Consider the following 55,946-nt stretch of genomic DNA (forward strand, 5'->3'; position numbering starts at 1 on the left):
CGAAACCATGGCCCCCGTCGCCAGCCCCGCGCTGGCTGCCGGCCTGCCGGACGGTCCCCGCCTCTCCGCCGCCAACCTGCCCCACCTCACCCTGCTCTCCTATGAAGACGGCCGGGATTACCCCTGGCTACGCTGGGAAGGCTGGCAAGCCGAGCTGGGCGGCCCGCCCTCCGCCGCCCGCGCCCAGCTGCAGTTCAACCACTACGACCAATGCCTCTACGCCGCCCAGGCCGGGCAAGGCGTCGCCCTCGCCCGCCTGCCCCTGATCGCCGACGCCCTCGCCGACGGCCGCCTGCAAACCCTGCTCCCCCCTCGCCCCACCCCGGAAGGTCGCACCCTCTACCTGCTCCGCAGCCGCTACAGCCAGCGCCCGGAGGTGGAGGCGTTTGTACAATGGTTGCTGGCCCTCTCCGTTCAGACCCCCTAGCCCTGAGCCATTTCCGCCAGCCCCACCATCCTGCAACGCCCCACGCCATTTGGCCTGGCGCGGGAAGCCGTTAGAATAATGGCATCATGAAAATCAACACCTTCATTGCCCGGTGGCGGGCCACCGGCTTGCCCGCCTCTTTCCTGTGGGCCGGGGACCAGGCCAATGGTTTCACCGGCAAGAGCCCCTGGAAAAAATACCTGCCCCAACGGCTGAAAACTCTGCGCCCCTTTGGCCGTGCCCGAGTGGTCGGCGAGGGGCGTTATGGAGTGAGTAAATGAATTGGGGTCCCATTTTGAATTTCATCGGGGTTATACCGATGCTGGTCGTCGTTGGGATGGTGCTACTGAAGCAAAAGCAGCTTGCCCGCGACCTGCGGTGTGACCCACTCACCACCGACTTGCTGCGCCTACCTGGAGACAGTCTGCAAGAGCGTTCGGAGGCAATAATGGACAAGCATCTTGACCGGCTGATTCTGGTGGCCATTTCCGGGTTGATGCTGGCCCTGCTCATCGCCATTCGCCGCATCGGTGACAATCCAACTCCCTGGCAGTGGTTGGACACCGCACTGCTGTTACTGGGTCTTGTCGCAGGCCTGGTCATTGGCTGGAAAATCACCCAGGTCATGCCGGAACGCCGCCGCCTGCGCCAGGGGTTGCGGGCAGAGCAGGCCACGGCCCAGGAAATGGCCGCGGCTCTGGCGGGCGACAACCGGTTGATTCACGATGTTCAGGCAGGGGAGTTCAATATCGACCACGTGGTCATCACTCCCGGCGGGGTCTTCGCCGTGGAAACCAAATCCCGCCTCAAACCGCCCAGCGGCAACGACCGGGCCAAAGTGAAATACGACGGTAAAACTCTGGATTTCGGTACCTGGCGTGAAACCAAGCCCCTGGAACAAGCCGCCCGACAGGCGCAATGGCTCGCAAGCTATTTGAAAAAAGCAACCGGCCGCCCCTACGCCGTCACCCCCGTTTTGGCCCTTCCCGGCTGGTACGTTGAGAATGTTGCGTCAATCGGTGGTGACATGGTTCGTGTCATCAACCCGAAGAACACCCGCTATATCGTTTTGCCCCCCAATCCCAAAAACCCCCTCGACGCTGAAGCCATACAACAAGCGGATTACATGATTCAGCAACTGGCCAAGGCCAAGACCGATTAAGCAGCGACCCGAGACATCACCACCGCCATGCGCCCTTTTTCCATTCGAATTTTTGTTCCCTCCGGCAACCCGGAGGGGGTTCGCATCATTTCCCGGGATGACTGGACCGGCAAGGCCGTGCTCTTTCCCCGCGCCTTGCTGGGCGAGGTGAAAGGCCGGGTGGAGTACAAACAACCCGGAGTGTATCTGCTCTGCGGTGGAAAAAAGCTCTATATCGGCGAAGCCGACCCCATTGGCCTGCGTCTGGAAGATCACGCACGGAAGAAGAATTTCTGGACCAAGGCGGTATTTTTCACGGCGGAAGGTGGGCGCCTCAACAAGGCGCACATTCAGCATCTGGAATCCCGCCTGGTGAAGCTGGCCGAAGAAGCCGGCCTGGTGGAACTGGAAAACTCCAATCGCCCCCAGCCTCCTGCCCTGAGCGAGGAGGAACATGCGGCGGCTGAGAATTTCCTGCGAGAAATCCTGCTCATGCTGCCCCTGATCGGCTTCTGGCAGTTTGACGACGACCAGGAGGAAGAAGTCGATGCCGAAGTGGAGGAACAAGCCAAGCGGGAGGTGGATGCGCGCCGGATCGGCAAGCGGGCGGGGGATTATTCCACCTTGCCGCGGGGGCTGCGCTTCAGTTTTCGCAGCCCTTGCCAGATGACGGCCACCCTGGCCCTGGTGGAGGGCGGCGTGACGGTGCTGGCGGGCAGCGAGGCCGTGGCGGAGGCGAAATCCCATTTCGACATTCATGGGGGCAGCTATGCCGCCAAGCGCCGGGAGTTGATCGAATCCGGCGTGCTGGCGCCGCACCAGGGACGTTATGTGTTTACCGGGGACCAGTTCTTTGCGTCTGCCTCCGCCGCCGCGTCGGTGATTGCCGGGCAAAACCACAATGCCGACCACTGGCAGGCGGAAGACGGCACCAATCTGGGCGATCTGCTGCGGCAGGCCAGAAACCGGCGGATCTAGGGGGACCGCCGGTCCTGGGCCTGCCTACCTCGGCCCGGGCCTTATTTCAGCGGCAGATAGATATCCGTCAGCAGCTCGTTTTCCGGCGTATTCGGCATCAGGTTGAGGTAATGAAAGAAGAGCGGGAAGTCCCGCAATTCCTCGCCGCTGCCTGGCAGCCAGTCCCGGTAGAGGGGATAGATGCTTTCGCCGATGCGGGTGTGGGAGCCCAGGTGGCGCACCCGGGCACAGCGACCGCCAGGGATCACCTTGTTGACCACACCGTGGGGATTGGCCGGCACCTCGGCCCGCACTTCACCGGCGATGTCGAAGCGGAAGCGGGCCGGCTCGGTGGTATCCGGGTTGTCGTAGGCGATGCCGAAGCTGCGGCTGCTGTCCTTGGGCGAGAGGCCGGTGGATTTGCGCCAGTCAATGAAGCGGGCCACCGAATCGTTAACTTGCTCGACGGGGCCCAGGTGCTCCAGGGCGGCAACACGGGTGGTTTCAAACTCAACAATTTCAACCTGCACGGTCATATTCCTTTCGGGTAGCCGGAAACGATACCGCTCATGCCAGCCGGGCCAGTCCGGCCGCCGCCTGAACTGGCTGGGCGACTGGCCGAAGGTGTTGCGGAAGGCGCGGGAAAACGATTCCGGGTTTTCAAAGCCGGCTTCCAGGGCGATCTCGATGATCCGGGTCTGGCGGTTGAAAGCGAGCTGGAAGGAAGCCCGCCGCAACCGCAGCAGCAGGATGTACCGTGCCACGCTGGTGCCGAGGTAATCGGCAAATTGCCGATGGAAGTGGAAGCGGGAGAAATGGGCGACCTGGCTCAGACGCTCCACGGTGAGCGGCTCCTCCAGGTGGGCCTCGATGTAGGCCAGCACCCGCTCGAAGCGCGCCGCGTATTGCCTGGTTCTGTCGTCGTTCATCATTTCCTCCGGTTCGTGGCACGCACTATGGGCCACCGCCGGCTACAAATCCTGACCGTAATTGCTCAGTCGACAGAAGATGGGGCGGCAAGGTCGCCCGCATCGCTGCCGAAGGCAAGTCGCCACAACAGCAGGCCGGTGAGCGTGCCGGCAACGATGCACAGGGGCAGATAGACTCCGGAGAACAGCGAGGCCCAAGACACAGCCCTCCCCACCATCAGCCAGGGCAGCAGCAGAGCGATCCCCAGACCGGACAGCGCCCCCGCCGTGCCAAAGGCGCGCCGGGACAGCCAGCCGAGGGCCAGCAGGCCCCGCACCACGGGGTAACCCCAGAGCAACACCAATCCGTAGGCCAGGGGCACGTAGATCAGCAGGCCAAGAGGAATGGCCAGCCAGCCGGCCCCCATGGCGCCGTTGGCGACGGAGATCAGCACTGCCGGCAACAGGGGCGCCAGGGCGAAGGCTTTGAACAGGGAACGGGCCATGAAGATTTCCCAAACGGGGCCAAGCTGGCCCAAGGGTATGACGGGGCGCGGCGCCAGCGCGGCATCAACGCCATCCGGCATCGCAGCCGAATGCCTGCCATGATGACATGCAAGTGATAATGTAAGGCCTTCCGGCAGCGGCAGTGGCTACGGCCGGCGCCTTGCCAACCACCCGAGCTGCCGCTACGCCGCTTCATCTACCTTGATCCGCGGCTGAGCATCCATCGCCATCCATTGCCATCTTTCACCCTCCGGCCCGATCCTGCTCTCCCCAACCTTGCCCCAACCTTGCCGCCATGCACGACCTGCCGCCCCTCCACACCCTGCCCGCCTTCGAGGCTGCTGCCCGCCTGGGGAGCTTTCTCGCCGCCGCCGAGGCCCTACACCTGACGCCTTCGGCAGTGAGCCACCGCATCCGCCTGCTGGAGGCGCACCTGGGCCAGGCCCTGTTCGAGCGGCGCCACCGGGCCATCGCCCTCACCGCCGCAGGCCGCCGATATCTGGCCGTGGTACGGGATACCCTGCTGCGCCTGGACGAGGCCAGCGCCGAACTACGGGCACCGGAGAAAATCCGCCTGCGCATTTCTGCCGCCCCGGCCCTGGGCAGCAAGTGGCTGGTGAGCCGGGTGGCGGACTGGCAGCAGCAGCACCCGGAAACGGAATTCAGCCTGGGCACGGCCACCAGCCTGGCTCCCCTGCTGGCGGGTGAAGCCGACATCGGCCTGCGTTACGGGGAAGAAGAATGGCCCGGGCTGCTGGCCTGGAAGCTCTTTGAAGAACAGGTGTTCCCCGTCTGCAGCCCGGCCCTGGCGGCCCAGCTGCAGACCCCGGCGGACCTGGACAAGGTGCGCCTGCTGCGCCACCCCTTGCTCTCCTGGCAACGCTGGTTTGCCGCCGCCGGCATCAAGCACCCGGAACCCAAGGACGGCCCCCTCTATGAAGACGCCCTGCTGATGCTGGAAGCTGCAGTGGCAGGCCATGGCGTGGCACTCATGGCCGAATCCCTGGCGGCCCCCTACCTGGCCGAAGGGCGCCTGCACCGCCCCTTCGCTGCCGCCTGCCCGGACCGCAGCTTCTACGTGGTGGCCCCGCCGGCCGCCCAGGAAAAACGCGGCACCATGGATTTCATCCGCTGGCTGGTGCGCTCGGCAAAGGCCGGCGCCGAAGCCTGACACCGCGCCCTATTTGCGTTGTTTGCGCTCCAGCGCGGTCAATGTCTGCTGGATCCGCTTTGACAGCTGGGCAAACTCCCTGGCGAGGACCTCCGCCCGCTCGGGATCAATCGGTTCCGGCTTGTCGCTGCCTTCCCGCTCCACCGACTCCATGGCCAGCATCTCCAACATCAGCTCGACCATCCGCCGGGTATCCTGCAGCATGGGCGCCCGCGGGTCCGTCGGGGGCACATAGGCCTCCGCCAGCAAAGCCTGTACCTGGCGAAACACGGGGGCGTGCTCTGTCCGACTGCGCTCATCGGCTTCCCGGAGCGTCAGCACATATCCAAATACCAGAAGCGCATGGTAGCAAAACCTTAGCCATGCCATGGGAGAAACATGGCGCCCCGTAAGGCTCTCCGGCCATTTGTCGCGCCCGGGCGGCGCCCCTGGCGGCTTTGCGGCAGAGACTACGGTAGCATTGCTCCTTTACCCCTCATGGACCCTTGACCATGGCCCGCATCCAGATCGACCTGCCCGAGCAATTCCGCTTTTCCACCGAAATTCCCCTCTACATCGGCCACATCAACTATGGCGGCCACCTGGACAATGCCCTGCTGCTCTCCCTGGTCTCCGAAGCCCGGGTGCGTTTCTTCAAATCCCTGGGCTACAGCGAGCTGGATGTGGAAGGGGTCGGTATCGTGGTGGCCGATGCCGCCGTGCAATACAAGGCCGAGGCCTTCCACGGCGAAACCATGGTGATCGCCATGACCCCGGTGGATTTCAATAAATACGGCTGTGATCTGGTGTGGCGAATGACCGACCAGGCCTCGGGCCGGGAAGTCGCCCGGGGCAAGACCGGCATCCTCTTCTTCGACTACGGCCCCCGCAAGGTGGCGCCGGTGCCTGCCGTCTTTCTGGCGAAGGTACAGGGCTGATTCATGACAGGGCTGACTGTCCTTGCTGCTGGCGGTATCGCGATAGCCAGTCAAATCCGCAAAATGCTAAGCTCAATGTCATTAACAACAGACCGTATTTCCGCATGGACAAAAAGGCGCTTTCCGAGCGTGACATGTATACCAAGTTCATCACGCCAGCCTTCGAGGCATCGGACATGGATAAAACCACCCAGTTTCTCAAAGAAGGCATTAGCAATATCGAGCAGATGGAAATACTGCGACTAGCACCGCTGGACCAGTTCGGTTCACCGGTAGCAATGATTCAGGCATTTGGTGGAAGGCCTCAATACCAAGCAGCGCTCAAAGAGCTTGCACACCGGCTCTACCGATAAGATGGACAGAATCACCTGCATTGGCGCCGGTCAGCTTAGTACCAAAAAAGCCAACAACAGACTAAATCGACGCAATCAATACCTGAATTACGGATTGCTATCACTTGCATCGGTACTGAAGCGCAAAGGCCTGGCACCCGTCGTCATTCATGGCCACTTCTCAAGTCCATCTGAAACGCTGACCACAGCCATCGCCTATGGGCTTGCTGAGAGCAAGCTGCCCATTCTGCTCTCCCTTCCAAGCTTCTATGCCGTCGCCTGGGCCAAGGAATTCATTCTCCAAGTGAAGGCTCTGTTGCCATCGCATAAGATCATCGTTGGCGGGCGCTGGGTCGTTGGAAAATTCCCTGAGCGGCTTAAAGAACTCCTGCCTGAAGCGGACATCATCATTCCTGGCCTCGCAGAAGCACGCATTGTCGAACTGGTAACAGGGACACGGTCCCTTCCGCTCCAGCCATCTAGGGAAACATCGAACCAGACGTCATCACTTGATTACAGCCTGCTCCATCGCCGCGAATACTATCAACCCAGCATCGAAATAGCCCGGGGATGCGGCATGAAATGCAGTTTCTGCCTGGAAAGAGACGAGAAACTGCAACCACTGAAATCGCCGGACGCCTTGGCCGACGAGTTGCAATCCACATTACTGGATGATGGGCTGATCGAAATGACCCCCTATTTCGAAACCTCTATGTTCGTTCCCAACAAACACTGGAGCGAAGGCCTGGGTAGTGCCTTTGACGCGCGGGCGATAAAAGTAAGGTGGCGCACCGAAGCCCGCGTCGACACCCTGAAAGCCGAGCTGCTACCGTCCCTGGCTGCCAGTGGCCTATCGATCCTGGATCTTGGTCTGGAAAGCGCCTCACCCACGCAGTTACTGCGGATGCACAAGACGCAAAAGCCAGAAAAGTATCTTGAAAAAGCCTCCCGGTTGTTAGTTGCCTGTGCGGAGAACGGGGTCAAGGCAAAGGTCAACATCCTCCTCTATGCGGGGGAGAACGATGAAACCATTGCCCAAACTCTCGCCTGGCTAGATCAGCACCGAGAGGCAATCTATGGCGTCTCGGTTAGCCCGGTCATCGTTTTTGGTTGGCCCGAAGAAACAGAAAACTACCTCAATACTCTGGCACGGTACGGCGCAACAAGGGACCATTCGCCCTGCCCAGGCGTGACTCATATCAATCTCAGCGAACAAGTGAATTATGAGGACTCGCTGGAACTGGCCCGCATCATCAGCAAACGATTCATGCGGGCGGGGCGCTACTACAAGCTCAAATCGTTTTCCTATTTCCCCCGCGACTACTGCTTCGAGGATTTCCTCGCGGACATGGCCCAGGAAGCAGGATCACACAGTTTCAGCACCGCCTTTTTGGAAGAATGTATTGAGGAAGTCATGGGCCAGTCTGCCCACACAGCCTCTAGCGACTTAATGGATTGCCAAGCTTCATGAACGATCTCGAGCTAGCCAAGAGCATTTCGGATGAGGTTGGTGAGCAATACGCTCTGGCCAAAGAAGTCGCCAAGGAATATCCGGGCTACAGTCTCCTGACCCTTCGGGGCATGTGTGGGCTCATCTGCCAGCGCATCATAGAGGTACAAAAGCTCGCCATTCCAAAGCTGTCTGAGCTTGGCACCTTGATCAGGGAAATATGCGATCGGACCCATCCTGACGTCAGCAGCAAGGACGCTCTGCACAAACTACGGTTTCTCGGGAACAAAGGGGCACACCCCGAGGAAGGCAAGTTAGCGAATGAGCAGCTGAGTGAGTTTGCCGACTCGGCCCTGAAGCACGCCCTAACGGCCCTAAAATTTGCGTACAGAAAAATTCATCCGGCATTATCGCTAGCTGATTCCATCGCAGTCACCCCAGTAGGTTCTGGGATGAAAGAGCTTTGTTACCGTGCCATTTCCGAGGAGGAAGCTGAGGCCCAATACTGGATAGGCAAGCATTTCCTGAACAAAGCAACTGAGATGCAACAGCCGTCCATCAATGAGGGGAATGAGTCACCACTCGTCTATGCCATAGACATCAATGAAGCCAGGCGTAAAGCAGATTTCTGGTTCGAGCTGGCTGCGCATAAAGACCATCCTGCCGCATTGTTTGAGCATGGCTGCCTGTTGGTAGAAGGCGTCAAAGGAGCTGATTACGTGATGATGGGTGTTAACAAAATCTTCGGCTCCGCAAAAGCCGGCTATCCTGATGCCAATGCCTTTATCGGCCATGTCTTCTACCACGGTCTTTATGATCAACCGCAGGACTTTGTAGAAGCAAGAATCCATTTCGAACTTGCCGCCAAAGAAGATCATCCGTCCGCACTGACGATGCTTGGCGTCATGCACCTACATGGGGAAGGCGGACCGGAAAATCCACAGGCGGCATTTGACTACACCAAGAAATCCGCCGAAGCAGGATACCCGACGGGGCAACTGAACATGTTTGTCCATTACTGGAACGGCAATGTTGTTGAAAGAGACACCCTCACAGCGATTGATTGGCTGAACAAAGCTGTCGCTCAGAACCATCCCGAGGCCCTATTGGTGCTGGCAGGCCTAATCGAAGAAGAACACATCCCAGAGCACTCTCTGGAACAGGCAGAGGAACTGTATTCGCGCTGCATGAGCGCAGCAGGTGCAGACAAATCACTACGCACCAAGGCTGGATTTCACTATGCCCGGCTCTTGTCCCGCCATAGCGATCGACTCCAGTCTCTTACTAATGCCGCCTATGTGCTCCAGCAGTGCTATGAGGCCGAGGAATGCCGGGGAGAAATTGCTGATGCCTGCCTGGAGTGTTCCCCAAGAGTCATCAAACAGATCAAGAAATTGATTACCAGCCACCAAGGTAGCGCTGAAGAGATTTTTTCTGCCGAAGTGGTTACAAAGTACTTTTTTGATAACTCCGGCAAACCGATTCCCAAAAAAAGTATTGGGCTGGCTAAGCTTGGGCAAGCCATGCGCGACATGAGTCAGCTAAAGAACGACATTTCCCCAGAACTCTATGAACGTCGCCTGATGGAGAAATTTGCGTCGACCTTGCAAGCGCAATCGAAGGGGAACCACTCGCTCCAGTTGGTCTGCTCATCCAGAACCAAGATTGGGCGTAATGAGCCATGCATCTGCGGTTCGGGAAGAAAGTACAAGCATTGCTGTGCTAACAACTAAGCAACCCGAGCCATTTCATAACCTATTCGATCGCCCAGAAGCATTAAAATCTTCAAGGTGTTAATGCTTCACTCAAAGTGGTCATCACATGAATTTAGTTCATTCAATAGCACTTCAATTCGTTTGAATGAGGCCCTGTGGGGCCTCATTCTTCTCCTACCGCCTCCAGCGTCCTGCCACCACCGCCTCACCGGGCATCGGTTGGCCAGCGCCCCCGCCGTTCCACCCACGTTCGGATCGTCTGTCTGCCCCCACCCTTGGGGCAGACCCATTCCCTATTTGACTACGTAACGAACTGGAGGAACTTCCCATGTCCATGGAAAACCGTGACGGCTTCATCTGGCTGGATGGCCAATGGCTGCCCTGGCGCGATGCCAAGGTGCACGTGCTGACCCATACCCTGCATTACGGCTACGGCTGCTTCGAGGGCATCCGGGCCTATGCCACCCCGCAAGGGCCGGCCATCTTCAGGCTCGATGCCCACCTGGACCGGCTGCTGGATTCGGCCCACATCCTGGCCATTGACCTGCCTTGGGAGCGGCAGGCCCTGGCGGAAGTCTGCCGCGAGGCCGTGGGCCGCAACGGCCTGGAAAGCGCCTACATCCGCCCCCTGATTTTCCTCGGGCCGGAAAAAGTGGGGGTGGACCCGGCGGGCGCCGCCACTCACGTCATGGTGGCGGCCTGGCCCTGGGGCGCCTACCTGGGCGGCGACGCCCTGGAGAAGGGCATCCGGGTGCGGGTGTCTTCCTACGCCCGGCACCACCCCAATGTACAGATGTGCCGGGCCAAGGCCATTTCCACCTACAGCAACTCCATTCTCGCGGTGCGGGAAGCCCGCCGCGACGGCTACGATGAGGCCCTGCTGCTGGATACGGAAGGCTACGTGGCCGAAGGCTCGGGGGAGAACCTCTTTCTGGTGCGGGACGGCGAACTGCTGGAGCCGGAAACCACCTCGGCCCTGGACGGCATCACCCGCCGCACGGTGCACACCCTGGCCCGGGAGGCGGGCCTCACGGTGCGGGCCAAGCGCATCACCCGGGATGAGGTGTATTGCGCCGACGAAGTCTTCCTCACCGGCACCGCCGCCGAAATCACGCCGGTGGTGGAGGTGGATAGGCGCAGTATCGGCAGCGGCACGCCCGGCCCCATCACCCGCCTCATCCAGGCCCGCTATTTCGCCTGCGTCGGCGGTCTGGACGAGGCCCACCGGGACTGGCTCACCCCCGTCTAGGTTTGGCCGACGCACCGGCTTTGCTTGCCTGCCGTCGCCCGGCTTCGGAATGACGGGATAGGCATGACAGGCCGGAGCGGCACGAGGGACGCCATTCTTCGTAGTCCCCTGGCGGAGAGGCAATCAGGGCGGGCATTAGCGGGGAGGTGCGCGTCCCTCCTGCTTCTCCGGCCGGTTTTCGGATTTTCCATCCCGCATTCCCCATCGCCGCGAGCCCCCTGCCGTGGGTGAAGATTTCCGCGGCTGGCGCAGCCGGCCACCCCGCCGGGGAGGCCCGCCGCGCGGCCCGTAAGCTCTCGGCGCCCGCCCGCCATCCATGGCCCCTCCCCGGCCAACGACACCACCGCTCGGCAGGAGCGCAGCCTCCGGCTCAGGTATGCTCTCGCTCCTCCCCCTACTTCCCCATTCCGCCATGCCCCGTGTTGCCCTTGCCACCCACCCCGCCATCGAACTGGAATACCGCGTTGACGGCCCCGCAGACGGCCCCGCCGTGCTGCTCATCATGGGTCTGGGCGTGCCCTACACCCGCTGGCCTGAAGCGCTGGTAGCGGGCCTGGTGGCCCGGGGCTTTCGTGTCGTGCGCTTTGACAACCGGGACAGCGGCCGCTCCACCCACCTCAACGACGCCCCGGTGCCCAACCTGGCCGCCGCCCTGGCTGGCGGCCCCCTGGAGGCGCCCTACCGCCTCAATGACATGGCGGCGGACGGCATCGCCCTACTGGATCATCTGGGCATCAAGCGGGCCCACATCGTCGGCGCCTCCATGGGCGGCGCCATCGCCCAGATCACCGCCGCCAGATGGCCGGAACGGGTGCGCTCCCTGATCAGCATCATGTCCTCCAGCGGCAACCCGGCCCTGCCGCCGCCCATCCCGGCAGCCGCCGCAGCCCTCTTCGCCCCCCTGCCCCGGGAGCGGGACGAAGCCAGCATCGTCGCCGACGGCATCCGCCGCTACCGGGCGGTCGCCAGCCCGGCCTACCCGGTGGAAGAGGCCTGGCTGACGGCACTGCTACAGGCGGAATTCCGCCGCGCCTTCAACCCCCGGGGCGTGGCGCGGCAGATGGCCGCCATCTTTGCCGACGGCGACCGGCGCGCCCGTCTGGCTACCATCCAGGCCCCCACCCTGGTACTGCACGGGGCGGAGGACCCGCTGATCCTGCCGGCCTGCGGGGCCGATGTGGCAGCTCATGTGCCCGGCGCCGTCTTTGCCACCATTCCCGGCATGGGCCACGACTTTCCCCCGGCCCTGGCTCCCGCCCTGGCGACCCGCCTGGCCGACTTCATGACCGCCGCCGAAAGCGCCTGAGGCATGACGGAAGCAGCGCCCCGCTCGCCCTGGTTCGTCTATCTCCTCGAATGCACGGACGGCAGCATCTACACCGGCATCACCAACGACGTGCCGGCCCGCTACGCCGCCCATGTGGCGGGCAAGGGCGCCAAGTACACCCGGGCCCATCCGCCGGCCCGGCTGCTGGGCTGGGAAGCCCACCCGGACCGCGCGGCTGCTGCCCGGGCCGAGTACCGCATCAAGCAGCTGAAGGCGGAGGAAAAGCGCCGCTACGCCCAAACCCGTCTGCAAAAGACGGCCACGGGCGCCGTGTGAGCTTGCGCCGCGGCAGAAATCAGTCTGAAAGGGACCGGGAAAGAAGCCGCCCAATGGGACGTGCTAGGGGACGGGAAATGGGCCGAAATACCGGCGCCTAGGGTTCGCCCTGGGGCAGAACCGTGACTTTGTTGGGGGCCACGGGGGCGTTGGGCGATCCTGGCCGCGCAAAAACGCCAAAATCGCCGCCCAAGCGGGCTGGCAGCGCCCCCGGGCAGGGGACAATGCTTTATCCTTGCGCAGTTTTCCCGCCTTTCGAGAAGAAGAACCATGGCCGTCATCGCCGTCCAGCACCCCCTGGTGCAGCACAAGATCGGTCTCATGCGCGCAGCCGACATGAGCACCAAGAAATTCCGCGAACTCACCGCCGAACTGGCCCGCCTCCTGACCTACGAGGCTTGCCGGGATTTCGAGGTGGAAACCGTGACCATCGACGGCTGGGCCGGGCCGGTACAGGTGGAGCAACTGAAAGGTAAGAAGGTCACCGTGGTGCCGATCCTGCGGGCCGGCCTGGGCATGCTGGATGGGGTGCTGGATCTCATCCCCAGCGCCAAGGTGAGCGTGGTGGGCATCGCCCGCAATGAGGAAACCCTCATGCCGGAGCCTTATTTCGAGCGCTTCGTCGGCGCCCTGGAAGAGCGCATGGCCCTCATCATCGACCCCATGCTGGCCACCGGCGGCTCCCTCATCGCCACCATCGACATGCTGAAGCGCAAGGGCTGCGGCCAGGTGCGGGCCATCTGCCTGGTGGCGGCGCCGGAAGGTATCGCCAAGTTGCAGGCGGCCTACCCCGAGGTGGATGTGTATGTGGCCGCCATCGACAGCCACCTCAACGAGCAGGGCTACATCATTCCCGGCCTGGGCGATGCGGGCGACAAGATTTTCGGCACCAAGTAAGCCCCCGGAGACTGCCACGCCATGACCACTGCTCCCGCCCCTACCTGGCGCACTGCCCTCTCGGGCGCCCAGATTCTCTTCGTCGCCTTCGGCGCCACCGTGCTGGTGCCCCTGCTGACGGGTCTCAACCCCAGCCTGGCCCTGCTCGGTGCCGGCGTTGGCACCCTGATTTTCCAGGTGTGCACCAAGCGCCAGGTGCCCATTTACCTGGGCTCTTCCTTCGCCTTCATCGCCCCGGTGATCTACTCGGTGCAGACCTGGGGCATGAATGCCACCCTGGGGGCCCTGGCCTGTGCCTCCTTCTTTTATTACGTGGCCGCCGCCCTGGTGAAATGGCGCGGCGTCGGCCTCATCCACCGTCTGCTGCCGCCGGTGGTGATCGGCCCGGTGGTGATGGTGATCGGCCTGGGCCTGGCCCAGGTGGCGGTGGGCATGGCCACCGGCAAGGCCGGCGACCAGCAGGTGGTGCCCTACGGCACCGCCATCACCATCGCCGCCATCGCCCTGGCGGCCACCATGATCACGGCCATCCGGGCCCAGGGCCTGCTCAAGTTGGTGCCCATTCTGGTGGGGGTGGCGGTGGGTTACACGGCGGCCTTCGTCGCCGGCATCGTGGATTTTTCCAAGGTCAGCGAAGCGGCCTGGCTGGCCCTGCCCCAGTTCGGCAAGCCGGAATTCAATCTGGCCGCCATTCTCTTCATGATGCCGGTGGCCATTGCCCCCATCGTCGAACACGTGGGCGGCATCCTGGCCATCGGCTCGGTGGTGGGCAAGGACTACACCGAATCCCCCGGCCTGCACCGCACCCTGCTGGGGGACGGCCTGGCGGTGAATGTGGTGGGCCTTTTCGGCGGCCCGCCGGTGACCACCTACGGCGAGGTGACGGGGGCGGTCATGCTGACCCGCAACTACAACCCGGTGATCATGACCTGGGCCGCCGGCTTTGCCATCCTGATGGCCTTCGTCGGCAAGTTCGGCGCCCTGCTGCAGACCATCCCCCTACCGGTGATGGGCGGCATCATGGTGCTGCTCTTCGGCTCCATCGCCGGCATCGGCCTGAAGACCCTGATGGATGCCCGCACCGACCTGATGAATCCGCGCAACCTGTGCATCGTCTCCGTCACCCTGGTCACCGGGATCGGCGGCCTGGGCGTTTCCATCGGCGGTTTCAGCCTGCAGGGCATCAGCCTCTGCGGCGTGCTGGCGGTGCTGCTCAATCTGATCCTGCCCCAGGCGCCGGAAGGCAACGATCCGGCCATCTGACCCACCGCTCCCCCACTGACCCCAGTTGCCCCACTTGCCGCACGGAGTTCTGCCATGAAACTCAATATCCGCCGCCCCTTGCGTCAGGGCCTCACCACCCTGGCCCTGGGACTGGCCACCAGCTTCGGCCATGCCGCCGCACCGGCCCTGCCCGCAACCACTCTGCCCGCCACCTATATCGGCACCCTGCCCTGCGCTGACTGTGCCGGCATCGACTGGCAACTGGATCTGGCGGCAGACCGCAGTTTTGATCTGCGCCAGACCTACCAGGGCAAAGGGCCTGGGGCGGCCATCCGCCGCACCGGCCAGTGGCGTCTGGACGAGGCCGGCGGCAAGCTGAGCCTGGAATCCCCTGGCCAGCCCGCCATCCGCCTGGCCACCCCGGCGCCGGACCGCCTGCGCCTGCTCGATGGCCAGGGCCAGGCCATCGACTCACGCTTCAACCATGAGCTGAAGCGCCTACCCCAGGCCCTGCCGGCCCGGGCCTCCGGCACCCTCACCGGGCTTTACCGCCAGCAGGCCGGCAGTACGACCCTACGCCTCTGCGCCCCAGGCCAGCCGGAATTCCCGGTGGCCGGCGAAGGCGCCCACCGGGCCCTGGCGGCGGCCTATGGCAAACAGGGTCATGCCCCGGGAGAAGCCCTGCTGGTGCGTCTCGCCGGCCATCTGGCAGCACGCCCGGCAGGCCACAAGGCAGCAACGGCCGATGGGCCAGAACGCACCGTGGTGGTGGCAGACCGGTTTTACGGCATCTGGCCCCAGGCCGCCTGCAGCGAGGCAGCCACCGTGGCGGCCAACACTGCTGCCGCGGCAAGCGCTCCCCGCGGCATGGCGGCGGTGTCCACGACAAGCAACGCTCAGGGCTCGGTGACTGCCGCAGCAGACGGCGACCCGACGGCCCCCGCCCCCCTCACCGGCACCACCTGGCGCCTGGTGGACCTGGGAGGCCAGCCGGTAGCCCTGGAACGGGGCCCCAACACGCCCCACCTGATCTTCCAGGACAACGGCCGCCTGGCGGGTGCCGACGGCTGCAACCGGCTCATGGGCAACTACGATCGCCAGGGCGGCAAGCTGGCGATCGGCCAGTTGGCAGGCACCCTGATGGCCTGCCTGCGCCACAGCGAACAGGCCCAGAGTTTCGTGGATGGGCTGGGCTGGGTGCGCAGCTGGCAGATCAGCGGCCGCCACCTGGTGCTGCGGGATGCAGACGGCAAGGCTGTCGCCACCTTCCGCGCCGGCCCCCTGCAACGCTGAGGGGCTTGCCGGCCATATATGCAGGCCATGGCTGACCATGTGTGTTGGTCATGTGTGTCGGCCATTTGCCCCGGCAAAAACCGCAGGCGAAAAAAAAGCGGGCTAGGCTGCCCGCCGGGGTTCGTCCATGACCCCACCGGGGGGCATTTCTGACATGTCGGGCTGAGTGCCCGGCATCAGGCCGAACAGGGTCTTCAGCCGGATGCATTCCGGGTTGAGGCTGCCGTCTTCCATCAGGGCCGGAAATTCCCGGCAGACCGACGGGCGCCGCTCGTAGATGCCGCAGCGGCCATCCCCATCCAGGGCAACACAGGGGGCATTGCCCGCCTCCGTCCCCTGCATACAGGCGCGAAAGGGCGTCACCTGGGTGGTCAGCTCCGCCGGCACGCAACCCCCCGGCTGGGTATCCAACTCGCCATGGTAGAAGGACACCCGGAAAAACTTGCAGCAGGCGCCGCACCCCACGCAGGGATGGTCGTCACCGGACATGTCGTAGTGGATGCGGTCGTCCTCGGTGCGAATGCTGATCTGGGGCATGGCGATGGCAGATGATCAAAAGAAACGGGAATGAAAGTGGCACCCGACACAGGGCCAACGTGGCGCCGACGTGGGGAATCCCCCTTGGGGTGAAATACGGACATGCGACACCGGGAACGCAGTGTAAAAAAACTTGACCCGCTTGATAAGCCCCCTCGCCCGCCGCAGCGATGGCAGGCCTTTCGGGCCGTCCATCTTCGCAATCGCCACCCGGCCCGGGTATGATGGCCCACCATGGACAGACAAGCCGTTTTCAATACCCTCGCCGCGGACGTTGCCCGGGGCGAACTCGCCTTTCCCACCAGCGCCCGGGTGGCAATGAAGCTACGCCAAACCCTGGAAGACCCAGAATGCCACATCGAGGCAGCCACCCGGCTGATCCAGGCCGAACCCCTGCTGGCGGCCCGGGTGGTGGCCATGGCCAATTCCATCGCCTACAACCGCTCCGGCCGGGAAATCGCCGACGTGCGCACCGCCGTCGCCCGTCTCGGCTTTCGCACCGTGCGCACCCTGGCGGCGGCCCTGATTGCCCGCCAGCTGGCAGGTATCCCGACGGACCAGGCCCTGCGCCAATGGGCCAGCCAGCTCTGGGAACACACGGCCCATGTGGCTTCCCTGGCCCATGTACTGGCTCGCCGCATCACCCATGTGGATGTGGAAACGGCGCTCTTCGCCGGCATCGTCCACGAAGTAGCCGGTTTCTACCTGCTCTCCCGGGCCCAGGAATTCCCCGGCCTGCTGGAGGGGGACCGGGTGGAATGGAACGAAGGCGGCGCCGCCACCGTGGGTACTGCGATCCTCAAGTTGCTGGAAGTGCCGGCGGCCGTGCAGGAGGGTATCCAGGCCTACTGGGATGGCTATCTGGCCATTCCTCCCGAAAGCCTGGGAGATACCCTGCTGCTGGCCGAGCATCTCTCCCCCGTGCCCTCGCCCCTGCAAACCCCGCCCTCCCCTGACGCGCCTCCGGGCCTGCCGGCCAATCTGGACATGGCCATCGGCGAAGACACCCTGAGCAGCATTCTGGAGGAGTCGGCAGCCGAAGTGGCCTCCCTGACCGGCGCCCTGACTTTCTGACACTGGCCATGCGCCCCCTCATTCTCCTTTCCGTACTGGCTGTCGCCCTTTATTTCGGCTGGAAAAATGCGACACCTCCGGCCTCGTCCCTGACGGCCGCAGCCACCCCCACCCTGGAGGAGTTGCAGGCCGTCGCCGCCACGGTGCGGGCCGATGAGGTGGTGATGTATTCCACGACCGAATGCGTCTACTGCAACCAGGCCAAAGGCTGGCTGCGGCAGTATGGTTTTGCCTTCACCGAATGCAACATGAGCATCGAACCCCGTTGCGAAACGGAATTCCGGGCCTATGGCGCCACCGGCACCCCCTTCCTGATTGTCCGCGGTCATCAAATGAAGGAAGGTTTCGACTCCGAGGAATTCCTGACGGCCCTACGCTGACGGGAAACGCCGCGATGAAGGCCGGCCCGGCTACAATGGCGCCTGCCTTTCCCATACGTCATGTTCGCACTCCCGCTCCCGGGACTGCCCGGCCCGGAAGCCGCAGCCCCGGGTAATGGCACCGATGCGCAGCTTTCCGGCGACGGGAAGGGCAGCCCCCTTGTCCTGAACGTTGGAAATCATGCTGCTGGTCGAACTCCTCATTCTCTTCATGGTATGCGCCGTCGCCCTGGGCTGGCTGGCACGCCAGTTCAAGCTGCCCTACCCCATTGCCCTGGTGGTAGGCGGCGCCTTGCTGGGGACCCTGCCCCGGCTGCCCCAGATTCCCTTCGATCCCCAGCTGATCCTGGTCATCGTCCTGCCCCCCATCCTCTACCAGGCAGCCCTGCTGACCTCCTGGAGCGATTTCAAGGCCAACATCCGGCCCATCAGCCTGCTGGCCATCGGCCTGGTCATCGCCACCACCCTGGCGGTGGGCGGCGCCCTCAAGCTGATGGTGCCTTCCGTGCCCTGGGCGGCCGCCTTCGTCCTCGGCGCCATCATCTCCCCGCCGGACGCGGTGGCGGCCACGGCCATCCTTTCTCGACTCAACATCCCGCGGCACATCGTCACCATCCTGGAGGGGGAAAGCCTGGTGAACGACGCCTCGGGCCTGGTGATCTACAAGCTGGCCATCGCCGCCGTGCTGACTGGCGCCTTTTCCTTCGGCGAGGCCAGCGGCCAGTTTGCCCTGGTCTCGCTGGGGGGCATTGCCGTCGGCATGGCCCTGGCTTTTCTCTTCATCGCCATCCACCGGCGCCTGGGAGACCCGCTGATCGAAGTCATCACCGTGCTGACCATTCCCTATGCCACCTACGTGGCAGCAGAATCCTTGCACGTCTCCGGTGTGCTGGCCGTCGTGGCCGCCGGCCTGGTGCGGGGCCGCTATTCGCCGGAGATCGTTTCCGCCGAGATGCGCATCATGGCCCGGTCCCTGTGGAACGTGCTGGTCTTCATGCTGAACAGCCTGATCTTCATCCTCATCGGCATCCAGATGTCCGACGTCATGCACAACCTGGGCGGCATTCCGCTGTCGGACCTGCTATTCCTCGGCGGCTTCATCACCCTGGTGGCCGTCGCCGTGCGTTTTCTCTGGGTTTTCCCGGTGGCCTTCCTGCCCCACTGGCTGAGCGGCAAGCTGCACGAACGCAATGCACCGCCCCACAGCGGCGAACTGGCCATCATCAGCTGGTGCGGCATGCGTGGCATCGTTTCCCTGGCCGCAGCCCTGGCCCTGCCGGCCAGCCTGCCCGATGGCTCCCCCTTCCCGGCGCGGGACCTGATCATCTTCATCACCTTCTGCGTCATCGCCTTCACCCTACTGGGCCAGGGCCTAACCCTGGCCCCCCTGATCCGCAAGCTCAAGGTCGGCTCGGACTGGAGCATGGCCCACGAGCACCACAAGGTGCGCGACGCCATGCAGGCCGCCGCCCTGGCCACCATCGACGAATTGCTGGAAAAGGAACAGGTCCCGCGGGAGTGGGCCCGCCCCCTGCAGGAGGAAATCACCGATCGCCTGGCCCTCAGCACCCCGGAAGGACCAGCCCTGTCACCCCAGGCCGAATGGCAGACCCGCCTGCGCCTGGCCGTCATCAAGGCCGAACGTCGGGAGCTGATCCGACTGTGGCGCAACAATGACATCAGCGACGAGGTGATGCGCCACCAGGAAGAAATCCTGGACTACCAGCAGGCCCAGCTCTGATGCCCGGTCCATCAGGCCGACAAGGGAATTCAGGGCCGTGGCAAATGCAGCAACCAAGCCGCCAATCGCCACCCTGGATCGGGGCATACAATTTGGGAATTTACCGGCCACCGCGTTGAGCGATAGAGAATCGCTCAAAAAGACACAACTTCTACTCAGCGGCGCTGCAGCAGAGAAGGCTGGAACAGCGATTGTGTCGAAAGAAACGCCAACTGCAGGGCTCTGCACTTGGGCAACAAAAAGGCCAGCATCAAAGCCGGCCTTTTTGTAGAACAATTCTATTTTTTGTAGATCAACAATAACGACTGAAAAAAGAGAAAGCCCGCGTAACCTTTCGATTACGCGGGCCTATTTTGGGGCGACATACCGGGATCGAACCGGTGACACCTGGAATCACAATCCAGTGCTCTACCGACTGAGCTAATGCCGCCACAGAAACCTGTTTGGCGCGCCCGGCGAGGCTCGAACTCACAACCTACGGCTTAGAAGGCCGTTGCTCTATCCAGTTGAGCTACGGGCGCTCATTCTTACTCGCCTTGCTACGGGTACAACCTGAATCTGCTGGTCGGGGCGGTGGGATTCGAACTCACGACCCTCTGCTCCCAAAGCAGATGCGCTACCAGGCTGCGCTACGCCCCGAAGAGAGGCGCATTCTACACACGCCCCCACCCCTCGTCAATTGCCAAAAGATGTTTTTTTTCATGCAATCGGACAATGTTGCGGGTAAGATGCTTTTCTGATATTTAATCGCCTTTTTCCAAACGGATGGTCTTCCAACATGGCTGAAGATTTGCTCCACAAACATTTCACGCCCTACGTCCCTAAAAAGGGCGAGGAATACATGAACAGCAAGCAGTTGGCTCACTTCCGCGCCATTCTGGAAAACCTGAAGCAGGAACTGATGGCCGACATCGAACGCACGGTGCATACCATGCAGGATGAAGCCACTGTCTTTGCCGACCCCAACGACCGCGCCAGCCAGGAGACGGATATCGCCCTGGAACTGCGCAACCGGGACCGGGAACGCAAGCTGATCAAGAAGATCGACGAAACCCTGGGCCGCATCGATAGCGGCGACTACGGCTTCTGCGACAAGTGCGGCGTGGAAATCGGCATCAAGCGCCTGGAAGCCCGCCCCACCGCTACCCTGTGCATCGACTGCAAGACCCTGGAAGAGCTGCGGGAAAAGCAGGTCGCCAAGTAAGGGCGCCGCCGGGGGATTCCCGGGGACTCACAAAAAAGCGCAGCCCAGGCTGCGCTTTTTGTTTGCCTGCCTGCGGGGGACCGAGTGGGCTGAGCGTTGCCACCCCACGCTTCGCACCGCTGCCCCCTGGCTCAGGCTTGCGGTAACTGTCTCAGGTAATCGACGATCGCCCGGATCACCGCCTCCGGCTGGTCCCGATGGGGGGAATGACCGCAATCCGCCAGCTTCAGCAGGCTGACGGCAGCCGGCACCCGCTCGGCAATGACCTCGATCTGGCGCAGGGTGGCGTATTCGTCCTGAATCCCTTGAATCGCCAGCACCGGCACAGCGATACCCGCCAGGCAAGCTTCGATGTTCCAGTCCCGGAAGGCCTCGGACAGCCAGGTGTCGTGCCAGTCGTGAAAAACCCGGTCGCCATCCCGGTGATGGCGACCCAGCCTTTGCGGCCAGTCGGTTTCACGCCAAACCTGGCCGGCCCGGCGGATGCCTGCCAGGGCTTCCGCCTCCACCCAGCAGTGGGGCGCCAGTACCACCACCCCGGCAACTCCCTGGGGATGGCTACCTGCATGGATCAGGGCGATGGAGGCGCCATCGGAATGCCCAACCAGCACCGGCTGCTCGACGCCAAGGGCCTGCAGCAGGCACGGCAGTACCTCCAGGGCCTCTTCATGCATGTAACGGGCCGTCCTGGGCCCAGGGACAGGATCTGAATTGCCGTAACCCCGACGGGAAAAGACCAGGGTCCGGCAGCCGGTGGCGTCAGCCAGCCGTTGGGGGAAGTCCCGCCACACGGCAATGCAGCCCAGTCCTTCATGGAGAAAGACCAGGGTGGGGCACCCCGGCTTGGCCACCCCCACCCATTCATACTCAAGCCGACACCCGCCGACTTCCACCCATTCCCTCATTCGGTACCCAGCAGGAAATCCCGTACCACCGCCACCTGGGCCTCATCCAGGAACATCGGGGCGTGGCCGACGCCGGGAATTTCCCGGGTCCAGGCCCGCGGCCCTCGCTCGGCCATCTGGGCCAGTGACTCCCGGGGCAACAGGTCGGATTCGGCACCACGGATGACCAGGGTCGGGCAGCGGATGGCGTCGTAGCATGGCCATAGCACCACATCCTGGTGCATGGCCATGCCCGCCCGGAACGGCACGGCAATGCCCGGGTCGTAGCGCATCTCCCAATCGCCGTCGGCGGTCTGGCGAACGCTGTGCAAGGTCAGGTGACGCCACTGGGCATCGCTGAGGGCACCAAAGGGCGCCGAGACCTCGCGGATGAAGGCTTCGGCAGCGGCAAGATCGGGGAAGCGGGGCGCCACGCCCAGGTAGTCGCCAATGCGGCGCAGGGACTCCCGGGTGATGACCGGCCCCACGTCGTTGAGAATCAGGCGGGTGATGGGCGTCCGCTCCAGAGAGGCCAGCAACATGCCGATCAGCCCCCCCATGGAAGTGCCCAGCCAATGGACCTCATCCACGCCCAGCCGGGCGATCAGGGCCACCATGTCCGAGACGTATTGGGGAAAGCCGTAGCCATTGTGCTGGCGCAGCCAGTCGCTGCGCCCCCGGCCCACCACGTCGGGGCAGACCACCCGGTAATCCCGTGCCAGGGCCTGGGCGAGGAAGTCGAAATCCCGGCCATTGCGTGTCAGGCCATGGACGCAGATCAACACTTTCGGATTATCCCGGTCGCCCCATTCCGTATAGGCCATGCGGTGCAGGCCGGAACCATCCAGGGCGGCGCATAGCACCCGCCCCTCACGCATCGTTGGTCGCGGAAAGAAGAGGCGGTGCAGGCTGTCGCAAATTCCCATGAGCTGCATCTCCAACAAAGACTAGGCTTGCAGTCTAGCACTCCCCATCCCGGGGCCGACCTCCCGGCCAGATGACCCCCATGGCATTATTCCCATGCCATGAACCTGCCCATCCTCGCCTTTACTGCCGGTATTGTGCTGCTCCAGCAGCAAGAGGCCCTGCCTGTCTGGCCCTGGCTATGGCTACTGGGGGCAGCCCTCGCAGTGCTGGGTGTTTTAACCATCCACCCCACCCTTCCCGTTCTGCGAGCCCCCCGAAGCCAGGTTCGGCAACTGGCGCTCTGCCTTGCAGCCCTGGCCCTGGGCTTTGCCTGGGCAGGCTGGCGGGCCGACCTGCGCCTGGCCTCTCGCTTGCCGGCTGCCCTGGAAGGGGAGGACCTGCAACTGCGCGGCACCATTGCCGGCTTACCCCAGTCCTTCGGCCGGGGTCAGCGCTTCACCCTGGTGACGGATGAAGACGATCCCCGCTTGCCAGGGGCGACCCTGCACGTTTCCTGGTACCAGCGCCCCAGCGAGACGACGGCAGAACCGGAGAGCCGCCGCAACCCGCCCCCGGACCTCCTCCCCGGCCAGCACTGGCAACTGCTGCTGCGCCTGAAGCGCCCCCACGGCCATGCCAACGGCAGCGGCTTCGACTATGAAGCCTGGCTGCTGGAAAGGGGTGTCGACGGCACCGGCTATGTGCGGGACAGCCCGGAAAACCGATTGCTGGGCAACCGCCACAGTCCGGGGACCCGTATCGAAGCCCTGCGCCACGCCGTGCACCAAGGCTTCCAGGAACGTCTGCCGGCGGCGGACCATCCCTACGCCGGTATCCTCTCCGCCCTGGCCGTGGGTGACCAACAGGCCATTCCCGGCGAGCAGTGGAAGGTCTTCGCCGCCACCGGCACCACCCATCTAATGTCCATCTCCGGCCTCCACGTCACCATGGTCGCCGGCCTCGCCGCCTGGCTGATGGGCCGGCTGTGGCGCCGCTTGCCCCGCCTGCCGGAAATCTGGCCAGCCCAAGGGGGCGCCATCCTGGCTGGCTGGAGTGCGGCCCTGGCTTACACCCTGCTGGCCGGCGCTGCCGTACCTGCCCTACGAACCCTGTCCATGCTCAGCGGTGCCGCCCTGGCGTTACTCAGCCGCCGCCACGTCAGCAGCGGCCACATTCTTTCCTTCGCCCTGCTGCCGGTACTGCTGCTGGACCCCTGGGCGCCCCTTTCCCCCGGCTTCTGGCTCTCTTTCGTGGCCGTGGCCGCCCTGCTTCTGGCTGCCGGGGGCGACACAGCCTCGACATCGGCCAGCCCGGCCCAACCGCTTCCGCTACGACAGCGACTCGGGCAGATGCTCAAACGCTGGGGGTTGGCCCAGGCCGTCGCCAGCCTCGCCACCCTGCCCTTGCTGCTGGCCTACTTCCAGCAGTTCTCACTCGTTTCCCCTTTGGCCAATGCCCTGGCCATTCCCCTGGTCAGCCTGGTGGTGACGCCCCTGGCCCTGCTGGCCGCCGTATTGCCGTTGCCGGGCCTGGCAGAAGGCGCCCACGCCCTCCTCAGCGGCCTGATGGGCATCCTCGAGGCCCTGGCTGCCCTGCCTGGCGCCCGCTGGCTGCCGCCGGCCCCGGATACGCTCTCGCTGCTGCTCGCCGCCCTGGGTTGCAGTTTCCTTTTTCTCCCCCGAGGCTGGCCGGGCCGCTGGCTCGGTCTGTGCCTGCTGCTGCCGCTGCTGGCGACGCCCCAGCCCCGGCCGCCTCCCGGTGCCGCCTGGGTGACGGTGCTGGATGTGGGCCAGGGACTGGCAGTCGCCGTGCGCACGGCCGACCATACCCTGCTCTACGATGCCGGCCCCTATTACAGCCCCGAATCCGATGCCGGAGAGCGCCTGGTGGTGCCCTGGCTACGGGCCATGGGAGTGGAGCGGCTCGACACCATGGTCATCACCCACCGGGACTGGGACCACTCGGGTGGTGCCCGCTCGGTACTGGAAACCCTGCCGGTGGAACAACTCATCGACTCCCTGCCGCCGGACTCCCCGGAAGCCCGGGAACTGCAGCCCCGGGCCCGTCAGCGCCAGGCCTGCGCCGCCGGCCAGCGCTGGCAATGGGAGGGCATCACCCTAGCCATGCTGCACCCGCCCCCCGGCCGGGTGGAGATGCCGGAAAGCAAGGCCAACCACCAGAGCTGCGTACTGAAGATCAGCCGCGGCGAACACAGCATCCTGCTCACCTCGGATATTGAAGCGGCCGATGAGGCCCGACTGCTGGCCGATGCCGCTGCCGAACTGCGCAGCACAGCCCTGGTGGCGCCGCACCACGGCAGCCGTACTTCATCGACACCGGCGTTTGTGGCGGCAATACAGGCCCGGGAGGTGATCTTTCCCGTCGGTTACCGCAACCGTTTCGGCCACCCCAAGGCCGACGTGGTGGCCCGCTACGCCGCACAGGCAAGCCCCCGCCTCTGGCGCACCGACCGGGATGGTGCAATCTCCCTGGTGCTGGACGACCAGGGGGTCACGGCCGAGGCCCAACGCCAGCGCCATCCTCGCTACTGGCATGAGCCCCGCATGGAAAATGCACCTTGAGGGACGTCTCTCGCCCTCTCCAACCTCTCCTGCCGCTTCCCGCGGCCTCCAAGCCGGATTGGGCCAGACCAGGCCAAACCGTGTCGACGAAAAAAAGCCCGGGCCGGTGCCCGGGCTTTTTGCTCACAGTAACCCGGATCAACCGGCCTGGAAGCGGCCAGCCTCGGTCTGCAGGGCGTCCGCAAGCACTTCCAGCTGACCGGCGGTTTCGGCATTGGCTGCCACGGCGGCGGTGTTTTCCTCGGCCATCTGGGCGATGCGCTCGACGTTCTGGGCGATTTCGGTACTGGCGGCGCTCTGCTCCCGCAGGGAAGTGGAAATGTCGCTCACCACTTCCACCACCTGCTGGGCGCCGGCACGAATCTGCTCCATGGCGTCGCCGGCTTCCCGAGCCAGTTCCACCCCCTGGGTTACCCGTTCCACGCCCTGCTTCATGCTGCTCACCGCATTCCGCGTACCGCCCTGAATGGCTTCCACCATGTCGGTGATTTCCTGAGTGGAAGCAGCGGTGCGCTCCGCCAGCTTGCGCACCTCGTCGGCCACTACGGCAAAGCCGCGGCCCGCCTCGCCGGCCCGGGCCGCTTCGATGGCGGCGTTGAGCGCCAGCAGGTTGGTCTGGTCGGCGATTTCCTTGATCACGCCGACGATGGTGGAAATCTGCTCCGAGTGACGGCCCAGGGCCTCCACGGTACCGGCGGACTGGTTCACCACGCCGGCGATCTGCTCGATCTCCCGCACCACGTTGCCCACCACTTCCACGCCACGGGCCGACAGGTCGCCGGATTGAGATGAAAGGGCGTGGGCATCCTGGGCGTTCTTGCTGATGTGATCGACCCCCACGGTCATCTCTTCGATGGCTGCCGCCATGGAGGAAGCGGCCTCGCTCTGCTGCTGGGTGGAAAGGCTGATCTGGTGGCTGGCATCGGCCATGCTGCGGGCCGAGCCGGAGAGCTGGCCGACGCTCTGTTGCACGTTCAAGGTCAGGCTGGAGAAGGCAGCCGCCACTTCATTGAAGCTGCCAGCCACTTGCTGCAGTTCATCCCGGGAATGCAGGTGGATGCGGGCCGTCAGGTCCCCCTGGGCAATGCGGTGGGCGCTGCCGGAAAAATCCTTGATGCAGGAAACGATGGCCAGGTAGGCACCGGCGGAGAAATAAACAAAGACCAGAACCATGACCAGGGAGAGCCCCAGGTTAAGGCGCAGCCCCTGCTCGGCCCGGGCCTTGCGCTCGCTGATGAGCTGGCGGGCAGTGGGCAGCAGGGTATCGTAGAGCTGAGTGTAGCCCTTGTCGATGACCGCGGTGGACTGCTTGAAGTAGTCGGCCGAATCAGTGACGAACATGCCGGCGATGATGTCCTGGTTAACCACGTTCACCAGGCCGCTGACCGCATCGTTGATGTCCTTGGAGGACGCCTTCAGGGTGTCGCGGATAGCCGGGTTGTGGCGGGCCGTCTTGCTCAGGTTGGTGTTGAGGGAGGCCAGGGTGTCCGAGACATGGGCCATGAGAATGCCGATATCCACCCGTTGCTGCTCGTTGATGGTCTTCTTGGCCAGGATGGCGGTGCCCTTGGCCCGGGTCTGCCCCAGACGCTCCAGCATGGAAGGCAGCTTGACGATGGCCGTCTCCAGCAGATAGTAGGAGTCCATGTTGGGATCGATGGTCAGGCCACTCTCGTCGGCCACATCCACCTTGAGGTGGAGAATGGCGGCAATCAGCCGGGTATGGGAAGCAATGCTTTCCGTGGCAGTCCAGGATAGGCCGTCGCTGGCGATGAACTGCCAGTCCGCCTTGATTTTCTTCCATTCCTCGGAAGCCACCACGGTGGGCGGCAGAATCGGCTCCAGGTTGCTGACGGCAGTTCCCACTTCGGCCGCCTTGGCACTTTCCTTGTCCTTCAGGCTGGCATCGCCGTTGATGACCCCGGAGGACAAGCCCCGGTGCTGCTGCACCGCCTGTACCAGGCGGTCCATGGGCGCAATGACTTCCAGGGCGGCCAGTTCATCGTTGGCCAGGTGGATCTGACTCTGCAACTGGCGGGCCAGGTTCAGGAACAGCACGGCAATGGCGATCAGGGCGACCAGTCCGATCAGGGCGAACTTCTTCGGATAGGTCAGCCGATGCATTAGCACCACAGCCGGCGCAAAAAGGGCTTTCATGGTGGTGACTCCTCGTTGAACAGCGCAACAACGGCCGCAGCCGTTTTCTCCCATTTTTTTATGGCTTGTATCTCTTGTATCTTTTTATTCCGCGGCCCGGCCATGCCCCGGGATTCACCACGGAGCTGTTACCGGAGCCGATGGGCACCAGCGGTGCCCATCGCCGTCAGGCGGCCGGGGACAGGGCCAGCCCGCCGTCAGTCAGGCGCAGCGTGCGGTCGGCACGGGCCGCCAGGGCCGGATCGTGGGTGACGATGACGAAGGCCGTCCCCTGCTCCCGGCTGACTTCCAGCATCAGGCCGAACACCTGCTCCGCCGTATGACGGTCCAGGTTGCCAGTCGGTTCATCCGCCAGCACACAAGCCGGCCGATTGACTAGGGCGCGGGCGATGGCGGCACGCTGCCGCTCACCGCCGGAAAGCTCCGAAGGCAGGTGGTGCCGGCGATGACCCAGGCCCACCTTTTCCAGGATGGCGGCGGCCTGCTGCTCCGCTTCCTGCCGCGGCGTGCGGCGGATCAGCAGGGGCATGGCGACGTTTTCCAGGGCCGTGAATTCCGCCAGCAGGTGGTGGAACTGGTACACGAAACCCAGGTAACGGTTACGCCACTCGCCCCGGGCGGCCTCGCCCAAAGCGAAGGGGTCGGCCCCCATCAGGCGCACGCTGCCGGCGGACGGCTTGTCCAGCCCGCCCAGGAGGTGCAGCAGGGTGCTCTTGCCGGAGCCGGAGGCTCCCACCACGGCCACCCGCTCCCCTGGCGCCAGGGTCAAATCGACGCCGGACAGCACCGGCACTTCCAGGTCGCCCTGGGCATAGGTCTTGGCCAGACCCTGGCACAGCAGTACCGGCTCACTCATAGCGCAGGGCCTCCGCCGGATTGACGCGGGAAGCGCGCCAGCTGGGGTAGAGGGTGGCGGCCAGGGCCAGCACGAAGGCGATGGTGGTGACGCCGGTGACGTCGCTCCATTGCAGTTCAGAGGGCAGCTGGGAAATGTAATAGACATCCCGGGCCAGGAACTGGGTGCCGAGCATCCGCTCGATGAAGGGCACCACCACATCCACATTGAGGGCCAGGGCCACGCCGCCGGCTACGCCAAGTCCCAGGCCGACCACGCCGATGAGGGCGCCCTGCACCATGAAGACCGCCATGATGCTGCCGGGACTGGCACCCAGGGTACGCAGGATGGCGATATCCGCCTGTTTGTCGGTCACGGTCATTACCAGGGTCGAAACGATGTTGAATGCTGCCACGGCGACAATCAGGGAAAGAATGATGAACATCATGTTTTTCTCGATTTGCACGGCGCGGAAGAAATTGGCGTGGCTGCGCGTCCAGTCGGAGAGATAGGCATCCTCCTGGATCAGGGGCACCAGCTCCCGAGCCACCCGGGGCGCGCGGAAGAGGTCGTCCAGCTTCAGGCGCACGCCGGTCACCCCCTCGCCGAGCCGGTAAAGCAGCTGGGCGTCGTTGAGGTCGATGAGGGCCAGGCCGGAGTCGTACTCGTACATGCCGGCTTCGAAAATGCCCACCACGGTAAAGGAACGCAAGCGCGGCACCAGGCCCGCCGGGGTCACCGTGCCCTGGGGCGCGATGAGGGTCACCTTGTCGCCCAGGGTGGCGCCCAGGGCATGGGCCAGGTCGGAACCGAGGACAATGCCGAAACCGCCGGGCTGCAGGTCGGAAAGCTTGCCCGCCTTCATGAAGCGGGCGAAATCGGCCACCTTGTCTTCCAGCTCGGGGATGATGCCGCGCACCAGGGTGCCGCGCACCGACTCCTCCCGGGAAAGCATGGCCTGGGCCTGAACAAAGGGCGCCGCCGCCTTCACCTCCGGGTGCTGCAGGGCCTGACGGCCCACCTCCAGCCAGTTGTGCAGTTCGCCGCCCATGCCGCTGATCTGGATGTGGGAAGCCACGCCCAGGATGCGGGTGCGCAGCTCGGTCTGGAAACCGTTCATCACCGACAGCACCACAATCAGGGCGGCGACCCCGAGGCCGATGCCGGCCATGGAGATGAGGGATATGAAGGAAATGAAATGGTTGCGGCGCTTGGCCCGGGTATAGCGCAGGCCGACCAGCAGTTCGTAAGGCAGCTTCATGCCGTTGGAAAGCCCGGGGGAAACGGGCAAAAAAGCAAAGGCGCTATGCTACACTTTTGCCCGCTTTTGGCCACCTTCCGGCCATCGGCTGCCGGCCGCCCCGGAGCATCGGCGGCCACCGCTGGAAGCCTCGGCAACATGCGTTGGCCGCATCCGCTACCGGCGACCGTCCCGGCATCGGCACCGGCCCAGGCATTGCCCCCTGGCCATACCCGGCCCGCCCCCGACTGCAGGCTGCAACCCGGCCCTGCCGCCCCGCCCGCCACCACTCTGACAAGCCTCCCGGCCCTGCTCCCATGCGTCTGACCCTGCTCATTCCCGAACTGCTCTGGCCCGAACCGGAAGACGACCTGGCCTGGTCCGCCCTGCAGACCCCGGCCCTGGCCGCCCTGCTGCAGGCACCGCGGGGCCGCAGCAACCTCAACCGTGGGCCGGCCCTGGCGCCGGAAGCCCAGGCCACCCGCTGGCTGGGCCTGCAACCGCCGCCCCTGGGCGCCCTGCGCCTGCTGGGGGAGACCGACAAGCCCGCCGATACCGACCGCGGCGCCAACCCCAATGACGGCCTGTGGCTGTGCGCCGACCCCATCCACCTGCGCCTGCACCAGGAGGAAATCGTCGTCGCCGACGGCCGCCAGCTGGAACTGGCAGCAGAAGAACTGACCGCCCTGGCTGCCAGCCTCAACGCCCACTACGCCGGCGAGGCCAGCTTTCACCCGATCACCGCCGAACGCTGGTACGTGCGCCTGGAGACTCCCTGGGCCGCTGCCCTGCCCTGGGACGCCCTGCCACCGCTCTCCGCCGCTGCCGGCCGCCGCCTGCATTTGCCGACCCCGGCGGATCGCCCCTCCCGCCAGCTGGTGGCGCTGATGAACGAAATCCAGATGCTGCTGCACAGCCATCCGGTGAACGAGGCCCGGGCCGAACGGGGCCAGCCTGCCGTGAACGGTCTCTGGCTATGGGGCCCCGGCACCCTGGCTGTTGAGGGGGTAGCGGCAGCGCCCGGCGGGGTCTGGGGTGACGAACCCCTGGCCCGGGGACTGGCGCTGGCAGCCAATCTCCAACACCACCCCCTGCCGATGGCCGCCCCTGGCCTGCTCCAGGCTGCCCCCCAGGGAGAACGCCATCTGGCGTGCCTCTCCGGCTTACAGCAAGCCGCCCAGGACCAGGACGCCCCGGCCTGGCAAGCCGCCCTCGCCCGCCTCGAAGCCGACTGGTTCGCCCCTCTGAAACAGGCCCTGGCCCGGGGCAACCTGAGCGAGTTGCAGATCGTCGCCGCCACCAGTTACGGGGACCTGACCTGGACGCTCACTCCCGCAGACCTCAAGCGCGGCCTGCTGGGCTTCTTCGCCCCCAAGCCTGAGCCCCTGCAAGCCCTGGCCCGGCGCCTGGCCCAGGCTTGACGCTACCCGCCCCGCTTGCTAATGCCCGCTTGCTGATGCCCGCTTCCCGACGCCTGCCCCGACACCCGATTCCACACACGCCATGACCCAACTCATCGCCCGCCCCATTCCCCCGCGCCCCCAATGGCAACTGGAGCAGGAAGGCCTGCACCCGCTGCTGGCCCGCATCTATGCCTCCCGGGGCATCAAGAATCGGGCCGAGCTGGATTACGACCTGAAAAGCCTCATTCCCCCCGCCGACCTCACCGGCACCACCGAGGCCGCCATTCTCCTGGCCGACGCCATCGAGGCCGAGGCCCGCATCCTGGTGGTGGGTGACTACGACTGCGACGGCGCCACCGCCACCGCCGTGGCGGTGCGTGCCCTGCGCCTCCTGGGGGCGACGGTGGATTATCTGGTGCCGGACCGATTCATCCATGGCTACGGCCTCTCGCCCCAGATCGTGGAACTGGCCGCCGAGCGTCAGCCCGACCTGCTGGTGACGGTGGATAACGGCATTGCCAGCATCGAGGGGGTGGAAACGGCACGCCAGTTAGGCATCGCCACCCTCATCACCGACCACCACCTGGCGGCGGAAACCCTGCCGGAAGCCGACTGCATCGTGAACCCCAACCAGCCCGGCTGCGACTTCCCCAGCAAGGCCCTGGCCGGCGTCGGCGTGATGTTCTATGTGGCCCTGGCCCTGCGGGCGGAAATGCGCCGCCGCGGCGCTTTCGACGGCGAGCGCCCGGAGCCCAATTTCGCCAGCCTGCTGGATCTGGTGGCCCTGGGCACGGTGGCCGACGTGGTCAAGCTGGACCACAACAACCGCATCCTGGTGGCCCAGGGCTTGAAGCGGATGCGGGAAGGCAAGCTGACCCCGGGCATCCGCGCCCTTTTCCGCGCCGCTGGCCGCAACCTGCAGACCGCCTCGGCCTTCGACCTGGGCTTCACCATCGGCCCCCGCCTCAACGCCGCCGGCCGCCTTTCGGACATGAGCCTGGGCATCGAGTGCCTCATCACCGACGACGAGGCCCGGGCCGCCAATATCGCCCAGCAGCTGGACCAGCTCAACCGGGAACGGCGCGAAATCGAGGCCGGCATGCAGGAGCAGGCCCTCATCCATCTGGAAGATTTCGACCTGGAGGCCAGCGGTGCCGGCGTCGCCCTCTTCGACCCGGAATGGCACCAGGGGGTGGTGGGCATCCTCGCCTCCCGCATCAAGGAAAAGCTGCACCGCCCGGTGTTTGCCTTCGCCCGGGGCGATGGCGGCCAGATCAAGGGCTCCGGCCGCTCCATTCCCGGCCTGCATCTGCGGGATGCCCTGGATCTCGTCTCCAAGCGGGCCCCCGGCATCCTGCTGCGTTTCGGCGGCCATGCCATGGCCGCTGGCGCCACCCTCATGGAAGATCGCTTCGAGGAATTCAAGGCCCTCTTCGCCCAGGTGGCCGACGAACTGCTCAACCCGGCCGACCTGACCCGCACCCTGGAAACCGACGGCCCCCTGGAAACCGGCTACATCAGCCTGCCGGTCGCCGAAATGCTGGCTGGCGAAGTGTGGGGCCAGGGCTTTCCGCCGCCCCTCTTCGAGGATGTGTTTGAAGTGGAAAGCCAGCGGGTGCTGAAGGACAAGCACCTCAAGCTGCGCCTGAAAAAGGACCGTTCGGTGCTGGAAGCCATCCAGTTCAACGCCACCGACAACCCGGGGCCCCGGGCCCGCCTGGCCTTCCGCCTGACCATCAACGACTACAACGGGGTGCAGACGCCCCAGCTGGTGGTGGAGCACTGCGCACCGGCCTGAGCCGGAGGGAATCCGGGCCCGGCGGCATTCAACCCCACGCCGTAATCAGTGCTCGCGCACCGGGCTCAGTACAGAGCTCAGTCTCCGCCGCGCTTCAGGGACAGGGCGGCCACCGCCGCCAGGATCAGCAGGGCCGCCACGCCCTCCCGCCAGCCCGGCTGTTCCCCCAGGATCAAGGCCCCGCCCAGCACCCCGATGAGGGGCGTGACCAGGGACGACAGGGAAGAAACGGCCACCGGCACCATCAGGACGATGCGGTTCCAGGCCCAGTAGCAGAACATGAAGGCGACGAAGGTGTTGTAGAAAACGCCGAAGGCCGGCCAGAAGGAAGGCCAGATGAGGCGGGAGGTTTCCAGGGGAATCGCCGCCGCCAGCATGGGCAGCCCGCCCAGCACCATCATCCAGCCGGTCAGGGCGGTGGTGGACAAGCCCACCGGCAGCCGCTTCAGCAGCACCACCCCGAGGGCCCAGCTCCAGGCAGCCCCCACCATGCAGGCCACCCCCAGGGGCGCCTGCAACATGCCTTGCAGGCTATCCCCCATCAGCACCGCCACTCCGGCGAGGCCCAGCAGCAGGGAAACGATGCGGCGGGTGGTCAGCCGTTCGCCGAGAATCCACACCGACAGCAGCACGCTCCACAGGGGCATGGTGTAGCCCAGCAGGGCAGCCCGTCCCGAGGGCAGCAAGCCGACGCCGTAGATGGCGAGTACATTCCAGCCGATGATGTTGGTCACCGTCACCAGGGCCAAACGCCCCCAGCGGCAGCGCGGCACGCGGATGCTGCCGCCCCCCGCCCGGGCGATGGCGAGAATGCCCAGCCCCCCGAGCAGCAAGCAGCTGCCGCGGAAATACAGGGGCGGCACCTCGGACAGCACCACTTTCATGACGGGCCAGTTGAAGCCCCAGCCCAGGGCCAGGGCGGCCAGCAGCAACAGCCCCTGGCGGGGCAGGCGCTCGAAACTGGAAGGGGCGCCGGCGGGCGCGTTAGGCGGAGCGGAGGGGGAAGAGGACACGGGCCAAGCCATGGAAAAACACGAGACAGGGGAGTCTACTCCTTTGCCCGCCCCCCCGCCCGGCCTCCGGGGCCGCTGCACCGTGACGCGGGACACACGGGAGGCTGGCCCCAAGTGTATAATTGCCGGTTTTCCCAGCAGAACAGCCAAGAACATGGAAGCGGAACAGCTCAACGCCATCGCCAACAAGCTTGCCGACCTGGAATCCCGGTCGGCGGAACTTCGGAGGTATCTTTGACTACGACACCAAGGAAGTCCGTCTAGTCGAAGTCTCCCGCGAACTGGAAAGCCCGGACGTCTGGGACGACGCCAAGCGCGCCCAGGAACTGGGCCGGGAAAAGAAGGCCCTGGAAAGTGTGGTGCTGACCCTGCAGGAAGTGGCCCAGGGACTGACCGACGGCAAGGACCTGTTCGACATGGCCCGGGAAGAAGGCGATGACGACACGGTGCTCGCCGTTTCCGCCGACTGCGCCAGCATCGAGGAGCGGGTAGCCGCCCTCGAATTCCGCCGCATGTTCAACAACCCCCAGGACCCGAATCCCTGCTTCCTGGAAATCCAGGCCGGCGCAGGCGGTACCGAGGCCCAGGACTGGGCTTCCATGCTGCTGCGCATGTACCTGCGCTACACCGAGCGCAAGGGTTTCGACGTGCAGGTGATGGAAGAGTCCGAAGGCGACGTGGCCGGCATCAAGAGCGCCACCCTGCGTATTGCCGGCGACTACGCCTACGGCATGCTGCGCACCGAGACCGGCATCCACCGCCTGGTGCGCAAGAGCCCCTTCGACTCCAACGCCCGCCGCCATACCTCCTTCACTTCCGTGTTCGTGTTCCCGGAAGTGGACGACTCCATCGAGATCGACATCAACCCGGCGGACGTGCGCACCGACACCTACCGGGCCTCCGGCGCCGGCGGCCAGCACATCAACAAGACCGACTCCGCCGTGCGCCTGACCCACGTGCCCACCGGCATCGTCGTGCAGTGCCAGAACGACCGCTCCCAGCACCGTAACCGGGATGAAGCCTGGCAGATGCTGCGGGCCCGCCTCTACGAGCACGAACTGCGCAAGCAGCAGGCCGAGCAGCAGAAGCTGGAAGATGCCAAGTCCGACATCGGCTGGGGCCACCAGATTCGCTCCTACGTGCTCGACCAGTCCCGCATCAAGGACCTGCGCACCAATTACGAAACGGGTAACACCCAGGCCGTACTTGATGGCGACCTCGATCCCTTCATCCAGGCCAGCCTCAAGCAAGGCGTGTAACGAATAAAACCCAGGCAGACGACGATCATGACCGAACAGACCGCAATCCCCCAGGACGAGAACCAGCTCATCGCCGAGCGCCGGGCCAAGCTGGCCAAGTGGCGCGAAGGCGGCAAGGCCTACCCCAACGATTTCCGCCGCGAAAACACCGCCGGCCGTCTCGACGAGCTGTACAGCGAGAAATCCACGGAAGAGCTGGAAGCCAACCCCATCACCGTCAAGGTGGCCGGCCGCGTCATGCTGCGCCGCCTCATGGGCAAGGCCAGCTTCGTCACCATCCAGGACGTCTCCGGCCGCATCCAGCTCTACGTCAAGGTGGATCTGGTGGGTGCCGAGGTCTATGACGACTTCAAGCACTGGGACATCGGTGACATCGTCGGGGCCGAAGGCACCCTGTTCAAGACCCGCACCGGCGAACTGACCATCCAGGTCAGCGAGATCCGCCTGCTCTCCAAGGCCCTGCGCCCCCTGCCGGAGAAGTTCCACGGTCTCACCGATATGGAACAGCGCCACCGCCAGCGCTATCTCGACCTGATCATGAACGAGTCCTCCCGGTTCACCTTCGTGGCCCGCAGCCGGATGATCCAGTCCATCCGCAACTACATGATCAGCCACCACTTCCTGGAAGTGGAAACCCCCATGATGCACCCCATCCCCGGCGGTGCCTCGGCCAAGCCTTTCGTCACCCACCACAACGCCCTGGACATGGAACTGTTCCTGCGCATCGCGCCGGAGCTGTACCTGAAGCGACTGGTGGTGGGCGGCTTCGAGAAGGTCTTCGAAGTTAACCGCAACTTCCGCAACGAAGGCCTCTCCACCCGCCACAACCCCGAATTCACCATGATGGAGTTCTACGAGGCCTACGCCGACTACAAGCTCCTCATGGACTTCACCGAAGGCCTGCTGCGCCACGCCGCCCGCGACGCCCTGGGCACCGAGGTATTCCAGTACCAGGGCCGGGAGCTGGACCTCTCCAAGCCCTTCGCCCGCCTGACCATGGTGCAGGCCGTGCGCGCCCAGTGCCCCGGCTTCTCCGAAGCCGAGCTGAACGACATCGACTGGCTGCGCAACAAGCTGACCGAGATGAAGGTTGCCGTAAAGCCCTCCATGGGCCTGGGCGCCCTGCAACTGATGATGTTCGAGGAAGTAGCCGAAGCCAATCTGTGGGACCCCACCTTCATCATCGACTACCCGGTGGAAGTCTCCCCCCTGGCCCGGGCCTCCGACAGCAACCCGGAAATCACCGAGCGCTTCGAGCTGTTCATCGTCGGCCGCGAGATTGCCAACGGCTTCTCCGAGCTGAACGACCCCGAAGACCAGGCCGCCCGCTTCCTGGAGCAGGCAAAGGCCAAGGATGCCGGCGACGAGGAAGCCATGTTCTACGACGCCGACTACATCAAGGCCCTGGAATTCGGCCTGCCCCCCACCGGCGGCTGCGGCATCGGCATTGACCGTCTGGTCATGCTGCTCACCGATACCGCCAACATCCGGGACGTTATCCTCTTCCCCCAGATGCGCAAGGAAGACTAAGCCCTCGCGAATCAGCCAGACCTGGCGACAGGCCTGGCCAGACAAGCCCAAAAGGCGCGGTGACCATGGAGGCATCCGCGCCTTTTCCTTTTTCCACCATCCACACCTTGGCACCATGACAAAAAAAATAGCTCCCCTGCTGCTCACCCTCTGGGCCGGGCTGCCCCTGCCAGCCCTGGCCATCGACCTGGCGCCGGGAGACGTGCAGGCACCGAAACCCGGCCTGCGGATGTTCCAGTTCTCCTATCGGGATAGCCAGCGGGAGGATTACTACGTCCGCGGCAGAAAGCTGCCCGGCGACCTGCGGGCCAACGCCACGGAAGTGCAACTACGCTTCGGTGCCGCCTTTGAAATGGCCGACAAGCCAGCCTTCGTTTACGTTCAGGTGCCCTACGGCTATATCGACCCCAAGGGCGCCCTCTCCGCCCTGCCGACGGAAACGGGCGCCGGCGACACCACCCTGCTGCTCTCCATCTGGCCCTATGCCAATCACGAAACCAAGACCTATTTTGGGCTAGCGGGCTACCTGACCCTGCCCACCGGCAGCTATAACCGGAATCTGACCTTCAACATGGGGGCCAACCGCTACAGCAGCGCCCTGCAGGCCGGTTTCCAGACCATGTTGGGCTCACGGGTCACCTGGATGACGGCGGTGGACACCCTGTGGTCGTCGAAGAACAAGGATTTCGGCCCCCGGGGCGATACCCAGGAAACGGATACCCTGTATAGCGCCCAGACCGGCCTGAGTTACGCCCTCACGCCCCAGTACAGCGTGGCGGCCACCTATTTCTACAATACCGGCGGAGAAAACCGCATCAACGGCCGTTACTTGGACGACGCGATTCGCGCCCAGCGCTATCAGGTGGCCGGCATCATGCACCTGCCCCAGGGCCGGGTGACGCTGCAATACGGCGCCGATTTCCGCACCGAAAACGGCTTGCTGGAAAAAGCCCGCTGGATCATGCGCTACACCCACTTCTTCTGAGCGGCGACCACAACACCACCCACCCGTTGGCCGCCCGCCAGTCTCAGCAAGCGACAGAAGAGATGGTGAGCTGACAGGAAAACTGCCCACGGGATGCGCCACAGTCGCCCCGCCCGGCACCTGGCTGGAGACCGGCACTTCACTCCGTTGATAGGCAGATAGCCGAGCTTTTACCAGCCGCAGGCAGGCCGGCGGGGAAAGTTACCGACGCCATCGAGGCCCTCGGCAACCCCTGTTGCCAATAGGAAAAGGCCGGCGAAAACAGGAAAAAACACGCTTGTCGGCTGTCGCCTGCTGCCTCCCGTCCGCAGCACCAGGCCAAGCGAATCAATCCGGCACTCGTTGGGTGCCGCCCCGGGTGTCCAGCTTCCAGGCCATTGCCTTCACGGCTTGGCAGGAGCCTCGTGGAAGCGGATCTGGTTACGCCCACCCTCCTTCGCCCGGTACATCGCCGCATCGGCCCAGTCGATCACATTCTCTGCACTCGCTTCGCAGCCATTGAACACCACCACGCCGATACTGGCTGAGCAGCGATGCTCAATCATGGTGCCGGCAGGATCGCCCGGCACAAGATTCAGATGGTAGGGAGTCGCCAGCTGAATGCACAGCTTTCCCACAATGGTATTGGCCTGGGAGATGGCGCTATCCCGGTCTGTGCTCAGCTCACCTAGCAGTACGACAAATTCATCACCACCGAAGCGGGCCACGGTATCGACGGCCCGGACGCAGGATTTCAACCGGCTGGCGACCTCAATCAGCAGCAAATCGCCGGCGCCGTGACCATAGGCATCATTGAGCCCCTTGAACTTTTAAGAGACCTGCAGAGTGTTGCCTCTGTAGAAAAAAAAGGTCCTTACAGTTACGGTTCTCCAAGTTGCCATTCTGGACAACTGGATTACTACTGCCTGGATCGATATGCACTTATTCCTCACCGACCCAACCTTCACGGTACACGGACAGCCATACCCAGGCATCCCATTTCTCATTGACGACCAAATGGCGCTTGTCACAGCGCCAAATGAATATCTCTTCCACGTCGCCGTAGTTAGGGGAAGAACATCGTCCCCGAAGACTTGGCAGACCTATGGAAATCACCTCTATGAATTCTTCAGCTTCCTGGAAACCATAGAGATTTCCTGGGACAGGATAAGAAGCACTCATCTAGCAGCCTGGCGGGACTCCATGCTTTCACGAGGATGTCGCCGCTCTACGGTCAACCACCGTGTGGGGGCTGTATCCAACTTCTACAAATGGGCCTTGCGCTCACAGAAAATCTCTTCCCTCCCCTTCTATATGGAGGACGTTCGGGTATCCCGGCCGAAGGGATTTCTGGCGCACATTGATGCCAAGGGAAATCAAGTCCAAGCCAATGAACTGAAGTTACGTTCATTTAAGCCACAACCAAAATTTCTAACAGCCGACAAGGCCAGGCTGTTCGTCACCGCGCTAACCCCGCGACGTAACCGCCTAATGGCCTACTTGATGTGGTTTTCGGGACTTCGTAGGGAAGAGGTTGCAACCTTGGAGTTGGAGGACATTCCCAATCCATCTGGCCATCCACCAGGTAAGCCTCTCGCGATGACGCTACGTACAACAAAGGGCAGAAAACCCCGATGGGTATCTGTCCCTTATGACCTAGCTGTCCAGTTATGGAACTACGTAATTTATGAGAGATCTTCGCTGGCTAAGCGCTACCGTAAACGGCACGTTGGTCCTGAGAGCAACCGGGTCTTCCTGACAGCATATGGAGAGCCAATCAGCCTGGGCGGAATAAACAACGCCTTCAAGAAGGCCTCAGAGAAATCAGGAATCAAATGCACACCACACATGCTGCGTCACACGTATGGCACCTACGAATTTATCCGGATGAGTCAATTCAAGAGTAAGGAAAGCGCTCTGTTTTGGGTCATGGAACGCATGGGACACAGCAGTTTGGCAACGACACAAATCTATATACACACAGCCAGTCTGGTAGATCACACAGCCTTGGATGGCTACCAAGCTGACATCTGCAAACTGCTCCAAGAGGATTGTGTCTGATGGCGATCCGGCGTAAGCGGGTTGATCGCAATACCCACATCGATCTGACCCCAGAAAAGCAGATCATCGACCTCCCTCCAGGATGGGCGTTCACCATTCGCTGTGTACACAGTGGCGCGGAGTATCACTTCGACTTCACAAGCCACCGGGCCCGAGGCCGTGAGCCGTTGGCCGAGCAAATGCGAGATGCCATTTGGTCTCTGCGTTTTGTCTCTGCCGGCAAATCACTGATGACCTATTTCAATAGCGGTATTCGTTGCTTCTGGCACTTCCTGGATGACCTGGAGCAATCCGGCCAAGTAGTGACTACTCTGGAACAGGTCGACCGGCTAATCATCATGCAATTTGTAGCATGGTTGGCCCTACAGACCGTTCAACACGGAAAGAACAAGGGGTTACCGTGGTCTGTATCCGCCTGTAATGCGACCTATGCCGGTATCAAATCAATACTCAAAAATCGCCGGCAACATGTGCCAGAGTCCATCAACCCTAACCTGAATTTCCCCAAGAATCCCTATCCCAACTCCAATAAGCGGATACCGCGACGAGAAGGTTACTCTGCAGGGGAGCAAGAGCGGATCATTGCTGCCTGCGCAGAAGATCTGGCCCTATTCAACGCAAATCCGGAAGCCCTCTCATCTCATCAAGTCTTGGCAGTTCATGCCGTCATCACCGTTTTGACCTGCGGCGTGAATATGACCCCCCTCCTGGAAATGCGCCGGGATAGCCTGCGCAGCTTTCTTCCGGATCGAGACTTACTGGTCTTGGAGAAGCGCCGTGGGTATACCACGCGCACCATATCCCTTCCCAAAAATACACCGGAGGAAACTGCAACACCCATTACCAAAATGGTGGGAGATTATCTCCGGCAGCTACAGCAATACACAGAGCGCTTTGTGTCAGACGCTGACGAAGCAGATCGCCCATTCGTTTTTCTCTGCCGTTTGGCCGACGTCACGTACTCACGACGTCGCGGAAATGTTGTTCGTTTCGACGAAGTTCAGGTGCGCAATGCACTCAAAAGCTTTGTCAATCGACATGAGCTATTTGACGACCGAGGCGCCCCCTTGAACCTGAGCATCGCACGCCTCAGACCGACATTTGCGCTGAATTACTACCTACGTCATCGCGACCTACGTAAGCTACAACAAGCCCTTGGCCATAGTTCCATTCTCCTGACCATCCAACGCTACATTCCACCAGTCACTCCCGAGGCTGTTCGCAACCATGCCTTCATTGGCCAGGCCATGGTGGGCTGGGCCACCAGCAGAGATGAAACCTTAGCTATCCGCTTAGCAGCAGATGGAGAGATTCCTCTTCGGAACGCAACTGAGCTGCTCACCGGTGGCTACAACACATCGATTGCCCGCTGTCGGAATCCATTTCGCGAAGCGGACCAGGTCTGCGGAAAATTCCTGGCCTGCTTTCGCTGCCCCAGCATGGTGGTGTTTGAGGACGACCTTTACCGCCTATACAGCTTCTATTTCCGTCTCCTGGCTGAGCGCCCCAAGATTCCTCCCCACCAGTGGATGAAAACATTCGGACCAGTCATAAGAACTATCGACGAACAAATTGCGGTGCAGTTTGATTCTGCCGTAGTGGCGGAAGCCCGCCAGCGAGCCCAATCCACACCGCATCCTGCCTGGCGCAATGACGCCCCCCTGATATGAGCACACTAGCTAATCCTGCGAAGCCCATTCGAGCGCTTTCATCCGCAGAAAAGGCCAGAACTCCGGTCTCTATGGCGAAGACGGATCTGGGTGAGTCCGTCGTGGTGTCCCGGTATGAGGACGAAATCTGGGACTTCTGGCCTTACATCCCGCAAAACAACGCTAGGGATAGTGAAAAGCGGATCAACTGGCGCATTGAGATCGCACCTGGTGAATTTCTCACTGACCACCAGCATGCCCCCCTGCTGGAAAGTACCAAGGACTTTACCTGGTCCTTGTTTATAGACCCTATCGATGGGCGCCAACGACCGCGAATGGCAACCGTGATTGCCCATGTGGTAGCGCTAACGCCCCTATTGCGCTGGATGGCGTCCCGAGGCATGCGACAGTTCAGGGATATAGAGGGAAGAGCCCTGGAATATGTCCCCATTGCCAAGATTAATCAGAGAACAGGCAAACCGACAGCCAAGGGCTGGCATGCAAGGCGGTTGATAGTTTTGGAGGAGCTATATCTTCAACGTGAAAAGCTGGCCGATGCCTTACCTACACATCCATGGCCTGATGAATCCGGTTTCACTCTGTCAGGAGAACGAGCCAAAGGTCGAACCATCAAGACACTACGAATCCCAGAGCGCACGGTTCGCCAGCTAGCCGAAGTCGCAATAAATTACGTCACCAACCTAGCTCCCCATATCTTAAGCACTCGGGATGCCCTGGAGCAGGCGGTGGCTAACAAAGAGGGATTCCAAGCCACCAATATCCGAATACCACTAGCCCGGGAATTGGGTTTTGAGGGCTCTCGTGACCTCAGTGCAGAACTGAGTTATCTCCGGGATTCCTGCTATATCGTGATTGCCATGTTCTCCGGAATCCGGGATTCCGAAACGCTATCCCTAAAAAGGGGGTGCATCGCTCATGACAAAGCGGACGATGGCATTGATCTCATCTGGCTTCACGGCACAATCTTCAAGACTGGAATAAAGCCGCACAAATGGCTCGTCCCGCCAATTGTTGAGACCGCAGTTCGTGTAATGGAGTGGTATCGACAACCGTATGCAATTCAGATCGAGGAGCAGATTTCCCAATTTGAACAGCAACTCGACATGTCCATTCCGGGCTCGACCTTCCACAAACGCCAACTCAAACGCCTGCACACCGCCAGAAAGGACCGGGATGGGCTCTTCCTGGGATGCGCCCCCTGTGTGGGTCATTTAGTAGGAGTGCTCAGCAAAAGCACCATTCATCGACGCCTCCAGAACTTCTGTCCACATTTCAATATTCTGGGAGACGACGGCAAATATTGGCGGCTTTCATCCCATCAATTCCGCAGAACCTATGCCTATTTCGTCGCCTCAGCCGAGCTGGGCGATCTCCACTATCTCCGAGAGCATTTTGGTCACTGGTCCATTGACATGACGCTGCTATATACCAGCGGAGCCTCCGATGCCTACCAGACGGATACAGACCTACTCACGGAAATATTGCGGAGCAAGACAGAAAAGCAGGAGAGCGTTCTACACAATTACCTGATGACAGACGCTCCCCTGGCCAACGGCGACATCATGCTTGCCGATCTACGCCAGACCATCAAAACTGCCAAGAATAAGCAGTCCTTGTTGCAACAGATTTCGTCAAGCATCACCCTAAATGGGACCGGCCACAGTTGGTGCATCGGCAATGCCAAGGGGACAAGTTGTGGTGGCCTGTGTGTTTTTGAGGCAGACATGTGCGTCGATTGCGCCTACGGGATGATCGGCCCTGAGCACCTTCCGGTCTGGAAGGAAATTGCTCTTCAGCAGCAAACGGCTTTAGACATGTCGGATCTGGGGCTGCCTGGTAAAACCCGGTCCCAGCGAATCCTGAATAAGGCCCTTGATGTCATCGCCAAATTGGAAATACCTCAATGAGCAATAATGCTGGGAACCCGCAAGCGCTACAGGCCCATAAGGAAAATTCGATCAAGCTGACGCGACAAGCCCTGAACTTGGCAATACAGCGCATTGTTGGCGGACATCCCGATCAGGTAAGGGTTGGGTCTCGCCTGACCGCCGCCAGCGTTGCTCAAGAGGCTGGAGTGGAGCGTTCCACACTGTATCGGTACCACCGGGAGATATTGTCCGAGATTCAGCGCATCAACGACACTGATGCCCAGTCGAAGTTGAAGATCAAGACATCCGCGCTTGCAAAGGCAGAGGAACGAAAGAAGGAATACCGGGAGCTTCTGGAACTGGAGCAGTCCAATCTGTTGAAGATTGCCCGGGAGAATTACGCGCTCCAGCAACGTATTCAAGAGCTGGAGGATTTGTTGAAAGAGAAGGATTCCTTGATCGCCAACCTCCGGGCAGAAAATAGAAAAGTCTCTTTAATCAGCGAAAGTCCAAGGGAAGGTTAGGTGAGTATTCGCATGAATACTGTGAATTTCACATCGAGCAGACGCTCGCCTTGAGCCAAATGCAAGATGGATAGATACTTGCGACTCCATCTCCTTTTTCGTAAATCATATTTCGGCCACAAGGCGCGAGAATCGTCGCTAGTTCAAGGTTCCCGGCATTTTTCTCATGTCCGTACGATTACGCATAGACGGACCCATGGGTCCGTCTATTAACTGTTAGGCTCCACTATGCCGTCTGAAACTATCGCCGTACTCGGTACCCTCTCGGGGGTGTTGATTGGTGGGTTCATAAACTACTTGGCGAGCCGCAGTGTAAAGAACCACGAATGGAAACTTGCGCTTGCGAAAGAACAAAGCACTATTCGCCACAAACTTTACGCGGAGTTTCTAGTTGAAACGCAACGACTCGTAGTTCAGGCGAGAGAAGAGAAAATTTCATCCCTTGCCGATCTAAACATGCTGAACGGAAAGTTCGCGGAGGTTTCACTTGTCGCATCCGGTATGGTCGTGGAGGCGGCGAAGAAATTGGCCGACTACGTCATTACCAGTCATAGTGCGCAGCCTGCGAAGGAAGTTGCTGACTTCTTCAAACTGAAAGAGGCATTCATCGCTGTCGCACGTCAAGATATCGCAGAGGTGCTGAGTGGTGGAGCCTAACACCACGTTCAAGGCGCAGCCTTCGGCTGCTGGGACGTCCCGCAAGTGGGCCGCCCCTTGCCTTCAACGTTAGGGGCACAAGTGACCATCGCCGTTGAGACCCGCCTTAGACTGGAATTGCTGTTCATCCTGTCGTTGTGTTTTGTCGCGGTTTTGGCGGAGGTGTTGGCGGCTGCCGCGGTGCTAAAGCCGGAATCTGAACCTCTTGCTTCGTGGTTTCAGCGCAGCGGTGCAATCACTTCGGTCTTCTGCGTCTTTGCCCAACTCAGAATCAACAACTTCTTCGAATCCATCCGTGGTGGAACATTCTCCGAGTCGTGGGCACTCTTCCGCCTGTTCAACAAACAGCACGGTACCGTTAGCTGGATCATTACGTTCGTTGCTATCTGGGGTGCATTTGTCTGGGGGTACGGCGATCTCATGCTTCGGCACTTCAGTCGTTGAGGGCGCTTCGTGTCATCAATACCAATACGCCCCCTACCACTACATTCGAGCGGACCTGCGCGAAAAGATGCGCAGGCCGCTCAATTTCGACGCGAGGTTTCATAGGCTATGAGAGCGCTCTCCACTGCAGATGTACCGATTCAACCTCTCAAGGAATTTGGCGAAGACGTTGGTCCAGAATTCGAATTTGAGATCGAAGATGGACGCGTTGCTCTCCTATCTGCTGAGCCACCGTCGTGGATTCACCTGATTGCCGATTCAAGTTGGTGGATTAGCCTTTTCTCGGCTGCCGCGGCTTTGTATATGGCGGAGATCGTGAAGGAAGCGGCAAAGGAATCGTGGAAGAACCGCGCAAAGGCGACGGCGCTCGTGGTAGGCGCGGCAAACAAGGTGAAGTTGTTCGCGGAGAAGGTTGTTCGCCTAAAGAAGAAACTTCCAGAGCGAACCGACATCGTGGTCGCTCTCCCCATTCCGAACGACTATTTCGGTGTTCGACTTACGCTTTCCGTTGACGACGCCGACCTACTTGCTTATCAAATTGCGCTCTTCGTTTCCCATATGCCAAGGTTGATTGAAGCAATCCGGAACGAAAAACTTGATGGTCCGCGTGTCGCAACCGGCCTCTTCTTGGAACTGCAAGACAACGGTGACCTAAAGGTGACATGGTTCAACCGAGAGTCTTTGGAGCTAGAAAGCCTTGTTATTCTGTTGCCCGTCCAATGAAGCCTATTGTTGAAATTCCGATAAGGGCCCTTGCATCTGCCCAATTTTGATTGCCGACTTCGGCTCCTTCTGAGGCCCGAGAGACAAATCCACTTCGTTATGGGTCTCGTTGTCGAAATGCTTTCCAAAGCATTAAGTCATAGCAAATTTTCAACGCTCCACAGGCAACCAGAGGCGCTGCAAGCCATCCCGCTGCAAACATTGCCCCACCAATCGTTGGGCTGATGGCAGAAGCCAAACTGCGTGGGACCGCAGTAAAACTTGCCGCAGCTGCACGCTCGGCCGGTGTCACCACCGCCATTACGAAAGCGCTTCGAACCGGTACGTCCATCTGAGACAGCAACGCCCGGATAAACAACAATGCGAATGCCAGCTCGAGACCCGGGGCAAATGCCGCGGCGATGAGACAGATGCTGGCGGGAATGTGGGTGAATACCATTGTATTCACCAGGCCAATGCGCTCGGCGACCTTCGGTGCGATTAGCTGGGACACAGCGGACAACAGCCCAGCCCAGAAGAAGAAGCTCCCCGCGGCAGCCAGCGACAACTCAAAACGCTGAAAGAACCAAAGGGCCATCAAGGCATTGATGGCCAGCCCTCCCGCAAAGGAGTCCAGGGAGAACAGCAGCGCCAGCCGGACAACAACGCCCTTCGACTCGCCGAGCGCCTGCGGAGCGGCCACCGCGCACTCCCGCCGGGGTGCCGGCATCCGTCGATACAGCAGCCATACCGTGCCACCCACCAGCCCGTAGAGCACGAACATCACCCGGAACCCTGATAGCAGCTCGATCCCCAGCACCGATACCAGTAGCTGGGGAATGCCTGAGGCCAGCGCCCCCAACGCAGCAAACAGGGCTCCAAGCAGGGAGTAGCGGGCGAACAAGGTGGTGCGGGCAGTACCCTGGCCCGATTCGGCCAACCGGGCATGTTCGAGGGGCAGAAACACGCTGACATCCCCAGAACTCGGATTGAGGGTGCCGACGAAAGCGACCAGGAGCAGGGGCAGGAATGCTGACAAAGAGGCAAAGGAGAGCCCGGTCCCCAGCATCAGCAGCGCGGCGCCCAGCAGCAGGTTCCGGTGATGGAAGCGATGGCCCCAGGCCCCCACCGCCAGGGTGGCGAATGCCGAACCCAGCAAGGTCGTTGTACTCAGGATGCCGACATCCAGGGTGCCGAAACCGAGCGCCAGCAGATAGGCTGGAAGGAGAACTGCCACATAGCCATCGGCAAATGCCCGCAGGGCCTTGCCCACCAGGAGCGGCAGCACTACCCGGTCTACACCTTCAGGCAGCAACCAGCGGCCAGTCACTTCAACCCCAGAAACCGGCCTATTTTCTTCAGCGGGGTATCGGCGCACCAGGCGTAGAGCGCATCGTAGATGACCATGCCGTGGGCCAGCATCTCGTGATCGTCGCTGAAATTCAGAGACAGACCCTTTGAAATGGCCAATAGACCAGCCGCTTCCTTGGCCAGTTGTGGCTGACCGCAGTCGGCGCCGCGCACGATGAGGGCCAGCTTGTTGAGTGCGGCATCCTCAAGCTTGTACTTTCCGATGAAGGCATCGAAGCTGCACTGGTCGCCATGGTGGCCCAATTCGGTGTTGGGCACGTCGTAGGGGGTGGCACCGGTCTCGGCCGCAATGCGCATCACTTCACCTGCGGGGACGTAGAGGAATTCCGGACTCTCGTCGACAAACCGGCTTATCAGCCAGGGACAGGCGATACGATCAATCTTGGGTCTTTCTCGCGTGATCCATTTCATTGGGGCATCTCCTTCAGATTGGCGGGTAACGGGGTCAGGTTGCCGGAAAGCACTTCCTGACCATCCAAATAGAGACGGACAGCCTGTCCTCGCTGGCGTACCTGGTAACACTCCTCTGGTTCTTTGGGCCTCGTCCAGTGCCAGCAAAGCTCATTGCCAATGACCCGCCAATTTCCCCTGGCAGGCTTGCCCATATTCATGCCGCGCAACTCCCCACCACTGAGAAATTGGTAGGCAAAGTGGACGCCATCACCGAAATCCTGGTTGGACAGGGCTTGGGCCAGCACCTTGCCCTGGAGCAATACCCAGCCTCTGTCGGCAGCAGCAGCGTTGATAGCCGTCACCAGCACAGCGACCCCTACCCACCGTGCCGTTCCCATGCCGAGGCTCACAGGAACATCTTCACCAGGAAGCCGATGACCGCGCAGCCACCAATGACATGGATGACGTTCGCCTTGAAGCGGAACAAGGCAATGGCTGCCCCTAGGGCAATCAGTGCCGATACCCACTCGAACGCCCCGTCGAAGCCCTTCGGCCACAGCACGTGGTAACCGAAGAACAGGGCCAGGTTCAGGATAACGCCGACCACGGCGGCCGTGATGGCGGTGAGCGGCGCCGTGAACTTCAGGTCATTGTGGGTCGTTTCGATGAAGGGACCGCCCATCAGGATGAAGACGAAGGACGGCAGGAAGGTGAACCAGGTGACCAGCATGGCCGCCACCGCACCGGCCAGGAAGAGGCTATCCGGGCCGAACACGGCCTTCACGTAGCCGCCAACGAAGCCGACGAAGGTCACCACCATGATGAGCGGTCCCGGTGTTGTTTCGCCAAGGGCCAGACCATCAATCATCTGGGGACCGGTGAGCCAGCCATAGCTCCCGACGGCCCCCTGGTAAACATAGGGCAGTACGGCGTAAGCACCACCAAAGGTCAGCAATGCGGCCTTGGTGAAGAACCAGCCCATCTGGGTCAGGGTATGACTCCATCCGTAGCTGGCGGTCAGCAGCCCCATCGGGACCAGCCACAGCAAGCCACCGATAAGCGCGACTTTCGCCAACTGGCCCCAGGAGAACCGGGCATGTACCGGCGTCGGCGTATCGTCGTCGATCAGGGCTCGGCCGAAGGACTTATCCGCTTTGCCGTGGCCGCCACCAGCCTTGAATTTGTCCGGCGCGACACGGCCGCCAAAGTAGCCGATGGCTGCAGCCGCCGCGACGATGGCTGGGAACGGCACGTTGAGTGCAAATATGGCCACAAAGGATGCTGCAGCGATGGCCCAGAGGGCATTGTTCTTCAGGGCCCTGGAGCCGATGCGGTGGGCCGCCTGGACGACAATGGCGGTAACCGCCGGTTTGATGCCGTAGAACAGGCCGGCCACCAGGGGCACATTGCCGAACGCGATATAGATCCACGACAGCCCAATCAGGATGAACAGCGACGGCAGCACGAATAGCCCACCGGCGACGATGCCACCCCAGGTGCGGTGCATCAACCAACCGATATAGGTAGCCAACTGCTGGGCCTCCGGACCGGGGAGCACCATGCAGTAATTGAGGGCGTGCAGAAAGCGGCGTTCAGAAATCCAGCGCCGGCGCTCGACCAGCTCCTGATGCATGATGGCGATCTGCCCGGCAGGCCCGCCAAAACTGATGAAGCCGAGCTTCAGCCAGAACAGGAAGGCCTGCCAGAAGCTGACTTCGGCAGGTTTGGACTCTGGCGAGGTGGAATCGGCGGCTGTCAGGATCGTACTCATGATTTCGATCCTTTCTCAAAGGAGGCCAGTAGTCCGTCAAAGATACTGCCGGCCAATGCCAGGAGTTGGTCATCATCGAGAATGGTGTCGCGTAGGCCGGCCAGGGTGCTTTCGATGCCCACCGCCTCTAGCGGTTGTACGCCACCCACATCCAGGAAATGGACCAAGGTACCGATGCGCTGCAGAGCCGGAGTTTCCAGGCCGAAGCTGGCAAGCAGCACTTCGAAGGTCACCCGGGCGCCGACATGGGTGAACGTCGCCCCATCGAAATCAAAACCAAGAGCCTCGGCCGGACAATCTGCCGGCGTTGCCAGCCAGAGCAGTTCGGCCTGGGGATCGATGTAGCGGCGAATCAGCCAGGCACTGGCCAGCCGGTCCACCCAGGGGCGCCGTCGCGTTGCCCAACGACGTTTTTGATAGTCCTGAATGCTTAAGCGGGAGATAGCGTCGTTGACCGGGTGCGGCTCATCGGGGGAAAGAGCCCAGGCTGCTCGTTGCTCAAGGTCACGTAAGGCCTCATCGGCCTGCTTTTGCGCTTCTCCAGGGAAAAAATCGATGGCTACCAGGTTGGAGAACGCCTTGCGCAGCTTGCGGGCTTGCTTCAGAGCTTCGTTTACCGTGTCCGGACCGAGCGTGTCTCGGGCCGTGGCAATCTCCCCCAGCAGAGTAGCAAAGTCGGCGCTGCGGTCGAAGAAGACCACAAAGTTGCCATCGCTGGGCTCCTCGAGGCGGACGACCAGGGCTGTACCTTCTGCAGCACGAACATCTGCGGCTACGGCATCAAGTGTGTTCCGGCAATCCTCCCGCTCCGGCATCAGATAGACCCCATCCCGGAGGACGGCGGCACCCGATGCCTTGAGGCTACGCCAGGCACGCATGCGGGCCGTGGCATTCTCGGTGGGAAGGCTGGTAATGAGTGCGATCCATGTAGTCATGAGTGTACTCTACAATGCTGTTGATAACTCTACAAATAAAATTTGTTGCTACATTGGATTTGCAGCCTGGCTGGCATGAGGCTAGCTTGAACGAACTATTTTAGGTTTCGAAACAACTCAGTCAGCTCTTTGAAATCGCCACCAACCTGATCCAGGGTGAATTGGTACATCACAGCATTCTCAGCAAAATGCTGGCGCTCAATGTCCATTTCTACGGTATTTGCGTCTGCACTGGCCTGAAATGGTGTGCGGTATTTCAGGTTGAACGGCGGAGAGGACCAATGAGCACTCCCGTTGATATGGCTGGGAGATGATTTTGCTAATGGCAACAGCCCCATTTGGTTCTGCTTGGCAGCATCTTCGACATCGATATCCATAGCCCTATATCCTGGCGTATCGGAATTCGCGATATTTGAAGCAATGAGCTGTTGCCTATAGGCCCGTATTCCCAGCATTTTTTGCTGGAAGTCCCCCGGTTTCTTGTTTCCGTCTCTATGCACGGTTACGCCTACGTCAGCTGGCGTGTTGCTCCTGGAAAGCGCCTGATTGAGGATTTTCGAGAAGTCGGCCGTCTGCATACGGGACTGACCAACTACGGATGTCGGCGTTGTATCTAGTTTTGCCACCTGCTGTGGAAGCTCCATCTTTGGCATGCGAATACCACCCCATTAATGAGCTTTTTTATTTCCGTTTTCGAAATAAAAAATCAAAAATCCTTACAGCACGAATCCACCGCTCCTCTTCCCAGCTCATAAAAATCAGTACCAACAGCAACACCAGTAGCACGCCAATTCCGACGGCAAATAGCCGGAACTCGATGTGGAGCCACATGTGGCTGAGCATGTGAAAGAGTCCCCGACCAACAATCAGGTGGCTATCTGCTACTCGAAGAAAATCACTCAGTACCATCGCGTAGTGGCCGGCTTAGTGGGGCCATCGCTGATGCAGTTCATCGATGACAAAACGGTGCTCATGAGTCCGACCTCCGCCACCAAGCGCGTACTCGTTCCAATGAGGGTGGTCGGTAGAGAGATCGTCATGATGGTGGGCAATCACATCAGGGTCCTGCCTTGGCCAAGTGCGCCAGGCAAGCGCCCCTCCCACTGCTGCCATGGCGCTAAGGGCGGAGAGGGCAACACCGAATCCCAGCCGCGCTCCAAGCCATCCCGCCAGTGGATAAGCCAGAAGCCAACACAGGTGTGAGAGTGAAAACTGGGCGGCAAACAAAAAGGGTAGATCGTCCGATTGGGCCGAGCGCCGCAATAGTCGTCCCCCGGGTGTTACCAGGCCTGCGTAGGACATACCCAGAACCACCCATGCGGGAATGAGACTTGCCCAGCCCAAACCCCCGGTACTCCACCAAACCCCCGTTACCGCCAGTAGCACAACGACCATTGCTGATGCCGCGCTCAGCATGATTCGACGATCCGCCATACGGTCGAGCAATGTTGGCAAGGAAAAGGCCACGGCCATGGACCCGGCACCGAAAGCTGCCAGAGCCCATGCCACCTCCCGTTCACCGCCTCCCAGCACCTCGCGGACAAGGACTACGGTATTCACGAAAACCATGCTGGCCCCACTTGCGGCACATAGGTTCAACGCCAGAAGTCCGCGTAGTCGCGGTGTGTGTAGATAAATCCGCATGCCTCGGAGGGCTCGACTGTAGGGGCCATCTCCCAAACGGGTTTCTGGCACGACGGGAAATGCCGTGCTCATGACCAACAGTGCAGATAGAACAAAGCCGACGGAGGTGCCGGCAAACAGCCCGTGAAAACTGATGACCACCAACAATGCCGCTGCCAGGGCCGGACTAAGCAGGCTTTCCAGGTCATAGGCCAGCCGCGACAGGGAGAGCGCGCGGGTGTAGTCGCTTTCCTCCGGCAGAATCTGGGGAATAAGCGACTGAAAAAGCGGGGTAAAGCAGGCTGAGGCTGATTGCAGCAGCGCAATCAGCACATAGACCTGCCAGATTTCGGTGACGAACGGCAGCAGCAATGCCACCGCCGCTCGAATCAAATCTAGGCCGACCAAGACACGCTTTCGCCATGCCGCAGGGACAACAGCCCCCGCTACAGGCGAAAGCGTGACGTAGACGATCATTTTGATGGCCAGTGCGGTACCCAGTACCGCACCGGCATTGGCGCCTGCCAGATCATAGGCCAGCAATGCCAGGGCCACGGTCAAAAGCCCCGTCCCCACCAATGCAACGACTTGGGCGAGAAACAAATGCCTAAAACTGCGATGTCGGAGGATTTCAAGCATGGCTATTTCCTATGTCTCTACGGGCGACAATGAACTATCAGGAGGGGTTACTTCTTATCCGGTGTTTCGTCCTTCTTCTCGGCCACCGGGGTTACAGGCTTCTTGGTGGCATCGCAACGGGTCTTGAGCGCCCGGGTTGCGGGGTCCTTTAGATCCACCACGTAATGCTCGGTGTCGGTGAGGTGCCGGCAAGCAGTGGGCGTGGCCTTTGGTTCGGCACTGTCTTCGTGGACACCGTGGGCATAGGCAACGCTGGAAAGCGACATGAAGGACCCGACCAGCAAAGAGAGGGACAGGAAGGTTTTGTTTTTCACGGGGTACATCTCCAATGTGAAAGCGGCAAGCCGCGGGGTTAATACAACGGGGCCGTGTAAGAAAGCTTCGTTACGGCCGATACAACTCGGATTGGAAACCGGAGGCTTCGATGGATACCGTCACCGGCTCGGTGCCGCGGTTTTGCCAATACCAACCGTGACTTCCTTCGAAGGGGGCAACAAAAGTGCCGGATGCACTCTTTTGAGCACTTTCGACCGAATAGCTGGTCCAGGCATTTTTGGCATTCGGTGCTTCGCCGTGCATATCCACGGCCACCGCGGCGGTTGCTTGCCAGTGGAAGGTCAGGCCTTCACCAGCCCGGAGGTGCGCTTTGACCTCTGCGCCTTTGCCGGGAGCCAGCGTTACCGTGAATGTGTTGCGACGCATGGGGCCATCACCTGCCAATGAAACGGCGGAGGCATCCAAGGACCTGCCGGCTTGCTTTCCGAAAGCAGCATCTGCTTTGGCGGCAAGCATTGCATTGGGGCCAGCAATAGCATCCGGGGTTGCCAGAACAGATGTTGTTTCAGCACCGGCAGACTGTTTAAGGGCATCGAGGCCGAGGAAACGGCCAATGCCGGTAGGGTCCATCCCATATTCCGCAGGAAGCACCATGGTCACCAGCAAGGTGGCGGCAACACCTGCGGCTACCGCGGTTGCCTTGAACAGACTGGCACTACTGGGCAGGGAGTGGGTTTGAGTATTGGACATAGGAAGACCTCGATCAGGAAACGAAATAGCCGGTAAGTTGGTAGCCGACCAAGACAAAGCCAGCAGCCATGAGTGCGGTATTGGCGGTGAATGCTTGCCGGGAGAAGGCTGTGCTGCGGCGCCAGAACCCCATGACGATCAGAATTCCAGCCAGTGCCAGCAATTGGCCAAGTTCTACGCCAACGTTGAAGGCCAGCATGTTCGGCACCAGACCATCGCGGGACAACGAGAAGTCCTGCAGCTTGGTGGCCAGGCCGAAACCGTGGAAAAAGCCGAAGACCAGTACGGCCGCCTTGGTATTGGGCTGGAATCCCAACCAGTGCTTGAATGCCCCCAGGTTGTCCAGCGCCTTGTAAACCACGGAGACGCCGATGATTGCGTCGACGACATAGGGATTGACGTGGAAACCGCCCAGCACCCCCAGCAGCAGGGTCACGCTGTGTCCGACGGCGAACAGGGTCACGTAAATGCTGACGTCGCGCATGCGGTACAGAAAGAACACCACACCAAACAGGAACAACAGATGGTCATACCCGGTGACCATGTGCTTGGCTCCCAGGTAGGCGAACAACAGCAGGTTGCGGCCGGTGTTCTGCTCGAGAAAGGACTGATCCTCTCCCGTGACCCCGTGGGCGAAAGCCCACAGGGGCAGCAGTGACGCGAGGAGCGCCACGGTCCACCGGCAAATGCCGGTGGCGCTGAACTGGCGAAATGGCAAAGGAAACTCCTTGTTGAATAGAATGGGGGAAGGGGTCACGCGGCTGTCTCCTCGTTCTCATTCCGGTGTATCAGCCGGTACAGCACCGGGAGCACCAAGAGGGTCAGCAGGGTCGAAGAGATGATGCCGCCGATCACCACGGTTGCCAGTGGGCGCTGCACTTCAGCACCTGTACCGACATTGAGGGCCATGGGGACGAAGCCAAGACTGGCAACCAGTGCGGTCATCAGCACGGGGCGCAGACGGGTCAGCGCCCCCTCGGTCACAGCGGTATGTAGCGGTTGCCCAAGCTCACGCAGCTTCCGTATGAAGGTGATCATCACCAAGCCGTTGAGTACCGCAACGCCAGACAACGCAATGAATCCGACCCCGGCTGAGATGGAGAAGGGAATACCGCGCAGCCACAGGGCCAGTACGCCACCGGTCAGCGCCAGGGGTACGCCGCTGAACACGATTGCGGCATCCTTGGCCGATCCGAAGGCCATGAACAGCAAGCCAAAAATCATGACCAGGACCACGGGAACCACGACGCTCAGACGCTGGCCGGCCGAGATCAGCTGTTCGAAGGTGCCGCCGTATTCGACCCAGCTTCCGACAGGCAGCACGACTTCCGCCGCAACTTTCCCCCGGAGTTCCTCCACGAAGGAGCCGAGGTCCCGGCCGCGCACGTTCGACGTGATGACCACGCGCCGCTTACCGTTTTCCCGACTGACCTGGTTGGGCCCTAGCTCTACCGCAATAGTGGCCACGGCACTCAAGGGCACCACGCCGGGCATCCGCGACAACGAAGCTCCATCGGCTCTGCTTGTCGCCGGCAGGGCAATGGGCAGCGCTGCCAGTGCCTTCGGGTCCTGGCGCTGGGCATCGGGGAGACGCACCACGATATCGAAACGGCGATCCCCCTCGAAAAGCTGGCCAGCCGTTGCCCCACCCATCGCCGCGGATACGGTGTCCTGGATGTCGGCCACGGCCAGGCCGTAGCGGGCCAGGGCGGCACGATCCGGCTTGATGACCAGCAGCGGCAGGCCGGTCACCTGCTCAAGTTTCACGTCGGCACTTCCGGAAATGCTGCCTGCGACTTTCTCGATCTGTTTGCCAACCGCGGTCAGCGCTTGCAGGTCATCGCCGAATACCTTGATCGCCACTTCCGCACGTACACCGGCAATCAACTCGTTCATCCGCATCTGTACCGGCTGGGTAAACTCGTAGTTGTTGCCGGGGATGGCACGAACAGCTTCCTCCAGCTCCGCCACCAGGGTAGCCTTGGACTTGCGCGGGTCCGGCCAGTCCTTGCGTTCCTTGAGCAGAATGAAAGTATCGGCCACAGAAGGCGGCATCGGGTCGGTGGCCACTTCTGCCGTGCCGAGCTTGCCCACCACCTTGTCTACTTCCGGGAACTGCTTGATCCGTGCTTCGAGCTGGGCCTGCATACCGATAGCCTGGGTCAGGCTGGTACCCGGGATGCGTAGGGCGTGCAGGGCAATATCCCCCTCATCCAGGTTGGGGATGAACTCCGTACCCAGGCGAGTCGCCAACAATCCACACAGCACCACCAGCACTGCAGCGGCGCCAATCACCGGCTTTTGCAGCGATAGGGACTTCTCCAGCAGAGGAGCGTAAATCCCATGCAGCCGCTGCATCAGGCGGGTTTCTTTTTCCTCGACCTTGCCGGTGACGAACTGTGCGATGGCCGCCGGCACGAAAGTCAGGGATAACACCATTGCGGCAACCAGCGCCATGACCACAGTGATAGCCATGGGATGGAAAGTCTTGCCCTCGACCCCGCTGAGGGCAAAGATCGGCAGATAAACAGCGGCAATGATGAACAGACCGAACAGGCTAGGCTTGATTACCTCGGCACTTGCTTTCGCAGCTAGTTGGAAGCGCTCCTCGATGGACAGTAAGCGGCCCAGGGCGTGCTGCCGCTCACCGAAGCGGCGCAGGCAATTCTCGACGATGATCACGGCGCCATCGACGATCAGGCCGAAGTCCAAGGCCCCAAGGCTCATCAGGTTGGCCGATACCCGGTTCTGCACCATGCCGGTGATGGTCATCAGCATGGCAACCGGGATCACGGCCGCCGTGATCAGTGCCGCACGGATATTGCCCAGCAGCAGGAAAAGAACCACGATTACCAGCAAGGCTCCCTCGAGGAGGTTCTTCTGGACCGTGGCAATACTGCGGTCCACCAGTTGGGTGCGGTCATAAACCGCACGCGCACTGACCCCTTCCGGTAGCGAAGCATC

54 protein-coding genes, 3 tRNA genes and 1 pseudogene (2 of these 58 cut by a window edge) are annotated in these 55,946 nt (G+C 62.0%); 32 read left to right on the plus strand and 26 right to left on the minus strand.

Annotated elements, in window-relative coordinates; translation table 11 throughout:
* The 4 genes from AZSI13_RS14650 to AZSI13_RS14665 form a co-directional block, all read left to right on the plus strand.
* On the plus strand, positions 1–427 hold the end of the coding sequence (locus tag AZSI13_RS14650; RefSeq protein ID WP_109041921.1) for a LysR substrate-binding domain-containing protein. It extends 494 nt beyond the left edge of the window; the window shows 427 of its 921 coding nt (coding positions 495–921); its start codon lies off the left edge, out of view; the stop codon is at positions 425–427.
* 86 nt (positions 428–513) lie between these two features.
* Positions 514–708, plus strand: a complete 195-nt coding sequence (locus AZSI13_RS14655; protein WP_109041923.1) for a hypothetical protein — start codon at positions 514–516, stop codon at positions 706–708.
* A complete protein-coding gene (locus AZSI13_RS14660) occupies positions 705–1,589 on the plus strand; it encodes a nuclease-related domain-containing protein (protein WP_109041925.1) in 885 nt (294 codons plus the stop codon). Before AZSI13_RS14655 ends, AZSI13_RS14660 begins: the two co-directional genes overlap by 4 nt.
* A gap of 27 nt (positions 1,590–1,616) precedes the next feature.
* Entirely contained in the window at positions 1,617–2,546 is a 930-nt protein-coding gene (locus AZSI13_RS14665; protein ID WP_109041927.1) for a GIY-YIG nuclease family protein, read from the plus strand.
* A gap of 41 nt (positions 2,547–2,587) precedes the next feature.
* On the opposite strand, the gene AZSI13_RS14670 is transcribed toward AZSI13_RS14665, so the two are convergent.
* Positions 2,588–3,454, minus strand: a complete 867-nt coding sequence (locus tag AZSI13_RS14670) for a GyrI-like domain-containing protein (protein WP_109041929.1) — start codon at positions 3,452–3,454, stop codon at positions 2,588–2,590.
* Between the two features lie 65 nt (positions 3,455–3,519).
* The gene (locus AZSI13_RS14675) at positions 3,520–3,939 is read right to left on the minus strand and encodes a hypothetical protein (RefSeq protein ID WP_133247325.1); all 420 of its coding nucleotides are present in this window, start codon (positions 3,937–3,939) and stop codon (positions 3,520–3,522) included.
* Between the two features lie 296 nt (positions 3,940–4,235).
* Here AZSI13_RS14675 and AZSI13_RS14680 point away from each other — a divergent pair, with 296 nt between their 5' ends.
* A complete protein-coding gene (locus AZSI13_RS14680) occupies positions 4,236–5,111 on the plus strand; it encodes a LysR substrate-binding domain-containing protein (RefSeq protein WP_109041932.1) in 876 nt (291 codons plus the stop codon).
* A 9-nt stretch (positions 5,112–5,120) separates the two neighbouring features.
* On the opposite strand, the gene AZSI13_RS17350 is transcribed toward AZSI13_RS14680, so the two are convergent.
* Complete coding sequence (locus tag AZSI13_RS17350; protein ID WP_133247326.1) at positions 5,121–5,315, minus strand: hypothetical protein; 195 nt, start codon at positions 5,313–5,315, stop codon at positions 5,121–5,123.
* Between the two features lie 287 nt (positions 5,316–5,602).
* Between AZSI13_RS17350 and AZSI13_RS14690 the strand changes: the two genes are divergently transcribed.
* The 10 genes from AZSI13_RS14690 to AZSI13_RS14735 all read left to right on the plus strand — a co-directional run bounded on the left by AZSI13_RS14690 (position 5,603) and on the right by AZSI13_RS14735 (position 15,791).
* The gene (locus AZSI13_RS14690) at positions 5,603–6,028 is read left to right on the plus strand and encodes a thioesterase family protein (protein WP_109041936.1); all 426 of its coding nucleotides are present in this window, start codon (positions 5,603–5,605) and stop codon (positions 6,026–6,028) included.
* A gap of 134 nt (positions 6,029–6,162) precedes the next feature.
* Complete coding sequence (locus tag AZSI13_RS14695; RefSeq protein WP_133247327.1) at positions 6,163–6,381, plus strand: type I restriction-modification enzyme R subunit C-terminal domain-containing protein; 219 nt, start codon at positions 6,163–6,165, stop codon at positions 6,379–6,381.
* 1 nt (position 6,382) lies between these two features.
* Entirely contained in the window at positions 6,383–7,831 is a 1,449-nt protein-coding gene (locus tag AZSI13_RS14700) for a radical SAM protein (protein WP_109041939.1), read from the plus strand.
* The gene (locus AZSI13_RS14705) at positions 7,828–9,543 is read left to right on the plus strand and encodes a tetratricopeptide repeat protein (protein ID WP_109041941.1); all 1,716 of its coding nucleotides are present in this window, start codon (positions 7,828–7,830) and stop codon (positions 9,541–9,543) included. Before AZSI13_RS14700 ends, AZSI13_RS14705 begins: the two co-directional genes overlap by 4 nt.
* 310 nt (positions 9,544–9,853) lie before the next feature.
* Positions 9,854–10,774, plus strand: a complete 921-nt coding sequence (locus AZSI13_RS14710) for a branched-chain amino acid transaminase (protein WP_109041943.1) — start codon at positions 9,854–9,856, stop codon at positions 10,772–10,774.
* A gap of 412 nt (positions 10,775–11,186) precedes the next feature.
* A complete protein-coding gene (locus AZSI13_RS14715; RefSeq protein ID WP_109041998.1) occupies positions 11,187–12,080 on the plus strand; it encodes an alpha/beta fold hydrolase in 894 nt (297 codons plus the stop codon).
* A gap of 3 nt (positions 12,081–12,083) precedes the next feature.
* A complete protein-coding gene (locus tag AZSI13_RS14720) occupies positions 12,084–12,377 on the plus strand; it encodes a GIY-YIG nuclease family protein (RefSeq protein WP_109041945.1) in 294 nt (97 codons plus the stop codon).
* A gap of 270 nt (positions 12,378–12,647) precedes the next feature.
* On the plus strand, positions 12,648–13,274 hold the full coding sequence (upp, locus tag AZSI13_RS14725; RefSeq protein WP_109041947.1) for a uracil phosphoribosyltransferase: 627 nt from the start codon (positions 12,648–12,650) through the stop codon (positions 13,272–13,274).
* A 21-nt stretch (positions 13,275–13,295) separates the two neighbouring features.
* Positions 13,296–14,537 carry a uracil-xanthine permease family protein gene (locus AZSI13_RS14730; protein ID WP_109041949.1) on the plus strand — a complete coding sequence of 414 codons (1,242 nt, stop codon included), beginning with the start codon at positions 13,296–13,298 and terminating at the stop codon, positions 14,535–14,537.
* Between the two features lie 54 nt (positions 14,538–14,591).
* Positions 14,592–15,791 carry an META domain-containing protein gene (locus AZSI13_RS14735; protein ID WP_109041950.1) on the plus strand — a complete coding sequence of 400 codons (1,200 nt, stop codon included), beginning with the start codon at positions 14,592–14,594 and terminating at the stop codon, positions 15,789–15,791.
* 102 nt (positions 15,792–15,893) lie between these two features.
* Here the strand turns inward: AZSI13_RS14735 and AZSI13_RS14740 are convergent, their stop codons facing one another.
* Entirely contained in the window at positions 15,894–16,328 is a 435-nt protein-coding gene (locus AZSI13_RS14740) for a YkgJ family cysteine cluster protein (RefSeq protein ID WP_109041952.1), read from the minus strand.
* Between the two features lie 234 nt (positions 16,329–16,562).
* Between AZSI13_RS14740 and AZSI13_RS14745 the strand changes: the two genes are divergently transcribed.
* Positions 16,563–17,402 carry an HDOD domain-containing protein gene (locus AZSI13_RS14745; RefSeq protein ID WP_109041954.1) on the plus strand — a complete coding sequence of 280 codons (840 nt, stop codon included), beginning with the start codon at positions 16,563–16,565 and terminating at the stop codon, positions 17,400–17,402.
* An 8-nt stretch (positions 17,403–17,410) separates the two neighbouring features.
* The gene (locus tag AZSI13_RS14750) at positions 17,411–17,782 is read left to right on the plus strand and encodes a glutaredoxin family protein (protein ID WP_109041955.1); all 372 of its coding nucleotides are present in this window, start codon (positions 17,411–17,413) and stop codon (positions 17,780–17,782) included.
* 30 nt (positions 17,783–17,812) lie between these two features.
* Here the strand turns inward: AZSI13_RS14750 and AZSI13_RS17645 are convergent, their stop codons facing one another.
* A complete protein-coding gene (locus AZSI13_RS17645; protein ID WP_165833544.1) occupies positions 17,813–17,965 on the minus strand; it encodes a hypothetical protein in 153 nt (50 codons plus the stop codon).
* Here AZSI13_RS17645 and AZSI13_RS14755 point away from each other — a divergent pair.
* The gene (locus AZSI13_RS14755) at positions 17,964–19,523 is read left to right on the plus strand and encodes a Na+/H+ antiporter (protein ID WP_109041957.1); all 1,560 of its coding nucleotides are present in this window, start codon (positions 17,964–17,966) and stop codon (positions 19,521–19,523) included. The two genes, AZSI13_RS17645 and AZSI13_RS14755, sit on opposite strands and share 2 nt — an antisense overlap.
* A gap of 354 nt (positions 19,524–19,877) precedes the next feature.
* Here AZSI13_RS14755 and AZSI13_RS14760 read toward each other — a convergent pair.
* The 3 genes from AZSI13_RS14760 to AZSI13_RS14770 form a co-directional block, all read right to left on the minus strand.
* Positions 19,878–19,953 (minus strand) — tRNA-His (locus AZSI13_RS14760).
* A gap of 14 nt (positions 19,954–19,967) precedes the next feature.
* Positions 19,968–20,044, minus strand: a tRNA-Arg gene (locus AZSI13_RS14765).
* A gap of 41 nt (positions 20,045–20,085) precedes the next feature.
* Positions 20,086–20,162: transfer RNA gene (locus tag AZSI13_RS14770), tRNA-Pro, on the minus strand.
* Between the two features lie 139 nt (positions 20,163–20,301).
* Between AZSI13_RS14770 and dksA the strand changes: the two genes are divergently transcribed.
* Positions 20,302–20,727, plus strand: a complete 426-nt coding sequence (dksA, locus tag AZSI13_RS14775) for an RNA polymerase-binding protein DksA (protein WP_109041958.1) — start codon at positions 20,302–20,304, stop codon at positions 20,725–20,727.
* 131 nt (positions 20,728–20,858) lie between these two features.
* On the opposite strand, the gene AZSI13_RS14780 is transcribed toward dksA, so the two are convergent.
* Together AZSI13_RS14780 and AZSI13_RS14785 are read right to left on the minus strand one after the other, a co-directional pair.
* Positions 20,859–21,632 (minus strand): alpha/beta fold hydrolase, encoded by a 774-nt coding sequence (locus tag AZSI13_RS14780; protein ID WP_109041960.1) that lies wholly within the window; start codon positions 21,630–21,632, stop codon positions 20,859–20,861.
* Positions 21,629–22,537: an alpha/beta fold hydrolase gene (locus tag AZSI13_RS14785; RefSeq protein WP_109041962.1), complete on the minus strand. Its 909-nt coding sequence runs from the start codon at positions 22,535–22,537 to the stop codon at positions 21,629–21,631. The genes AZSI13_RS14780 and AZSI13_RS14785 overlap by 4 nt, the downstream gene beginning before the upstream one ends.
* A 99-nt stretch (positions 22,538–22,636) precedes the next feature.
* Between AZSI13_RS14785 and AZSI13_RS14790 the strand changes: the two genes are divergently transcribed.
* Positions 22,637–25,099 (plus strand): ComEC/Rec2 family competence protein, encoded by a 2,463-nt coding sequence (locus tag AZSI13_RS14790; RefSeq protein ID WP_109041964.1) that lies wholly within the window; start codon positions 22,637–22,639, stop codon positions 25,097–25,099.
* Between the two features lie 138 nt (positions 25,100–25,237).
* Here the strand turns inward: AZSI13_RS14790 and AZSI13_RS14795 are convergent, their stop codons facing one another.
* The 3 genes from AZSI13_RS14795 to AZSI13_RS14805 all read right to left on the minus strand — a co-directional run bounded on the left by AZSI13_RS14795 (position 25,238) and on the right by AZSI13_RS14805 (position 29,352).
* Entirely contained in the window at positions 25,238–27,256 is a 2,019-nt protein-coding gene (locus tag AZSI13_RS14795; protein ID WP_109041965.1) for a methyl-accepting chemotaxis protein, read from the minus strand.
* A 166-nt stretch (positions 27,257–27,422) separates the two neighbouring features.
* Positions 27,423–28,112, minus strand: coding sequence for a lipoprotein-releasing ABC transporter ATP-binding protein LolD (gene lolD, locus AZSI13_RS14800; RefSeq protein WP_109041967.1), 690 nt, complete (start codon positions 28,110–28,112; stop codon positions 27,423–27,425).
* Positions 28,105–29,352, minus strand: a complete 1,248-nt coding sequence (locus AZSI13_RS14805) for a lipoprotein-releasing ABC transporter permease subunit (RefSeq protein ID WP_109041968.1) — start codon at positions 29,350–29,352, stop codon at positions 28,105–28,107. Before AZSI13_RS14805 ends, lolD begins: the two co-directional genes overlap by 8 nt.
* A 296-nt stretch (positions 29,353–29,648) precedes the next feature.
* Between AZSI13_RS14805 and AZSI13_RS14810 the strand changes: the two genes are divergently transcribed.
* Together AZSI13_RS14810 and recJ are read left to right on the plus strand one after the other, a co-directional pair.
* Positions 29,649–30,752 (plus strand): hypothetical protein, encoded by a 1,104-nt coding sequence (locus AZSI13_RS14810; RefSeq protein WP_133247328.1) that lies wholly within the window; start codon positions 29,649–29,651, stop codon positions 30,750–30,752.
* Between the two features lie 82 nt (positions 30,753–30,834).
* On the plus strand, positions 30,835–32,532 hold the full coding sequence (gene recJ, locus AZSI13_RS14815) for a single-stranded-DNA-specific exonuclease RecJ (protein ID WP_109041971.1): 1,698 nt from the start codon (positions 30,835–30,837) through the stop codon (positions 32,530–32,532).
* A 77-nt stretch (positions 32,533–32,609) separates the two neighbouring features.
* Here the strand turns inward: recJ and AZSI13_RS14820 are convergent, their stop codons facing one another.
* A complete protein-coding gene (locus tag AZSI13_RS14820; RefSeq protein ID WP_235609789.1) occupies positions 32,610–33,545 on the minus strand; it encodes a DMT family transporter in 936 nt (311 codons plus the stop codon).
* 154 nt (positions 33,546–33,699) lie between these two features.
* On the opposite strand from AZSI13_RS14820, the gene prfB reads away from it, so the two are divergent.
* From prfB to AZSI13_RS14835, 3 genes are all read left to right on the plus strand, one after another.
* A protein-coding gene (gene prfB / locus AZSI13_RS14825) for a peptide chain release factor 2 (protein WP_109041974.1) occupies positions 33,700–34,804 on the plus strand; the annotation gives its coding sequence in 2 pieces (ribosomal slippage) (positions 33,700–33,780 and positions 33,782–34,804; 1,104 coding nt in all).
* 27 nt (positions 34,805–34,831) lie between these two features.
* Positions 34,832–36,334, plus strand: coding sequence for a lysine--tRNA ligase (lysS, locus tag AZSI13_RS14830; RefSeq protein WP_109041976.1), 1,503 nt, complete (start codon positions 34,832–34,834; stop codon positions 36,332–36,334).
* A gap of 115 nt (positions 36,335–36,449) precedes the next feature.
* A complete protein-coding gene (locus AZSI13_RS14835) occupies positions 36,450–37,319 on the plus strand; it encodes a transporter (RefSeq protein ID WP_109041977.1) in 870 nt (289 codons plus the stop codon).
* A 383-nt stretch (positions 37,320–37,702) separates the two neighbouring features.
* Here the strand turns inward: AZSI13_RS14835 and AZSI13_RS14840 are convergent.
* A pseudogene (locus AZSI13_RS14840) lies at positions 37,703–38,116 on the minus strand (diguanylate cyclase); the annotation flags it as partial.
* A gap of 118 nt (positions 38,117–38,234) precedes the next feature.
* On the opposite strand from AZSI13_RS14840, the gene AZSI13_RS14845 reads away from it, so the two are divergent.
* The 7 genes from AZSI13_RS14845 (at position 38,235) to AZSI13_RS14875 (ending at position 45,245) form a co-directional block, all read left to right on the plus strand.
* The gene (locus AZSI13_RS14845) at positions 38,235–39,359 is read left to right on the plus strand and encodes a tyrosine-type recombinase/integrase (RefSeq protein WP_014236248.1); all 1,125 of its coding nucleotides are present in this window, start codon (positions 38,235–38,237) and stop codon (positions 39,357–39,359) included.
* Positions 39,359–41,029 (plus strand): site-specific integrase, encoded by a 1,671-nt coding sequence (locus AZSI13_RS14850; protein WP_014236247.1) that lies wholly within the window; start codon positions 39,359–39,361, stop codon positions 41,027–41,029. Before AZSI13_RS14845 ends, AZSI13_RS14850 begins: the two co-directional genes overlap by 1 nt.
* Before the next feature lie 71 nt (positions 41,030–41,100).
* Positions 41,101–42,936, plus strand: a complete 1,836-nt coding sequence (locus tag AZSI13_RS14855; RefSeq protein ID WP_197739017.1) for an integrase — start codon at positions 41,101–41,103, stop codon at positions 42,934–42,936.
* Positions 42,933–43,421: a hypothetical protein gene (locus AZSI13_RS14860; protein ID WP_014236245.1), complete on the plus strand. Its 489-nt coding sequence runs from the start codon at positions 42,933–42,935 to the stop codon at positions 43,419–43,421. Before AZSI13_RS14855 ends, AZSI13_RS14860 begins: the two co-directional genes overlap by 4 nt.
* A 228-nt stretch (positions 43,422–43,649) precedes the next feature.
* A complete protein-coding gene (locus AZSI13_RS14865) occupies positions 43,650–44,078 on the plus strand; it encodes a hypothetical protein (RefSeq protein ID WP_043797807.1) in 429 nt (142 codons plus the stop codon).
* An 81-nt stretch (positions 44,079–44,159) separates the two neighbouring features.
* The gene (locus AZSI13_RS14870) at positions 44,160–44,522 is read left to right on the plus strand and encodes a hypothetical protein (RefSeq protein WP_043797805.1); all 363 of its coding nucleotides are present in this window, start codon (positions 44,160–44,162) and stop codon (positions 44,520–44,522) included.
* Positions 44,523–44,630: 108 nt separating this feature from the next.
* Positions 44,631–45,245: a hypothetical protein gene (locus tag AZSI13_RS14875; RefSeq protein ID WP_014236244.1), complete on the plus strand. Its 615-nt coding sequence runs from the start codon at positions 44,631–44,633 to the stop codon at positions 45,243–45,245.
* Positions 45,246–45,342: 97 nt separating this feature from the next.
* On the opposite strand, the gene AZSI13_RS14880 is transcribed toward AZSI13_RS14875, so the two are convergent.
* From AZSI13_RS14880 to AZSI13_RS14930, 11 genes are all read right to left on the minus strand, one after another.
* Positions 45,343–46,512, minus strand: coding sequence for an MFS transporter (locus AZSI13_RS14880; RefSeq protein ID WP_232058802.1), 1,170 nt, complete (start codon positions 46,510–46,512; stop codon positions 45,343–45,345).
* Between the two features lie 38 nt (positions 46,513–46,550).
* Positions 46,551–47,006, minus strand: coding sequence for a chromate resistance protein ChrB domain-containing protein (locus tag AZSI13_RS14885; protein ID WP_014236242.1), 456 nt, complete (start codon positions 47,004–47,006; stop codon positions 46,551–46,553).
* Positions 47,003–47,398: a hypothetical protein gene (locus AZSI13_RS14890; protein ID WP_014236241.1), complete on the minus strand. Its 396-nt coding sequence runs from the start codon at positions 47,396–47,398 to the stop codon at positions 47,003–47,005. The genes AZSI13_RS14885 and AZSI13_RS14890 overlap by 4 nt, the downstream gene beginning before the upstream one ends.
* Positions 47,395–48,759 carry a chromate efflux transporter gene (gene chrA, locus AZSI13_RS14895; RefSeq protein WP_014236240.1) on the minus strand — a complete coding sequence of 455 codons (1,365 nt, stop codon included), beginning with the start codon at positions 48,757–48,759 and terminating at the stop codon, positions 47,395–47,397. Before chrA ends, AZSI13_RS14890 begins: the two co-directional genes overlap by 4 nt.
* Positions 48,756–49,694 (minus strand): chromate resistance protein ChrB domain-containing protein, encoded by a 939-nt coding sequence (locus AZSI13_RS14900; protein WP_014236239.1) that lies wholly within the window; start codon positions 49,692–49,694, stop codon positions 48,756–48,758. The genes chrA and AZSI13_RS14900 overlap by 4 nt, the downstream gene beginning before the upstream one ends.
* A gap of 95 nt (positions 49,695–49,789) precedes the next feature.
* Positions 49,790–50,347 carry a flagellar basal body rod protein FlgB gene (gene flgB, locus AZSI13_RS14905; RefSeq protein ID WP_232058801.1) on the minus strand — a complete coding sequence of 186 codons (558 nt, stop codon included), beginning with the start codon at positions 50,345–50,347 and terminating at the stop codon, positions 49,790–49,792.
* A gap of 271 nt (positions 50,348–50,618) precedes the next feature.
* Positions 50,619–51,956, minus strand: a complete 1,338-nt coding sequence (locus AZSI13_RS14910; RefSeq protein WP_014236237.1) for an MFS transporter — start codon at positions 51,954–51,956, stop codon at positions 50,619–50,621.
* A gap of 47 nt (positions 51,957–52,003) precedes the next feature.
* A complete protein-coding gene (locus AZSI13_RS14915; RefSeq protein ID WP_043797801.1) occupies positions 52,004–52,270 on the minus strand; it encodes a hypothetical protein in 267 nt (88 codons plus the stop codon).
* Positions 52,271–52,340: 70 nt separating this feature from the next.
* Positions 52,341–52,982: a hypothetical protein gene (locus AZSI13_RS14920; RefSeq protein ID WP_014236235.1), complete on the minus strand. Its 642-nt coding sequence runs from the start codon at positions 52,980–52,982 to the stop codon at positions 52,341–52,343.
* 13 nt (positions 52,983–52,995) lie between these two features.
* Positions 52,996–53,670 carry a HupE/UreJ family protein gene (locus tag AZSI13_RS14925; RefSeq protein WP_043798824.1) on the minus strand — a complete coding sequence of 225 codons (675 nt, stop codon included), beginning with the start codon at positions 53,668–53,670 and terminating at the stop codon, positions 52,996–52,998.
* Positions 53,671–53,735: 65 nt separating this feature from the next.
* On the minus strand, positions 53,736–55,946 hold the 3' portion of the coding sequence (locus AZSI13_RS14930; RefSeq protein ID WP_014236233.1) for an efflux RND transporter permease subunit. The gene runs 948 nt beyond the window's last position; the window shows 2,211 of its 3,159 coding nt (coding positions 949–3,159); its start codon lies beyond the right edge, outside the window; its stop codon occupies positions 53,736–53,738.

This window comes from Azospira sp. I13, assembly GCF_003112695.1.
Taxonomy (GTDB): Bacteria; Pseudomonadota; Gammaproteobacteria; order Burkholderiales; family Rhodocyclaceae; genus Azospira.

What these genes read in the sequence shown, in the direction of transcription:
- AZSI13_RS14655 (WP_109041923.1), top strand. Translation starts at nt 514, where the DNA reads ATGAAAATCAACACCTTCATTGCCCGGTGGCGGGCCACCGGCTTGCCC.
- AZSI13_RS14660 (WP_109041925.1), top strand. Translation starts at nt 705, where the DNA reads ATGAATTGGGGTCCCATTTTGAATTTCATCGGGGTTATACCGATGCTG.
- AZSI13_RS14665 (WP_109041927.1), top strand. Translation starts at nt 1,617, where the DNA reads ATGCGCCCTTTTTCCATTCGAATTTTTGTTCCCTCCGGCAACCCGGAG.
- AZSI13_RS14670 (WP_109041929.1), bottom strand. Translation starts at nt 3,454, where the DNA reads ATGAACGACGACAGAACCAGGCAATACGCGGCGCGCTTCGAGCGGGTG.
- AZSI13_RS14675 (WP_133247325.1), bottom strand. Translation starts at nt 3,939, where the DNA reads ATGGCCCGTTCCCTGTTCAAAGCCTTCGCCCTGGCGCCCCTGTTGCCG.
- AZSI13_RS14680 (WP_109041932.1), top strand. Translation starts at nt 4,236, where the DNA reads ATGCACGACCTGCCGCCCCTCCACACCCTGCCCGCCTTCGAGGCTGCT.
- AZSI13_RS17350 (WP_133247326.1), bottom strand. Translation starts at nt 5,315, where the DNA reads ATGCTGCAGGATACCCGGCGGATGGTCGAGCTGATGTTGGAGATGCTG.
- AZSI13_RS14690 (WP_109041936.1), top strand. Translation starts at nt 5,603, where the DNA reads ATGGCCCGCATCCAGATCGACCTGCCCGAGCAATTCCGCTTTTCCACC.
- AZSI13_RS14695 (WP_133247327.1), top strand. Translation starts at nt 6,163, where the DNA reads ATGTATACCAAGTTCATCACGCCAGCCTTCGAGGCATCGGACATGGAT.
- AZSI13_RS14700 (WP_109041939.1), top strand. Translation starts at nt 6,383, where the DNA reads ATGGACAGAATCACCTGCATTGGCGCCGGTCAGCTTAGTACCAAAAAA.
- AZSI13_RS14705 (WP_109041941.1), top strand. Translation starts at nt 7,828, where the DNA reads ATGAACGATCTCGAGCTAGCCAAGAGCATTTCGGATGAGGTTGGTGAG.
- AZSI13_RS14710 (WP_109041943.1), top strand. Translation starts at nt 9,854, where the DNA reads ATGTCCATGGAAAACCGTGACGGCTTCATCTGGCTGGATGGCCAATGG.
- AZSI13_RS14715 (WP_109041998.1), top strand. Translation starts at nt 11,187, where the DNA reads ATGCCCCGTGTTGCCCTTGCCACCCACCCCGCCATCGAACTGGAATAC.
- AZSI13_RS14720 (WP_109041945.1), top strand. Translation starts at nt 12,084, where the DNA reads ATGACGGAAGCAGCGCCCCGCTCGCCCTGGTTCGTCTATCTCCTCGAA.
- upp (WP_109041947.1), top strand. Translation starts at nt 12,648, where the DNA reads ATGGCCGTCATCGCCGTCCAGCACCCCCTGGTGCAGCACAAGATCGGT.
- AZSI13_RS14730 (WP_109041949.1), top strand. Translation starts at nt 13,296, where the DNA reads ATGACCACTGCTCCCGCCCCTACCTGGCGCACTGCCCTCTCGGGCGCC.
- AZSI13_RS14735 (WP_109041950.1), top strand. Translation starts at nt 14,592, where the DNA reads ATGAAACTCAATATCCGCCGCCCCTTGCGTCAGGGCCTCACCACCCTG.
- AZSI13_RS14740 (WP_109041952.1), bottom strand. Translation starts at nt 16,328, where the DNA reads ATGCCCCAGATCAGCATTCGCACCGAGGACGACCGCATCCACTACGAC.
- AZSI13_RS14745 (WP_109041954.1), top strand. Translation starts at nt 16,563, where the DNA reads ATGGACAGACAAGCCGTTTTCAATACCCTCGCCGCGGACGTTGCCCGG.
- AZSI13_RS14750 (WP_109041955.1), top strand. Translation starts at nt 17,411, where the DNA reads ATGCGCCCCCTCATTCTCCTTTCCGTACTGGCTGTCGCCCTTTATTTC.
- AZSI13_RS14755 (WP_109041957.1), top strand. Translation starts at nt 17,964, where the DNA reads ATGCTGCTGGTCGAACTCCTCATTCTCTTCATGGTATGCGCCGTCGCC.
- AZSI13_RS17645 (WP_165833544.1), bottom strand. Translation starts at nt 17,965, where the DNA reads ATGATTTCCAACGTTCAGGACAAGGGGGCTGCCCTTCCCGTCGCCGGA.
- dksA (WP_109041958.1), top strand. Translation starts at nt 20,302, where the DNA reads ATGGCTGAAGATTTGCTCCACAAACATTTCACGCCCTACGTCCCTAAA.
- AZSI13_RS14780 (WP_109041960.1), bottom strand. Translation starts at nt 21,632, where the DNA reads ATGAGGGAATGGGTGGAAGTCGGCGGGTGTCGGCTTGAGTATGAATGG.
- AZSI13_RS14785 (WP_109041962.1), bottom strand. Translation starts at nt 22,537, where the DNA reads ATGGGAATTTGCGACAGCCTGCACCGCCTCTTCTTTCCGCGACCAACG.
- AZSI13_RS14790 (WP_109041964.1), top strand. Translation starts at nt 22,637, where the DNA reads ATGAACCTGCCCATCCTCGCCTTTACTGCCGGTATTGTGCTGCTCCAG.
- AZSI13_RS14795 (WP_109041965.1), bottom strand. Translation starts at nt 27,256, where the DNA reads ATGAAAGCCCTTTTTGCGCCGGCTGTGGTGCTAATGCATCGGCTGACC.
- lolD (WP_109041967.1), bottom strand. Translation starts at nt 28,112, where the DNA reads ATGAGTGAGCCGGTACTGCTGTGCCAGGGTCTGGCCAAGACCTATGCC.
- AZSI13_RS14805 (WP_109041968.1), bottom strand. Translation starts at nt 29,352, where the DNA reads ATGAAGCTGCCTTACGAACTGCTGGTCGGCCTGCGCTATACCCGGGCC.
- AZSI13_RS14810 (WP_133247328.1), top strand. Translation starts at nt 29,649, where the DNA reads ATGCGTCTGACCCTGCTCATTCCCGAACTGCTCTGGCCCGAACCGGAA.
- recJ (WP_109041971.1), top strand. Translation starts at nt 30,835, where the DNA reads ATGACCCAACTCATCGCCCGCCCCATTCCCCCGCGCCCCCAATGGCAA.
- lysS (WP_109041976.1), top strand. Translation starts at nt 34,832, where the DNA reads ATGACCGAACAGACCGCAATCCCCCAGGACGAGAACCAGCTCATCGCC.
- AZSI13_RS14835 (WP_109041977.1), top strand. Translation starts at nt 36,450, where the DNA reads ATGACAAAAAAAATAGCTCCCCTGCTGCTCACCCTCTGGGCCGGGCTG.
- AZSI13_RS14845 (WP_014236248.1), top strand. Translation starts at nt 38,235, where the DNA reads ATGCACTTATTCCTCACCGACCCAACCTTCACGGTACACGGACAGCCA.
- AZSI13_RS14850 (WP_014236247.1), top strand. Translation starts at nt 39,359, where the DNA reads ATGGCGATCCGGCGTAAGCGGGTTGATCGCAATACCCACATCGATCTG.
- AZSI13_RS14855 (WP_197739017.1), top strand. Translation starts at nt 41,101, where the DNA reads ATGGCGAAGACGGATCTGGGTGAGTCCGTCGTGGTGTCCCGGTATGAG.
- AZSI13_RS14860 (WP_014236245.1), top strand. Translation starts at nt 42,933, where the DNA reads ATGAGCAATAATGCTGGGAACCCGCAAGCGCTACAGGCCCATAAGGAA.
- AZSI13_RS14865 (WP_043797807.1), top strand. Translation starts at nt 43,650, where the DNA reads ATGCCGTCTGAAACTATCGCCGTACTCGGTACCCTCTCGGGGGTGTTG.
- AZSI13_RS14875 (WP_014236244.1), top strand. Translation starts at nt 44,631, where the DNA reads ATGAGAGCGCTCTCCACTGCAGATGTACCGATTCAACCTCTCAAGGAA.
- AZSI13_RS14885 (WP_014236242.1), bottom strand. Translation starts at nt 47,006, where the DNA reads ATGAAATGGATCACGCGAGAAAGACCCAAGATTGATCGTATCGCCTGT.
- chrA (WP_014236240.1), bottom strand. Translation starts at nt 48,759, where the DNA reads ATGAGTACGATCCTGACAGCCGCCGATTCCACCTCGCCAGAGTCCAAA.
- AZSI13_RS14900 (WP_014236239.1), bottom strand. Translation starts at nt 49,694, where the DNA reads ATGACTACATGGATCGCACTCATTACCAGCCTTCCCACCGAGAATGCC.
- flgB (WP_232058801.1), bottom strand. Translation starts at nt 50,347, where the DNA reads ATGCCAAAGATGGAGCTTCCACAGCAGGTGGCAAAACTAGATACAACG.
- AZSI13_RS14910 (WP_014236237.1), bottom strand. Translation starts at nt 51,956, where the DNA reads ATGCTTGAAATCCTCCGACATCGCAGTTTTAGGCATTTGTTTCTCGCC.
- AZSI13_RS14920 (WP_014236235.1), bottom strand. Translation starts at nt 52,982, where the DNA reads ATGTCCAATACTCAAACCCACTCCCTGCCCAGTAGTGCCAGTCTGTTC.